This is a genomic window from Methylotenera sp. (genome assembly GCF_036401095.1).
Taxonomy (GTDB): domain Bacteria; phylum Pseudomonadota; class Gammaproteobacteria; order Burkholderiales; family Methylophilaceae; genus Methylotenera.
This window is the reverse complement of record NZ_DASWWA010000023.1, coordinates 1-57,671: the sequence shown is the minus strand read 5'-3', so window position 1 is coordinate 57,671 and position 57,671 is coordinate 1. Positions and strand designations below refer to the sequence as shown.

At 39.1% G+C, this 57,671-nt stretch carries 65 protein-coding genes (1 of these 65 running past the window's edge); 19 read left to right on the top strand and 46 right to left on the bottom strand.

What is annotated here, in order from left to right; genetic code table 11:
* The 9 genes from VGD82_RS11640 to pilV all read left to right on the top strand — a co-directional run.
* A protein-coding gene (locus VGD82_RS11640; protein WP_331020551.1) for a hypothetical protein crosses the window boundary here: on the top strand, positions 1-346 show its 3' end. It extends 1,250 nt beyond the left edge of the window; 346 of the gene's 1,596 nt are visible here — the last part of the coding sequence; the start codon falls outside the window, past its left edge; the stop codon is at positions 344-346.
* Positions 347-377: 31 nt separating this feature from the next.
* Positions 378-1,106, top strand: coding sequence for a type IV pilus biogenesis protein PilP (gene pilP, locus VGD82_RS11635; RefSeq protein ID WP_331020550.1), 729 nt, complete (start codon positions 378-380; stop codon positions 1,104-1,106).
* 37 nt (positions 1,107-1,143) lie between these two features.
* Positions 1,144-2,340 (top strand): type 4b pilus protein PilO2, encoded by a 1,197-nt coding sequence (gene pilO2 / locus VGD82_RS11630; protein ID WP_331020549.1) that lies wholly within the window; start codon positions 1,144-1,146, stop codon positions 2,338-2,340.
* Entirely contained in the window at positions 2,330-3,910 is a 1,581-nt protein-coding gene (locus VGD82_RS11625) for a GspE/PulE family protein (RefSeq protein ID WP_331020548.1), read from the top strand. The genes pilO2 and VGD82_RS11625 overlap by 11 nt, the downstream gene beginning before the upstream one ends.
* A gap of 2 nt (positions 3,911-3,912) precedes the next feature.
* Complete coding sequence (locus VGD82_RS11620; RefSeq protein ID WP_331020547.1) at positions 3,913-5,070, top strand: type II secretion system F family protein; 1,158 nt, start codon at positions 3,913-3,915, stop codon at positions 5,068-5,070.
* A 99-nt stretch (positions 5,071-5,169) separates the two neighbouring features.
* Positions 5,170-5,658: a type 4 pilus major pilin gene (locus tag VGD82_RS11615; protein WP_331020546.1), complete on the top strand. Its 489-nt coding sequence runs from the start codon at positions 5,170-5,172 to the stop codon at positions 5,656-5,658.
* 10 nt (positions 5,659-5,668) lie between these two features.
* Positions 5,669-6,664: an ATPase, T2SS/T4P/T4SS family gene (locus VGD82_RS11610; protein WP_331020545.1), complete on the top strand. Its 996-nt coding sequence runs from the start codon at positions 5,669-5,671 to the stop codon at positions 6,662-6,664.
* A 20-nt stretch (positions 6,665-6,684) separates the two neighbouring features.
* Entirely contained in the window at positions 6,685-7,173 is a 489-nt protein-coding gene (gene pilM / locus VGD82_RS11605) for a type IV pilus biogenesis protein PilM (RefSeq protein ID WP_331020544.1), read from the top strand.
* Positions 7,174-7,175: 2 nt separating this feature from the next.
* Entirely contained in the window at positions 7,176-8,465 is a 1,290-nt protein-coding gene (pilV, locus tag VGD82_RS11600; RefSeq protein ID WP_331020543.1) for a shufflon system plasmid conjugative transfer pilus tip adhesin PilV, read from the top strand.
* A 672-nt stretch (positions 8,466-9,137) separates the two neighbouring features.
* On the opposite strand, the gene VGD82_RS11595 is transcribed toward pilV, so the two are convergent.
* Positions 9,138-10,268: a site-specific integrase gene (locus tag VGD82_RS11595; protein ID WP_331020542.1), complete on the bottom strand. Its 1,131-nt coding sequence runs from the start codon at positions 10,266-10,268 to the stop codon at positions 9,138-9,140.
* Positions 10,249-10,503 carry a helix-turn-helix transcriptional regulator gene (locus tag VGD82_RS11590; protein ID WP_331020541.1) on the bottom strand — a complete coding sequence of 85 codons (255 nt, stop codon included), beginning with the start codon at positions 10,501-10,503 and terminating at the stop codon, positions 10,249-10,251. Before VGD82_RS11590 ends, VGD82_RS11595 begins: the two co-directional genes overlap by 20 nt.
* Positions 10,504-10,635: 132 nt before the next feature.
* Between VGD82_RS11590 and topA the strand changes: the two genes are divergently transcribed.
* Positions 10,636-12,729, top strand: coding sequence for a type I DNA topoisomerase (topA, locus tag VGD82_RS11585; protein ID WP_331020540.1), 2,094 nt, complete (start codon positions 10,636-10,638; stop codon positions 12,727-12,729).
* A 417-nt stretch (positions 12,730-13,146) separates the two neighbouring features.
* Here topA and VGD82_RS11580 read toward each other — a convergent pair whose 3' ends face one another.
* From VGD82_RS11580 to VGD82_RS11515, 14 genes are all read right to left on the bottom strand, one after another.
* On the bottom strand, positions 13,147-13,458 hold the full coding sequence (locus tag VGD82_RS11580) for a hypothetical protein (protein ID WP_331020539.1): 312 nt from the start codon (positions 13,456-13,458) through the stop codon (positions 13,147-13,149).
* 1 nt (position 13,459) lies between these two features.
* Entirely contained in the window at positions 13,460-13,951 is a 492-nt protein-coding gene (locus tag VGD82_RS11575) for a hypothetical protein (RefSeq protein WP_331020538.1), read from the bottom strand.
* An 83-nt stretch (positions 13,952-14,034) separates the two neighbouring features.
* Positions 14,035-15,558, bottom strand: coding sequence for a DNA cytosine methyltransferase (locus VGD82_RS11570; protein ID WP_331020537.1), 1,524 nt, complete (start codon positions 15,556-15,558; stop codon positions 14,035-14,037).
* 76 nt (positions 15,559-15,634) lie between these two features.
* Entirely contained in the window at positions 15,635-15,946 is a 312-nt protein-coding gene (locus VGD82_RS11565) for a hypothetical protein (RefSeq protein ID WP_331020536.1), read from the bottom strand.
* A gap of 30 nt (positions 15,947-15,976) precedes the next feature.
* Complete coding sequence (locus VGD82_RS11560; protein ID WP_331020535.1) at positions 15,977-16,291, bottom strand: hypothetical protein; 315 nt, start codon at positions 16,289-16,291, stop codon at positions 15,977-15,979.
* 9 nt (positions 16,292-16,300) lie between these two features.
* Complete coding sequence (locus VGD82_RS11555) at positions 16,301-16,624, bottom strand: S24 family peptidase (protein ID WP_331020534.1); 324 nt, start codon at positions 16,622-16,624, stop codon at positions 16,301-16,303.
* Between the two features lie 151 nt (positions 16,625-16,775).
* Positions 16,776-18,050 (bottom strand): replication initiation protein, encoded by a 1,275-nt coding sequence (locus VGD82_RS11550; RefSeq protein WP_331020533.1) that lies wholly within the window; start codon positions 18,048-18,050, stop codon positions 16,776-16,778.
* A gap of 1,448 nt (positions 18,051-19,498) precedes the next feature.
* Complete coding sequence (locus VGD82_RS11545; protein ID WP_331020532.1) at positions 19,499-20,695, bottom strand: hypothetical protein; 1,197 nt, start codon at positions 20,693-20,695, stop codon at positions 19,499-19,501.
* A 71-nt stretch (positions 20,696-20,766) separates the two neighbouring features.
* Positions 20,767-22,578, bottom strand: coding sequence for a hypothetical protein (locus tag VGD82_RS11540; RefSeq protein WP_331020531.1), 1,812 nt, complete (start codon positions 22,576-22,578; stop codon positions 20,767-20,769).
* A gap of 28 nt (positions 22,579-22,606) precedes the next feature.
* Positions 22,607-22,984, bottom strand: coding sequence for a hypothetical protein (locus tag VGD82_RS11535; protein ID WP_331020530.1), 378 nt, complete (start codon positions 22,982-22,984; stop codon positions 22,607-22,609).
* A 215-nt stretch (positions 22,985-23,199) separates the two neighbouring features.
* A complete protein-coding gene (locus VGD82_RS11530; protein WP_331020529.1) occupies positions 23,200-23,964 on the bottom strand; it encodes a hypothetical protein in 765 nt (254 codons plus the stop codon).
* A gap of 12 nt (positions 23,965-23,976) precedes the next feature.
* Positions 23,977-24,762, bottom strand: coding sequence for a P-loop NTPase (locus VGD82_RS11525; protein ID WP_331020528.1), 786 nt, complete (start codon positions 24,760-24,762; stop codon positions 23,977-23,979).
* 107 nt (positions 24,763-24,869) lie between these two features.
* Entirely contained in the window at positions 24,870-25,319 is a 450-nt protein-coding gene (locus VGD82_RS11520; protein ID WP_331020527.1) for a hypothetical protein, read from the bottom strand.
* 153 nt (positions 25,320-25,472) lie between these two features.
* A complete protein-coding gene (locus VGD82_RS11515; RefSeq protein ID WP_331020526.1) occupies positions 25,473-26,492 on the bottom strand; it encodes a hypothetical protein in 1,020 nt (339 codons plus the stop codon).
* 504 nt (positions 26,493-26,996) lie between these two features.
* On the opposite strand from VGD82_RS11515, the gene VGD82_RS11510 reads away from it, so the two are divergent.
* From VGD82_RS11510 to VGD82_RS11475, 8 genes are all read left to right on the top strand, one after another.
* Entirely contained in the window at positions 26,997-27,323 is a 327-nt protein-coding gene (locus VGD82_RS11510; protein WP_331020525.1) for a hypothetical protein, read from the top strand.
* Between the two features lie 53 nt (positions 27,324-27,376).
* Positions 27,377-27,622 carry a hypothetical protein gene (locus VGD82_RS11505; protein WP_331020524.1) on the top strand — a complete coding sequence of 82 codons (246 nt, stop codon included), beginning with the start codon at positions 27,377-27,379 and terminating at the stop codon, positions 27,620-27,622.
* Between the two features lie 52 nt (positions 27,623-27,674).
* Positions 27,675-29,027: a KfrB domain-containing protein gene (locus tag VGD82_RS11500; RefSeq protein WP_331020523.1), complete on the top strand. Its 1,353-nt coding sequence runs from the start codon at positions 27,675-27,677 to the stop codon at positions 29,025-29,027.
* Positions 29,028-29,074: 47 nt separating this feature from the next.
* On the top strand, positions 29,075-29,350 hold the full coding sequence (locus VGD82_RS11495; protein ID WP_331020522.1) for a hypothetical protein: 276 nt from the start codon (positions 29,075-29,077) through the stop codon (positions 29,348-29,350).
* A gap of 26 nt (positions 29,351-29,376) precedes the next feature.
* On the top strand, positions 29,377-29,988 hold the full coding sequence (locus tag VGD82_RS11490) for a thermonuclease family protein (RefSeq protein ID WP_331020521.1): 612 nt from the start codon (positions 29,377-29,379) through the stop codon (positions 29,986-29,988).
* Positions 29,989-30,067: 79 nt separating this feature from the next.
* The gene (locus tag VGD82_RS11485; RefSeq protein WP_331020520.1) at positions 30,068-30,445 is read left to right on the top strand and encodes a hypothetical protein; all 378 of its coding nucleotides are present in this window, start codon (positions 30,068-30,070) and stop codon (positions 30,443-30,445) included.
* On the top strand, positions 30,426-31,685 hold the full coding sequence (locus VGD82_RS11480; RefSeq protein ID WP_331020519.1) for a DNA-methyltransferase: 1,260 nt from the start codon (positions 30,426-30,428) through the stop codon (positions 31,683-31,685). The genes VGD82_RS11485 and VGD82_RS11480 overlap by 20 nt, the downstream gene beginning before the upstream one ends.
* 14 nt (positions 31,686-31,699) lie before the next feature.
* On the top strand, positions 31,700-34,411 hold the full coding sequence (locus VGD82_RS11475; protein WP_331020518.1) for a relaxase/mobilization nuclease domain-containing protein: 2,712 nt from the start codon (positions 31,700-31,702) through the stop codon (positions 34,409-34,411).
* A 61-nt stretch (positions 34,412-34,472) separates the two neighbouring features.
* Here VGD82_RS11475 and VGD82_RS11470 read toward each other — a convergent pair whose 3' ends face one another.
* The 17 genes from VGD82_RS11470 to VGD82_RS11390 all read right to left on the bottom strand — a co-directional run bounded on the left by VGD82_RS11470 (position 34,473) and on the right by VGD82_RS11390 (position 43,090).
* Positions 34,473-35,072: a hypothetical protein gene (locus VGD82_RS11470; RefSeq protein WP_331020517.1), complete on the bottom strand. Its 600-nt coding sequence runs from the start codon at positions 35,070-35,072 to the stop codon at positions 34,473-34,475.
* A 257-nt stretch (positions 35,073-35,329) separates the two neighbouring features.
* Entirely contained in the window at positions 35,330-35,518 is a 189-nt protein-coding gene (locus VGD82_RS11465; protein ID WP_331020516.1) for a hypothetical protein, read from the bottom strand.
* Between the two features lie 66 nt (positions 35,519-35,584).
* Positions 35,585-35,902 (bottom strand): hypothetical protein, encoded by a 318-nt coding sequence (locus VGD82_RS11460; protein WP_331020515.1) that lies wholly within the window; start codon positions 35,900-35,902, stop codon positions 35,585-35,587.
* Between the two features lie 50 nt (positions 35,903-35,952).
* Positions 35,953-36,141 (bottom strand): hypothetical protein, encoded by a 189-nt coding sequence (locus VGD82_RS11455; RefSeq protein ID WP_331020514.1) that lies wholly within the window; start codon positions 36,139-36,141, stop codon positions 35,953-35,955.
* Positions 36,142-36,185: 44 nt separating this feature from the next.
* On the bottom strand, positions 36,186-36,401 hold the full coding sequence (locus VGD82_RS11450; protein WP_331020513.1) for a hypothetical protein: 216 nt from the start codon (positions 36,399-36,401) through the stop codon (positions 36,186-36,188).
* A gap of 47 nt (positions 36,402-36,448) precedes the next feature.
* Positions 36,449-36,655 (bottom strand): hypothetical protein, encoded by a 207-nt coding sequence (locus tag VGD82_RS11445; RefSeq protein WP_331020512.1) that lies wholly within the window; start codon positions 36,653-36,655, stop codon positions 36,449-36,451.
* Positions 36,656-36,743: 88 nt separating this feature from the next.
* Positions 36,744-37,067, bottom strand: coding sequence for a hypothetical protein (locus VGD82_RS11440; RefSeq protein ID WP_331020511.1), 324 nt, complete (start codon positions 37,065-37,067; stop codon positions 36,744-36,746).
* 308 nt (positions 37,068-37,375) lie between these two features.
* Positions 37,376-37,627, bottom strand: coding sequence for a hypothetical protein (locus VGD82_RS11435; protein ID WP_331020510.1), 252 nt, complete (start codon positions 37,625-37,627; stop codon positions 37,376-37,378).
* A 100-nt stretch (positions 37,628-37,727) separates the two neighbouring features.
* Entirely contained in the window at positions 37,728-37,937 is a 210-nt protein-coding gene (locus VGD82_RS11430) for a hypothetical protein (RefSeq protein WP_331020509.1), read from the bottom strand.
* A complete protein-coding gene (locus VGD82_RS11425) occupies positions 37,937-38,266 on the bottom strand; it encodes a hypothetical protein (RefSeq protein ID WP_331020508.1) in 330 nt (109 codons plus the stop codon). Before VGD82_RS11425 ends, VGD82_RS11430 begins: the two co-directional genes overlap by 1 nt.
* 27 nt (positions 38,267-38,293) lie before the next feature.
* Positions 38,294-39,670 carry a hypothetical protein gene (locus VGD82_RS11420; RefSeq protein WP_331020507.1) on the bottom strand — a complete coding sequence of 459 codons (1,377 nt, stop codon included), beginning with the start codon at positions 39,668-39,670 and terminating at the stop codon, positions 38,294-38,296.
* Between the two features lie 26 nt (positions 39,671-39,696).
* Positions 39,697-39,921 carry a hypothetical protein gene (locus VGD82_RS11415; RefSeq protein ID WP_331020506.1) on the bottom strand — a complete coding sequence of 75 codons (225 nt, stop codon included), beginning with the start codon at positions 39,919-39,921 and terminating at the stop codon, positions 39,697-39,699.
* A gap of 908 nt (positions 39,922-40,829) precedes the next feature.
* Entirely contained in the window at positions 40,830-41,168 is a 339-nt protein-coding gene (locus tag VGD82_RS11410; protein WP_331020505.1) for a hypothetical protein, read from the bottom strand.
* A 20-nt stretch (positions 41,169-41,188) separates the two neighbouring features.
* On the bottom strand, positions 41,189-41,485 hold the full coding sequence (locus VGD82_RS11405) for a hypothetical protein (RefSeq protein WP_331020504.1): 297 nt from the start codon (positions 41,483-41,485) through the stop codon (positions 41,189-41,191).
* Positions 41,486-41,708: 223 nt separating this feature from the next.
* Positions 41,709-42,014, bottom strand: coding sequence for a helix-turn-helix transcriptional regulator (locus VGD82_RS11400; protein WP_331020503.1), 306 nt, complete (start codon positions 42,012-42,014; stop codon positions 41,709-41,711).
* Positions 42,015-42,089: 75 nt separating this feature from the next.
* On the bottom strand, positions 42,090-42,437 hold the full coding sequence (locus VGD82_RS11395; RefSeq protein ID WP_331020502.1) for a type II toxin-antitoxin system RelE/ParE family toxin: 348 nt from the start codon (positions 42,435-42,437) through the stop codon (positions 42,090-42,092).
* Positions 42,437-43,090, bottom strand: coding sequence for a site-specific integrase (locus VGD82_RS11390; RefSeq protein WP_331020501.1), 654 nt, complete (start codon positions 43,088-43,090; stop codon positions 42,437-42,439). The genes VGD82_RS11395 and VGD82_RS11390 overlap by 1 nt, the downstream gene beginning before the upstream one ends.
* Positions 43,091-43,253: 163 nt before the next feature.
* On the opposite strand from VGD82_RS11390, the gene VGD82_RS11385 reads away from it, so the two are divergent.
* Positions 43,254-44,003, top strand: coding sequence for a SprT-like domain-containing protein (locus VGD82_RS11385; protein ID WP_331020500.1), 750 nt, complete (start codon positions 43,254-43,256; stop codon positions 44,001-44,003).
* 35 nt (positions 44,004-44,038) lie between these two features.
* Here VGD82_RS11385 and VGD82_RS11380 read toward each other — a convergent pair whose 3' ends face one another.
* The 13 genes from VGD82_RS11380 to istB form a co-directional block, all read right to left on the bottom strand.
* On the bottom strand, positions 44,039-44,851 hold the full coding sequence (locus tag VGD82_RS11380) for a DUF6036 family nucleotidyltransferase (protein WP_331020499.1): 813 nt from the start codon (positions 44,849-44,851) through the stop codon (positions 44,039-44,041).
* 3 nt (positions 44,852-44,854) lie between these two features.
* Entirely contained in the window at positions 44,855-45,157 is a 303-nt protein-coding gene (locus tag VGD82_RS11375; RefSeq protein ID WP_331020498.1) for a hypothetical protein, read from the bottom strand.
* A 62-nt stretch (positions 45,158-45,219) separates the two neighbouring features.
* On the bottom strand, positions 45,220-46,047 hold the full coding sequence (locus VGD82_RS11370; protein ID WP_331020497.1) for an EAL domain-containing protein: 828 nt from the start codon (positions 46,045-46,047) through the stop codon (positions 45,220-45,222).
* Positions 46,040-46,765 (bottom strand): lytic transglycosylase domain-containing protein, encoded by a 726-nt coding sequence (locus tag VGD82_RS11365; protein WP_331020496.1) that lies wholly within the window; start codon positions 46,763-46,765, stop codon positions 46,040-46,042. Before VGD82_RS11365 ends, VGD82_RS11370 begins: the two co-directional genes overlap by 8 nt.
* 11 nt (positions 46,766-46,776) lie before the next feature.
* Positions 46,777-49,035, bottom strand: coding sequence for a type IV secretory system conjugative DNA transfer family protein (locus VGD82_RS11360; protein WP_331020495.1), 2,259 nt, complete (start codon positions 49,033-49,035; stop codon positions 46,777-46,779).
* 138 nt (positions 49,036-49,173) lie between these two features.
* Complete coding sequence (locus VGD82_RS11355) at positions 49,174-50,823, bottom strand: DNA cytosine methyltransferase (RefSeq protein ID WP_331020494.1); 1,650 nt, start codon at positions 50,821-50,823, stop codon at positions 49,174-49,176.
* A gap of 2 nt (positions 50,824-50,825) precedes the next feature.
* The gene (locus tag VGD82_RS11350) at positions 50,826-52,286 is read right to left on the bottom strand and encodes a KfrB domain-containing protein (protein ID WP_331020493.1); all 1,461 of its coding nucleotides are present in this window, start codon (positions 52,284-52,286) and stop codon (positions 50,826-50,828) included.
* Positions 52,276-53,358: a hypothetical protein gene (locus VGD82_RS11345; RefSeq protein ID WP_331020492.1), complete on the bottom strand. Its 1,083-nt coding sequence runs from the start codon at positions 53,356-53,358 to the stop codon at positions 52,276-52,278. Before VGD82_RS11345 ends, VGD82_RS11350 begins: the two co-directional genes overlap by 11 nt.
* Before the next feature lie 102 nt (positions 53,359-53,460).
* Positions 53,461-53,733, bottom strand: coding sequence for a hypothetical protein (locus tag VGD82_RS11340; RefSeq protein WP_331020491.1), 273 nt, complete (start codon positions 53,731-53,733; stop codon positions 53,461-53,463).
* Positions 53,734-53,745: 12 nt separating this feature from the next.
* A complete protein-coding gene (locus tag VGD82_RS11335; protein WP_331020490.1) occupies positions 53,746-56,064 on the bottom strand; it encodes a DUF5710 domain-containing protein in 2,319 nt (772 codons plus the stop codon).
* Between the two features lie 11 nt (positions 56,065-56,075).
* Positions 56,076-56,378: a hypothetical protein gene (locus tag VGD82_RS11330; RefSeq protein WP_331020489.1), complete on the bottom strand. Its 303-nt coding sequence runs from the start codon at positions 56,376-56,378 to the stop codon at positions 56,076-56,078.
* A 106-nt stretch (positions 56,379-56,484) separates the two neighbouring features.
* Positions 56,485-56,760 (bottom strand): KfrB domain-containing protein, encoded by a 276-nt coding sequence (locus VGD82_RS11325; protein ID WP_331020488.1) that lies wholly within the window; start codon positions 56,758-56,760, stop codon positions 56,485-56,487.
* Between the two features lie 125 nt (positions 56,761-56,885).
* Positions 56,886-57,629, bottom strand: coding sequence for an IS21-like element helper ATPase IstB (istB, locus tag VGD82_RS11320; RefSeq protein WP_331020487.1), 744 nt, complete (start codon positions 57,627-57,629; stop codon positions 56,886-56,888).
* Between the last annotated feature and the right edge of the window lie 42 nt (positions 57,630-57,671).

The window sequence follows — 57,671 nt, the reverse complement described above, 5'->3', positions numbered from 1 at the left end:
ATCTCTTACTACAGGCTTTACAGCACTGTTTATACCTAGAATTATTAATGGAAAAATCATCCTTGGTATGGATATGCAAAATAGCTCAAATAAGGGCTTCACTAAAATTACTAGTCAAGATGGTAGCGGCACCATTCAGAACCCTAATTTTGATTCAGAAAGTAATCAACAAAGCGTGTCTTTAACGCCAGGTGATGCACTTCTACTTACAGGGCTTCAACGTGACAAAGGCACTGTAAATAAAAGTGGCGTAGGTAAAGCAAACAATTACGCGCTTGGTGGTGGTATTGATAATTCGCTTAATAAACAACTAACGGCCATCGTCATTACCGCTAGGATTCTTTAATCCATTATCTTTTTTAAAATTAGGAATTACTATGAATACTAAAAAAATCTTAGCTCTAGTTGCTTTGGCGATTTATGCGGCACCGGCAATGACATTTGCTGATGTACCTGCAAAAAAGATACCAGTCAACTCAACAAAAATGCCATCTAAACAGGATCCTTTGGCGGACCCAGTAGCTAACACTGTCAATCAAGTTAAACCGTCAGCAGTACCGAGCAATACGCCTGTAGCAGCACCGGTTGCAGCAACAGCACCAACAGAGGAAAAAGCACCTAAGAAGGCTGAATACAACAATCCAAATGTTGGTAATTTTTCAGAGCTAGATGAATTACGTTCACAAAATGCGTTATTAACAGAGAAATTAAAAAAAGCTGAGTTTCAATCAAAAATGAATGGCACTGGCGGTACTAACGTACCTTCAGTTGGGACATTATCAACATCTACCAGAGTTCGGCCTAGTAAAAAATCAAAAGACATTACCGACTACGATGCGCGTGTAAGGTTGGTTTCAGGTATAGGTTCAAATTTATCTGCGACGATTGTATTTTCCGATGGTAGCAAATCAATTGCACGAGCTGGTAGTCGCATTGATGGACTCGGCACAGTTAGATCGATTAATACCAATGAAGTCATTGTGACATCAGGTAAAGAGTCTTACGCAATTCCATTTGAAGCTGAACCAGCGATAAATTCAACCCTAGGTGGATTAAGTGCAGCGCCCTTCCAAACACAATCTCAATCATTGCCGTTCCAACAATAAATTAACCTGAATTTAAGCGCATAAAGGAATAATACACGTGGCTAGAATTATTGAAATTGCTGGTAAAAAGTGGCTAGTAGGATTGTCTTGGGCATCTTATGAAAATCATCCTAATAAAGTTGAACTACGAGAAGATGCAGACCGTCTTGAGTCAGATTGGGTAGCCGTTAGAGATAACCAGCAGATTGTTCAAGCTGGATTCTGCCCAGCAATTGAAGGGATGAAGCGCCCAGTAAAATTGGCCAGCTTAGGCGCTTATCTTGCTGATTCGCACGAGCAACCTTGGTTAGGTACGTTTAAGATTGCTGATAATTTATGGTGGTATTTAGCAGTTCGTGATGGCCATGCCATTTTACCTAACGGCGATTTTATCGGCGACGAACAAGAGGTTGTTGCCGCTCGTGAAAACCATTCTGGATTTATGGATTGGAATTACATCGAGGGTGGTTTAGATGATTTAGAGCGGTTCTTAACTGACATTGATGCCAAACCTACCATGGCAAAATCATTATCGTCTGGCGCTATTTCCGGAGCGTCTCTTTCAGTGATTACTATCACCATAGCTGCGTTAATCGGCGGAGGCTATTACTATTGGCAAGAAAAAAAGCTACAAGAAGCTCAAGCAATACTCCAAGCCCAGCAAGCAATGAAAGCACAACTTGAAGCTGGTAAACCTTTACCTCCAGCACCCTCTCCCCTTATTAGCACGCCTTTACCTAACGAATGGCTCAATGCTTGTAAGCAGATCATTTACAAGCAGCCATTGTCACTATACGGCTGGGAGCTTGACAAGGTAATGTGCGATCCAGTGAGTACGCATATTTATTGGCTAAGAAAAACTGGTGCTACTGTTGCAGAAAGGCCTGATGGCATTTTATCAGCAGAAGGTGATTCAATTGATCAAACTATCGACTTGCAGAATATTAACAACTCAGAAGTTGATGATTCAATTGATTTAGAAGAAGCTAAATTGGCGCTACGTGCTTGGGCACAATCGGCCGAGTTTACTTTATCTATTAACAACACTTCACCTGTAGTACTACCTGGCGCAGAACCATTAAAAGACACTAATGGAAATCTATTGCCAGCACCAAGGCCACAAACAAGCTTCACTCTTGACCTATCTGTTTCTCCATTAAATCTGGATTTCTCAAGTGTGCCTGGATTACGCTTATCTAAAATCAACACCTCTGGCAGTACATGGCACGTTGAAGGGACATTGTATGGAAAATAACGTAGTGGCAATGCCAGCAAATACAAAGCCATCATTGTCTCCAATACCTCCTAAATTTAATGAGCATATGGTCTTTGATTATGAGAATCATACTGTTTATATCGATCAAAGATTTTGTGGAGATACCATATTTCTTACTTGGATTGAGAGAAATCGTAGAGAAGGAATAAGTCTTAGCGTAAAGCCAGCGACTCCAGACGAACTAGCAAAACTACGTGCGTCTGTGCGTGTTGTTGCTGATATAGATACTGATTTAAAAACCCGTCAAGAAGCGTTGGGGATTATTCTAACAGGTGCTCAATATGGAGCATCCGATATTCATATCACACTTAAGGGGGATCATTCAGAAGTCCAATTCGAAACTAGAAATGGGCTTGTCAGTTACAAGAATTTCACTCAATCTGAAGGCGATAAATTCATTCGATCTATTTATCAAGGGATCGCTAAACTTCGTGATAATAGTTTTAAAGATTTAGAGTATCAAAGTGCACAAGTCGCTGGTGAAGATTTACCTCCAAAATCAGGACTAACCTCGGTTCGTATCATGCGAGGGCCATGTTACCCTCAAGATAAATCCTGCCACTTCATGACATTACGATTGCAGTATGCTGATAGCGCTATTCAAGTTGATAATAGATTGCCTCCATTAAAAGCCCCAGAATCTCCAGCTGGTACGTTCAGATTAGCCAATATGGGATATTCACCTAGGCAAATTGAAAAAATATCAAAGGTTATGGATGCCCCAGATGGCGTGATTATCTACACAGGCCCTACTGGCTCTGGAAAAACAACATCCTTGAATGAGGTCTTAACCCAAATGGCTCGATTAAAACCGCATCGCCGTTTAGTTACCGCAGAAGATCCCGTTGAATATCCAATGCCGTGGGCGGTGCAATTGCCAATCACAGGGGCAAAAGGGGATAAAGAAATTGGTGCAAAATATGCTGAATATGTACGTACCATGCTTCGGATGGCGCCAAAAACAATATTACTTGGTGAGCTACGTGGTCCGGAGGTGGCTATCGCTGCAATTGAAGCATCAATCACAGGACATCAAGTATTAACAACCATTCACACTACAGATCCATTTTTAGTAGTAGATCGTCTGGAGATTATGGATCCAGTCAGATTAAACAGAAAAATCTTTTGCGACCCGAAAATCATTCGTGCGGTAGTTGGCCAACGCTTAATTGCCCAGCTTTGCCCTCATTGCAGCATCCCTATTGCCAATACCAATAACGCAAATATGTTAGATCAAAGAATTAGGAAGTCATTATCGTCGTGGGGTGATATTGGAAAGGTTAGGATTAAGGGTAAAGGTTGCGATAGATGCGGTCATAGTGGCAGTGTGCGCAGATTAGCGATACCAGAAATAATTTTAACGAATACTCAACTAATGAATGACTATATTGAATATGGATCTGCTATTGCTAGACGTAATTATCGGAGAACAGAATATGCGGATCCATCTATGATTGAAACTGCAATTAGATATGTGCTTGCGGGATATATTGACCCTGTAGCCGTTGAAGGTAGTGTAGATTTAATTGAATTAAAGGGAGCGGCTTAATAATGAATGATGTAAATGTTTCACAGGATAGTGTTAAGAAAAGCCCGACAAGAACACCTCTCACTAAAAAAAGAAAAACGACCAAGAAGTCTTCCGATCTTGTTAATAAAATGGCCTTTAATTGGAAAATAAGGGAAGGTCTATATAATCACTTGGCTTCACAAGTAGGAAACGAAGTAACGATTGAAAAAGCACTTGAAACATTTCGCGCAAGATTGGTGCGTAATAATAAAATGACTTCCGAGAAAATAATCGGTGATGTTATGCGGAAAATGCGCGATGGCTCTACGTTCTCTAATGCATTAACGCGCTGGGTACCACAAGATGAAATTATCATTATCAATAGTGGTGAAGTTTCCGGAAATCTACCAAACGCTCTTGAACTTGTTGTTGTGGCGCAGAACCGCCTTATTAGCGTTAATAATGCGATTAAGTCAGCAGTGACTTCACCTTTAATTATGATGACCGTTACTTACGGTACTTTATGGTTTATTGGTAAATACGTAACGCCAGGGCTGCAACAAGCTTTACCAAAAGAGAAGGCTATCGGAATGACTCACTGGCTATACGTGGTCAGTGATCTAGCTAATAGCTACTGGGCTTTTTTACCTCCAATTATATTAATTTTATTTGCTATATTAATTATAAAATCCTTACCAAAGTGGACAGGAAAAAATAGAATTTATGCTGAAAACTTCTTCCCATATTCTTTTTACAGGGACAACCAAGGATATAAATGGTTGATGGGCTTCTCGTCTTTGCTTCGCGCAGGTATGAGTGATGTTGAAATATTAAAACGTCAAAGTGACTTAGCAAATCCTTGGTTAAAAGAGCGGTTACAGGCCATTAAACAAAGAATGGATAACGGGAACCATTTGCAAACAGCATTATTATCAAAAGGTAATAATGGCTTACCTCCTTTCGGATTTCCAAATCCAGATATTGTTGATGATATATCTTCGATTGCGGACTTTCCGGACTTTCCTGAGAAGGCTGTTAAGCTAGCTACTCAGTGGGCAGAGCGTATTGAAGAAAGCACTCTAAAAGCCGCTGCGCGTTTTGGTTTCTGGATGGAAATGGTGATGTATTCAGTGATGGCTATACTTATGGTTGCAATTAATGAAATGACAACACAATTGGCGAGTACGCCAGGGATCTAAGCTTTTTGAGTTGTACTAAAGTGGTAGTTATGCAAGAAAGCATGTAGTATATAGTTGTAATTATTTTATGTAGTATTATTTTTAATTTAGGAGATTGTCATGGGTGAAATTTTTGGTACTTTATTTGGGAAGATTATTGCATTGTTGGGTTTAGTTGTTGTTGTTGGTGTTCTTTATTTAGCATTTGCATCCGATAAAACAACTAAGGCAACTTCAGATATTACTCTGTTAGCCACAAATGCTCAGGCTTTATATAACGCGCAAGCCACTTTTACATCATTAACCAACACAGTCGCTGTATCTGGTCAACTCGCACCTAAAACTATGATTTCTGGTGCATCCACACTTACTAATCCTTGGGGTGGCTCTGTGACAATTAATGTTAATGCTGGCAATGCAGCACAATTTGATATAACAGATACCACAATTCCTGCAGAAGCGTGTTCTAAGATGTTAACTACATTAAGCAATTTGGTTGCCTTAAAGGTAAACGGTACCGCTGTGACTTTACCTATTGATGCTGGTGCAGCAACCGTTAGTTGCAATTCACCTTTAGCTAATACATTAATTCTAACCTTTGCTCATTAAAAGATTCATAATGAAATTAAGCGATATCATTTTTTCAGATCTATACGTTACTTCTGAGGTAAAGACAAGTTGGTTTAAGCCAACGTCTGACTCACTTATAACCCAGACCATACCGCCTGAGTGCGAAGATGAAATTCTAAGGCTTCGTGCACAGTTATTAATTCAATCTGGCAACTCTGATTTTAGAATTGAATGGCCTGATAACAATGGTATTCGCTTGCGTGTAGAGCGTATTCCTGCGGCTAATAATGAAACTATATTTATTTGCCGCAGATTTAGGCTTGCACCTGGCCCCTTGGATTCGCTAGGTGTACCCCCTGCCATCGCTCAAAAATTACTAGCTCCATCATTAAAGGAAGGATTGGTAGTTTTCATTGGGCCATCTGGTGCGGGTAAATCAACAACTGCAGCATCTTTTATGCTGCAACGACTCAGCCTATTTGGTGGAGTAGGATGGACTGTTGAGAATCCTATAGAGTTACCTATGCAAGGAAAGCATGGTAAAGGGGTTTGTTATCAAACTGAAGTATCTAGTGATGGTGATATAGGTAGAAGTATCACCAAATTGTATAGGGCGGCACCTAATATCATTCTAATTGGTGAGGTTCGTGATGGCCCCGCAGTTAGAGAAGCTATCGCGGCCGCCACTAGTGGTCATTTAGTAGTTATTACATTCCACGCAAATGACTTGATCACTGGGTTGGCTAGATTGGCACGTTTTGCAGGTGACGATAATGCAAACGTGGCTTTGTCAGATGCTTTGCGCGTGGCAATCAGCCTATCGCTTCGAAATATCAACGATAAAGCGTTACCAGGAGCACCATCCCTTTCCTTAAAAGACACTAAAGGTACAGGCACGCCACCGCGTGTGTTATCAGTAGATGCCTTATGGACAAATGGAGAAATGGCTAATGCATTAAGAGCGATCATTAAATCGGGTGATTATGGCTTGCTTAAGAGTCAGATTGACAATCAACGTCGAATGCTCATGAATAATATTCAATAATCATTTAAGAAAATATAACTATGGGCACCATGTTCTCACCTGCACTTGTACTAGCTATTTTCTTAGCAGTATTTTCTGTACAAGTTAACCAAATAAACAAAGCAACTCGTGCGGCAGTTATATCGAAGAATATAAACAATGCGAGTCAATTTATAGCATATAAAAATGCCGTAGCTGTTTATGTACAAAACAATCCTACATTCACTGGATCCATTCCAGCTGGAACATTAACTGCTCAAGGTTATCAATTTTCATCAGAATTCTTAGCATTAACAAATAACCAAGTTACAACTGCCGGTACTTCTGGGCGAACAATTACCTGTTATTCAAATCTACCATCTGGAACAATTAATGAAGCCTTAGAACTGACTTCTTATGATGCTTCATTAGGTATAGCAAGCGGCGGAAATTGGACAAGCTACGCGCAGGGTACGAATCAAACAGCATCGCCTTTACCTGTAGCAGTACCAAATAATTATATTGTTTCAGTTATTCAGATAGGAAGTTAATCATGGGAAATCTAATTGCAGTTTTGGTTGCTGGTCTACTAGGTATGATGGCTTTACCTACATATCTAAATTATCAAACCAGCACTAATGAGAATGTTATTTCTGCGAACGTCGCGCAGCAACAATCACAATTTAATCAAGCCTCATCTAGCTACATTGAACAAAACTCAATCGCTATACAAGCTGCGGCATCATCCACTACGCCTGCAATCATAACGGTCGCAATGTTAAAAGCAGTTAATCTATTACCAGCTGCATTCAACGCTACTAACGTTTTTGGCCAAACTTGGACATTACAGATATTAGAACCCTCTGCTGGAAATTTACAAGCACTTGCAATGACCAGTGGAGGCACTGCCATAAATGATAAGCAAGCTACCAAAATTGCAAATCTAGTTGGTGCACAAGGTGGCTTTATACCTAAAAATGATAGTGGAATATATGCCGGCTCGCCTGCAACCGCATACGGAAGTTATGCTGGCTGGACTTTACCAACGGCAAACTATACCGGTATTTCGGGCGGCCAGTTAGCTTCATTATTAACTTTCAATAACGGGCAATTGATTGATAACCGCCTATATAGAAATGCTGTTCCTGGACAACCGCAACTTAATCAAATGAATACTCCTTTGATTATGGCCGCAACACAAACATTAAACTCTGCGTGTACTACTACGGGCGCTATCTCTCAAGATGGTAACGGTGCAGTGCTTTCTTGCCAAGCTGGCACCTGGCAGGCACAAGGTAGCGCATATTGGAAAGATCCTGTTAATACTGCCGCCCTACTACCAACATGTAATGCAGCAGCAGCATGGCAAACAAGAATTGTGCAGACGCCAACCACTGGGACTGGACCACGCGCATATACTTGCAACGGCGCAGCTTGGAGAGCGTTAGCAGTAGACGACACTGGAAATATGACGATAGCGGCAACTATGACTGTAGGGAAAACACAGATTAATGATGTTGTTACAGAAAACACTGCTTGCTCATCAAACGGCCTTGTAGCCCGCGATTCTGTTGGCTTGATACTTTCTTGCCAATCCGGTAGCTGGAAAAAAAATGGCGGAGTAACTAGAAGCAGTACCTATATAACTGCGATTAATGGCTCTTGTAATAATGGGTCATATGCTATCGGCTCACAAACACAGACTGTTTGTAATGGCTACAGCACGTCATGTACCACCTGCACCTCACCCACTACGATTGATTGTTTAAACTTCGTACCTGTATGCTCAACTTTCTGCACTTCAAGCTCTACAGGCACGACTACAACGTGCGCAAACCCTTAGAAAAATTAAATCTAATTAAGCGGCCAATCAGATGAGCATTGAGCAACAAGACTACCATCATTGTATAAAATGTATGTGTATAACCCAGTGGCTGATGTCTTTGAGAAACAATCATAAACCCCTGCAGTGTTCTGTGCATTGGCACCATAAACCATTCCAGAATCACCAGGTGCAAAATATGTAGCTTTAATGCATCTGGTATATATTTGACCTGAACTATCAAGTGTTGATTGTCCAGTCACCGCGAGGGTGCCCCCACTATAACCATTGCAAGAGATGGTTTTCCCTTTCATGGGCGCGAGCATACCCGTTAAGCCAGTACCACTGCTTCCTTGGGCTTTAGCCCAAACACCGGATTGGCAATGAGTTATTCACATGTATAAGTTGTTCTGGTTACAGTCCCAGAGTAGCAGTCAATGACTTGTGCTGATAACACAACTGGAGAGGAACCTGCTGGACAGGAACATGATCCAGTGTTTGAGTTAACTCTCTGACAGCCATTTGTGCCTGAACACATGCTCGAACCAGGACTCCTAACTGCATTAAGGTAGCCACCATTTCCTAAACTATAAAATCCACCAGCGATAGAACCTGTTGCCTGCTTCCAAACACCGGATTGGCAAAACTGTCCTTTTTCACTGAAAAATATTGATACTTTCTCACAATAAAGTATCAAGCCTCCTGCCTCTTACGTGGATCAATCATTATTAAGTCTTTTTCATCGACAATATCTAAATATTGATCTGGCTGCGGAATCTGTTCAGAATCATTAATTGAATCAATAATTTTTCTAAGTAAAGCATCTCTCGCAGCTCGTATGGCATGATATTCAGACTCTGCAGCAACAATAAGATTCTCAAAATCTAATAACCTTACTCTTACTTCACCGTCCTCTCTAACTAACTCGGCTGGATACGGAATCATATAGGGAGCTATTGCCTGTTTCGCCTTATTTTTATTACCCTCTAACTTGCGCACAAGATTAGCTGCACGTAAGTGCGTGTAACGTTTAAGCATTGATAAAGATTTATGTCCGGATATGGCCGCTACTTCAAGCATATCCAAGGTTCCTAACTCAAACAACCTGGACACAGCTTCATGACGCAAATCATGAAAATGTAAATCCTCGATAGCCAACTTCAACCTCATGAACCTCCAAGTCGATTTAATGCCCCTAGACGTGTAATTAAACACCTTCCCTTTACTTTGCCCTTGTAAACGTAATAAAACGTCTCTAGCACGCAAGGAAAGTGGCACATCACGCTTCGAACCATTTTTTGTCTCTGGCAAATGAGCAATTCTTGTTTTTAGGTTAATATTTTCCCAACGCAAGCTCAGTATTTCCCCCTGACGCATGGCTGTTTCCAATGCCAATACAATGATGGAATAAAATTCTGGGTTAGAGTGCGCGTGTGAATATCTGAAGATTAACCGTTCTTCCCTTGCGGTTAATCTTCGATCACGGCCAGGTGATGGCTTTGGCTTTCTGACGTTGCTGACTGGATTTGCATCACAAAAACCCAGCTCGATGCGACAAATATCAAAGAAACTACTCAACAAAGACATTTCCAAACGTACAGTGGCCGTTGAAATTGTCTTTTTTGTCTTTGGACTTACATCGAGTAGGCGCTGGTCCCGATAGGTTGCGATCTGAACACTAGTAACTTTTCTAACGATTAGATCACCGAGGAATGAATTTGATATTTGCTCTATACGATATTTTTCTTGTTCATATCCTTTTTTAAGGATAGATACTGTGTTTTTATAGATTGTTAGCGCATCTCTAACTGTTTTGTTTTTCATGGCATCCCTGCAGCATTTCTTTATCAAAAGCAGCTGCAAGATGTGAAGAAGTTATATTCAATGCCTTACATAATAGACAGATGGTGTCCCAAGATGGTGAGCTTTCGCCAAGCTCTATCAATGATATGAAATTGCGATCTACGCCACTTTCGAAAGACAAGTTTTCCTGCGTAAATTCTCTTGATTTGCGGAATCTTCTTAATACGGTGCCTAATGCTTTTCGTTCTTTTTTCATTGCAGCCTCTAAGTGGCTGCAATATACCCATTAACATGGTACTCATCCTCCGTATATATGCGGAAAACTAAACAATTACCAAACAATGAACATATTATGAAATAATGCATTTATATTAAAAAGGAGTCGTATATGCCAGAAAACTTGATGATTGTCGAATCACCGGCAAAGATTAAAAAATTATCTGAAATTCTTGGGCCAGATTGGAAAATTGCGGCGAGCTTTGGTCATATACGAGATTTATCACCAACCGATCTAGGTATAGCTATACCATCCTTCAAGCCTACATATGAAATACCGGCCGATGTAAAACTACCAGGTGGGAAATCATTTTCAAAAAAAAGCATTGTTACAACTCTTAAGTCTTTAGTTCGCCAATACCCAGCAGCCAATATATATTTGGCCACGGATCCTGATCGTGAAGGAGAGGCTATATCATGGCATCTAATGGATGAATTAAAACTCCAAAGCAATACTAAGCGCGTAACTTTTGGTGAAGTTACTGAGGCTGCTGTTCTTAACGCTGTTAACAACCCTAGAACATTGAATGTACATTTAGTGTATGCACAAGAAGCTCGCAGATGTTTAGATCGCTTAGTTGGGTGGTTGGTTAGTCCTATCTTAAGTCAGAAGGCCGGTAAAAAGGGATTATCAGCTGGACGAGTACAAAGCCCTGCCCTACTTCTTGTGGTTATGCGTGAGCGTGAAATTACAAACTTTAAACCTACTACACATTACAGCGCTCAATGTTCTTTTGATAACAAATGGAGTGCTGAATGGTTAACCGCGCCAAATTATACCAATAATGAAAACCCATATTTCTTAGATAAAACTTTTGCAGCAAAAGTATCGGCCGTTAAACAGTTTAAAGTTAAATCATTTAAACAGACTGAGGAAAAGCGTAGCCCCCCTGCCCCATTCATCACAGTATCTTTGCAGCAGGCAGCCAGCGTTGCATTAAACTTTTCACCAGATGTAACAATGAAACTGGCACAAGCACTAAAGGACGCTGGCCATATTACATATCACCGTACCGACAACCCCAATGTATCAGCGGAATCTATGCCTGATATACGCGCACAAGCAGCTGCTCTTGGCTTAGAAATGCACAGCACTCAAAGATTGTTCAAAGCGAAAGGTTCAGCTCAGGAAGGCCATCCTGCAATTACCCCAACTCACTGGGAAGTAGAGTCAGCTGGAGACACAGACGAACAACGTGCACTCTATAAACTGATACGGCTTCGAGCGCTTGCTTCACAGTTGGCTGATGCTAATTATTCTGTAAGAACCGTTCACTTAAGTGCTAACACTGATGATGGTAAGTTGGTTGAGTTTCAAGCCAAAGGCAGAACTTTAATTTATGATGGGTGGATGAAGCTTATAACCGGTGATCAATCGGTTGATAGTGACGAAGATGAAAACACTGCAGCAATTAATCCTATTCCAGATCTGCAACCTGGTCAGACATTAATTGCATCCAATGGTAAGTTATTAGAAAAACAAACTCGCCGCCCTCCTCGCTACACTGAGGCAACATTAGTCGGTGCATTAGAAAGTGCGGGGATTGGCCGTCCAGCCACTTACGCAGCTATTATCAGTAACATTTTCAGTAAAGGCTATGTGGATTTCGAGAAAAAGTCCAAGAAGAAATTTATTGAACCTATGCCAACCGCTTATACTATTGTTGATACTTTAGTCGGTGCATTTGGATTTGTTGAGCTGGATTATACCAACTACATTGAAACTACCTTAGATGAAATAGCCCAAGGTAAATTGCATTTTAAAGATGTGATGAAGTATTTTTATGATGAATTACAAAGTGAAATAGGTAGGGTTCCATTACCTGAGCAACAATCAGCTCCCACTCCTGCAATAAGTAACTCTGATACAGCAGCACCAACTAAAGAACCAGAAGCCAGCATAGCCTGCCCTACATGTGGTATAGGAACATTACATAAGCGCTCTGGAAAGTTCGGCCCATTCTGGTCATGCTCGGCTTATCCAAATTGTGAGACTTCATTTCCTGATGTAAACGGAAAACCAAACCTAACGCCAAAAGCTGCATCACAGACACAAGACAACAACGCGCCGAAAGTTAAATGCCCAGCATGTGGTACCGGTTCATTGCAACTGAAAACTGGAAAGACAGGAAAATTCTGGGGGTGTAATACATATCCAAAATGCAAGAAAACAATATCAGATAAGAATGGTACCCCTCTGCTTTAAAGTGACCTAGTTATAAACTAGCCACGTAAAACTGAGAAAAGATTGATGGTTAAAAGAGTTTAAGTTTCTTGATTACAACCCAACCATCGCTTTATTGAGCTATCATCCGCGGGATTTACTTGAATATCTGTCACTTCGCCAAGCAATATCCATACGGTAAAGTGCGGTCGCTCGTTGCATACCACTTGGATCATAGCTGCCGTAGGCTCTTTTGCTTTTAAAATAACTTTAGACCACTCTAAGGCAGTAATTGACCCGTTAGACCTGCGTTCTAGATAGTTAAATAATTTATCTCCTTGTGGAGATGCAAATTCACTTATAGCCCAAATCAGACGGTCAGATATGGACTCTGCTGCCGATGGCCTATTTTCACAAAATGGGTATCTAAAATCACTTTCTGTTTCAACTCCATTAACATTAATTCGCTTGAACCAGCTTGAAGGCTGCTCGTCGTAACGCAGCTAGTTCTTTTTTAGTTGGTCTTGCTGAAGCAACCTTGCCAGTAATGGTTCCGTCTGCTGCTGTGATAATGTAACCAGCGCTAGCCAAGGTTCTGCAAGCATTTGCAAGCTCTTGGCTTTCCATACCAACAGCTGGTAAATAATAATGGGCACGAAGACCGTTTTTTTCCAGCAGATCTAGTGCCTTATCTCGCCCGACCACACTCAAAACGGAGCTTTCGACGGAAGTGTCAAACCATTTCGACCATAGAGAAGTAATGTAACCCATATTAAATACTACTAGCTTTTACTTGGATAATTAAACTGCCAGCTTGCATGGTATTGGGTTCGCCTTGTTTAAGCGTAGCATTTTCTTGTGTGAACTCGTGATTATTGAGTTCTGGAAATTCAACTTCCAATCCATCCTCAGTTTTGATTTTTTTCATAGCAATTAGATCAGTATATGTAATCGCAATGTTTGTTTTGATTTTACCGTCTTTCTCTAAAGTTGGATTAAATGTTGCTAGAAGACCTGTTTTAATCTCGCCAGGTGTGGTGATAATTTCACCTTGGCCATTCCGCGTCGCTTGAGCGCGATAAGTAGATGTTTTTGTAATTTCAATTGGTGTAGAAACTCCGTAAGGGGCTGAGATAGTAGTTTTATTAACTATAATGCCTTTATTAATGACGATTACATCAAGCTTTACATTGGTTGAATCTTCAGCCATGGCTGCAATAGACATTGTTGTGAGAATAGCTGCTACTAAAATACTTTTTTTCATTATATTTTCCTAAGTTAAAAGATTTCTTTATATTACGTTGTATTTTTACTATAAGAATTCATTAAATTGAATGTGTAACAAAATTACGCAACCAATCTCATTTCATCACCCTCATGGCAGCAACGAATAAGCGCAGCTGCTGTATTTGGTGAAACGCTATTACCTACCATGCGCACCTGTTCAGCTACGCTAAACTGCCGGCCATCGTGCCCATGGGTGAAAATGTAGTTTTTACCAAAGCCTTGAGCTGAATAGAGCTCTTTAGGCTTAAGCATGCGTAATTTAATATCAACAATCAGATATGGCATGCCTTGGTAAATCACTGTTACTAATGCCAAGCGATCTTTAGTGGTAATAGTTGGCACCGGCTCATTAACGCTGCTCATGTTGTCAGTGCAGTAGTAGCTGATTAAGAAAGCTGATACACGTAAAGCGCTTTCGGTAGTCGCTTCTTTGTCGCCGGAGTGTTGTTGTAGGTGCGCCATTGCCAAAGCTTGACCGCCTCCATTGGCAACAATGGTACCAAATGGAGCTTCAACTGATTTAGCGCCCATGCCCCAACGCTTTGAATCGCCAGAGCCTTCACCATGTCCGGCCTGCACCATCACCGGTGTAATAAGCGTAAACTCACCGCCTTTGGCAGTGGTAATTGTGTTCAATGGATTGTTAATGTCATGTACGCCATTAGCGCTGCTTTGCGTTACTTGAACGATGAACGGATCAGCATTGTTAATGACGAACTTCATCATTCCTTTAGCTATACGGCGCATTGTTGCCTCTGCTAATGGCTTCTTACGATCAAATATTGATTGTGATTCAATGCTGAAATCAATGTGTTCGTGCGCAGCGCTCCACTTCATCTGACCGCGTTTAGGTTTTTTGAAATAACTAGGTTCAGGAAAATAAACCGGTAAGCCATCGCAACGCGCATGCAGATATAAACGCTCACGGGTGGTACCGTCACCATGATCTGCTGACACCATGAGTTTATGTTTCACCTCATAGCCCATTCCTTCAAGCATGCGGACAAATCTGTTCCATGTTTTGCCGGCGCGTTTCTTATCTGGTACCAAATATTGCTTTTCGCGTGGCACAACTTCACCAGTTGAAGCTACGCGGTTAGTAATCTTGCCATCTTCACCGATGATTTTATCCAGCGTAACAACTCGGCCAGTGTCCTTATCGCGCTTCGCAATCAAAGGCCCCCATTGGAGCACTTGCTTAACATTCTCAAGCGTAATGATTCGCGGTTTGACTTGACCAGCCCAGCGCACAACAACCCATGACAAAGCACGGCGCTTCTCATTACGAGGCTGCCCACCAGCTGCTTGACTGTGATGTGTGCAATCAGGACTTGCGTGTAGATGCCCAACTGAGCGACCATGAGTAACGGAATGTGGGCATACCTCAAACACATCTGCAACAAAGTGACGTGTTTGCGGATGGTTTGCACGATGCATCGATAAAGCATCATCATTGTGGTTAATAGCAATATCAGGATGGCGACCAAGAGCCCTAAGAATACCTTCGGACATACCGCCTCCACCTGCGAACAAGTCTACGATCAATTCATTATGTATATCAAGTAGCATCTGTGGGCGGATCATATAAACTTCCATTTTAATATATTACGCATAATTTAATTATTAATTGCACGTTGTAGTATGTATTAAGTTTATGGATTTAAATCCAAGTCTCACAACCTTGTTTTGATTCAGTAACCGGTGATACCAAGGTTTCTAATACTGAATACCCTTGCATCTCTTGTTTAATGCGGTTTAACAGCATGCCACTAGCCTCTTCCCTTGAAGTAGCATTTTCGATTGATTGAACGAGCTTTACAGTAGCGTTCTGATCATTTTTTCTTAGCAATGCTGATGCTACAAATTGCTGGGTAGAAACTTTACGAATTACTGGGTTTTCATAACTATTACCAGCTGCTTGTACACTGGTTAAATTAAGCAATAACAATGTGATTAATAATGATTTAAACATTTCAGTTCCTATATACTTTTGCTGCAAAAGTTATCTACTACGACTGACTCCGCGTAAATCACGAATGCGTTGCTTTAGTCGCCTTATTTCAATTTCAAATGAATCAATTAATTCTTCAAATTCAGAATCGGAGTCAAACCCAAAAAAATTAGATCCGACTCCATTTTCTATATCTTCCAACATTACCTGCAGTTCAATAATAATACTGTTTAACTGTCGCTCTAACCATTCTATCAGGGTGTTATCTTTAACATCGTCTAGTTTATTTAGATCACAGTCTGATTCCTGTGCCGTCTTAAGACACTCAGTTAATTTAACTACCCATTGGTTAATATCGACACTCATCGGAACCCTTTAAACCACTACACCACCGATAAAGGTCCCAGAATTAAGTTCACGGTAATCCTGCATTGAAATCATGGCATATTTTTTATTGTGTGCTACTAAATACAATATACCATTAACTATCCTGGCTTCTCTAAATTCTGTATTTTCATCAGAAACCAATAGAATAATTTTGCCATTGTTTAGAAGGCCCATAGCATCAACTTCTACCACATCACCTTTAGATAGGGTAGGGGCCATAGATTCATCTAATACTAGATAGCTATCATTTCTGGGCACAGAAGGACGCAATTTATTTAATAATCCCAATGTGCTAAGATGCATATTAACCATGATTCAACTCCTTAATAGTTGTGTTAGTGGTAAGCGGTTTTTTGGTTGCACCCAGAAAGCCGCTTTTTTATTCTGTGATAAGCATTATTTAATTACCACAATTCAATTATACACCTTGATAAGTGTACGTCAAATACTTTTGCAGCAAAAGTTATAGTTCTAGGAATTTCTTAAATGCAGTCTTAATAATTGGTTTATTAATATCTAGACTATTCATTACAACAGACTTAATTTTCAAATACTCTTCTGAGTTTTTAAATTTATCCAATATTTCTTGTTTCTTAGTTTCATCAAGTGATTCAAACGCATCCAACTTTTCACTCGATTTACTAACGCGAGTTTTTCTTCTAGTCTTTTCTGCTTCATCAAACAAATGTTTAGTAGCAGCTTCTTTAGTTTTTTCTATTTTCTTTTTGTCACTAGGGGTAAGTCGCAAGTCTTCATTAATTGCATTTAATAGGTACCGTGTTGGGTTCTCAATATTTTTCTGCTCCATACGGTAACGTACAAATTCGATTTTCTCCATGACAAAATCCATGTCCAGCTCAGCTACTGTATTAATTTCTGAGTTAGAGAAACCAAACTCTTTCTTGAGTATTTCGAATATGTGCTGTGGCAAGTTGCCCTTATCTTCTTCAGATAAATATGCAGGATTGGCTTCAATAACAAATCTGATGTGAGTAATTGTGCGCCCACGTTTTTTATAATCTGGCGTAATGAGAATATCTGAGAACTCATTAATCTGGTTAACGGCTATTTGGATAACACGTCTTTGTAAGTTTCTGAAATCTATATATTGGTCTGGGTTATCTGGGTTTGTAATGGTGCGAAACTCTTCCAGAGTCATCCAATCAGTTGCGCCTCTAAACTGATCAAGCCTGCACCTATCATAAATGGTGTAAGCGTAGCCACTACTGAATTTATTTTTAATTCTTAAACTAAGTCTTGTCCATGACTTTGGATCGTGAAGGTGATTGCGTAGGCTTTCTGGTATCTTAAAATGAAATTTCTTGCCTGTGATTGTTACATCATAAATGTAATTGGTTGAGTGCCAAAAGTCTAAATCTGGATTATCTGGGTCAACAATATTAATTTGAATTAATGTTTGCTGTATGCCGGTAACTGCTTTCTTTAGAAAATCATTGTTATTTGAGTTGTAACTAATGAGCCATTTAAAATAATCCAGATCGAGTACATGAACTACATCCTGATTCATTCTTGGCATGGCTTTGAAAAAACAACCATCTATAATTTTAAGCTGCAGCAAACTTAATGGATTAACAGTTTTGATAATACTGTTTGATTTTCGGTAACTGATATCCTTGGGTGCTGAAATGATAGGAACGCCAGATTCGAAAAACATCATCACCATTTGTTCTGGTGTTGAGATGTTACTTAATGCATCTGTTTTTACTAATTTAGTCATTAAATATCCTTTAGCTACATCGTGTACGTTCATGGTGTTCAATGTACACAATCAATGTTTCTCTTTATACTAGAGATAAATACTCATTGCAAGTACCTAGTTAAAGTTTTTTACACGTTTTTCTATCGTGTACGTCTATGGGCTGGGTTTGAATTTATCTTTATTAAAAGAAGCGGGCTTGCTAGCTCTTTAATATATTAAAGAACCTGCCTGCTTAGGCGTGTTGTAACTAATTGATTTAATTTGTGTATTGGGAATTGTTGTGTACGTCTATGGTTGGTATGTGTACATATGTGGTCTGTAGGTGTACGTTTATGGCCGGCTATTGTGTACATCCATGGTGGCTTATGTGTACGTTTATGGTTGGTAAGTGTACATCTATGGTAAACATTGTGTACATCTATGGTGATGCTGTGCCTGGTGAATTTACAGGGTTAATTATTTACTAATAATCATAAGGTTACGGTTAATAATAAAACATATGTGTACGTCTATGGGTGAGCTATTGTGTACATTTATGGTGGGCTATCGTGTACATCTATGGGGTAGTGGCAGTTTTTATATATCTATTTGAAATCAACATCTTATATTCATCGTTATTCTCATGAGAATAAATAAACCAGTTAGGGTAGGGTAGGGTGCTGACTGTATCGTGTACGTTTATGGTAGTGTTGTGTACAGTCATGGGTGGCTATTGTGTACGTTTATGGGTAAGTTATGTTGTTATAAATATATCTTTATAAACAATTGGTTATAGTATATTTAAACTACCTGAAGCTGCATTGATAGCTGAAAAATAGTGGTGTAATCGCTGTAATGTGTACGTCTATGGGAGATCTTTTAAAGGATGCAATGATGTGTTCAGTGGGGGTCTCTATCCTACTGTTCATAGGTAGATTCATAGATAACATATTGATTATATTGTTAATATTTAAGTATCGTGTACGTTTATGGTAAGTATAGGTGAATGCATTGTGTACATTTATGGTTAGTTAATGTGTACGTTTATGGCCAGTATAAAACTGGAATCTATAACAATATTGCCTGTTACCAGATCAAATGTTGTTCATGGATGGTGTTATAAATATATATAAATCATATAGTTACCTATATAGTAATTTTGATTGTGTACATTTATGGTGAGCTATTGTGTACATTTATGGGGGATATATATTGAATTGTTCATCAACTTCATATGGAATTGACACCTACTCCAAGGTGATAAAATAAATGGATAGGTTTTATTTAATATATTCATACAGTTATGTGAATGTAAATGATTCAGAGATACTAATTTCTAATTAAAACTAATCTAGAAATACTCAAAATCCACCCATAGATGTACACAATAGAAATAGCGCCAAAAACATGAGTGACTTACGTCTTACTCATGCTTTCTTAATATTAAATATCAGGCGCTAATTTACACGGTGCTAACTGAATAAACGCTAGAACGGCTCATCATCGATGAGATCTGCAGGCTCATTCTGTGCTGCCTGATCACTAAAATCGAGCGCTGTAGCTTGTGGGAATGCTTCGGTAGGTATTTGTATCAAACCTTTGATTTGCGAGCCTTCTGTGCGGATTGCTGTGCGTATTAGCCCCAATGTATTGTTGCCATCTTTTGCACGTATAGATATACCTGGACCATAAGATTGCGATTTATACAGTTTCATTTGAGAATCAGACAGGCCTTTACCAACAATAGTATTCACGAATGCATGTTTTACACTCTTGGTTGGGTCTGAAGGATTGCCTATCAAACTTAGCTCATAGCCAGGAATCACTTCCATGATTACATTTGCATCAGCTTCACGTAGTTTGATAAATCTCTTCGTTTCACGCAATTCTGGCATTTCAAAATTACGCGCTGGTTGTGATCCAGATTCAGGAATATTTAGTGGCCATGAGAGATATTGCATCTCTACATTTCTTGGGTCATTTGTACCTTCAACAAAAATCCTAACAATCGTGTGCGTGTAACCGGCATCACGGAAGCTGGCCAAAGTGCTTTCTAATTGCTTCTGGTCATTTACCACAAGTGCGCCAGAAGGCTCTAGTACACGTTGTGATACACGGAATTTACCGCCCTTATCTATAGTTGTTTTTAAACGTTCTACAACGGTGGTGAATGGCAACTCTTGTTCAACCCAATCACCACTAGGAATTCTTACATTAACAAACGTAGGTGAGCCATCAAGGTTTAAACGTAATGTACGAGGACCATCTTTATCAGGGTTTTCAAAACGAACACTAGGTACACCAACAATTTCAAGTGCTTGAATGTCTCTATTGTCACCGGCACCGTGCGCCCAGCGAGCTGTTAAATTGTCATAATCACCAGATACACCTTCTAGTAAGAAAAAATGACCTTCTTGAGTCTGATGTAAGTCGCTATAGATCTTGCTGCGCAAATCATCAGGACGAACGGTTACATTAATTTTTTCGTTAGCTGCAGGTACTACGCTGTGTTCTTTAGCTCCAAGTACAGACACCACACTACCAGACAAAGTGAAGCCATTGGCCTCAGCATCACCCATAATCTTTTGATCATACTTGCGTGGCAACTCGTTATCCAGCTTAATTACCAAACCATAACCTTGAACAAAGGTGCTTGGCCGTGTTTTAAAGTCTTTTAAACCCATGTCTTTCTCCAATACATTAAATAATAAAAATACTACCTTTCACATCTACTACAAATTGAACTAAAAATAACTTATTGCAGGCTGGTCGCTTGTTGCAGCAGTGACAAAAGTCTAGCAGCATCATGCTGTGATATATCTAGCTTAATAACCGGCTCTACTTTTTTAAGAGGTCGTGGGCTAAAACGCTTAGATTGTGCGTGGCGTGAAGCGAATGTTTTGATTAACCCAACAACCCAATGGGTAAAATGTGTGTCTAAACTATCAACGTTAAAAACTAACATACGAGCTTGATCAGATTTAGCCAGTTCACGAATAGTGAAAATATTACCAGCCTCACAAACTTCATTGTTTGGATCTATAAAGTTAGATCCGTCAGCAGAGAATAGTAAGGTGCTTAGAATTGAAATAAACTTTGTTTTAACTGTATGCTCTGAGTGTGATGAGTAATTGCGTTGCAACATATGAATATGTGGGAAACGCTGTGCAATATTTTGATAATTATCTTCACACAATAAGATGTATAGATCACGCAAGCTGGCATTAGGCTTAGATAGCTTTGCAGTGATAATTGCAGCTGCAACTAGTTGGCCATATTCAAAGTCTGAAACCATATCTTGCGCAAAAGTGGCAGCAAGGGCAGGAGACTCGGCAGGAATTTCACCTAACACATCCCAACGGTACGCCCCATTATCATCTCCAGGGCGAATGTACTCTACCGCATTGGTAGGAATGCCATGTTTCTCTGCCAACGACATAATATCGTGATGATTAATTGGATTAGATATTGAATTAAAGACCAAAATACTATGGCCAACAATCGCCATTTGATCCGTTGTCAGTGTATCTTTAGTAAGGCTGCCTGAGTCAAGCACGCTCTCTGCATCAATATGTGTTACTTTTGCAAAATCCACAGATGGGCTAGGAGTGTGACTTTCATTTTTATTAAAATCGCCCCAATTAGATATCGGCTCTGAAACTTCTTGATGTTGATATGAAGTTTCACTCGCTGTGTTTTCAAGAGCACTGGCCTCCTCAATAGGTTCCTCATACTCAGATACAATCTGCATAGGATTAAAATCATCAACAGAATTAGTTGAGATAACCTCTTCTTGAACATTAGCTTGCATTAATGTTTCTGGGACTTCTACAAAGTCAGGGGGCAGATCTGAGGTTGAATCTAAATTGAATAATGCTGGCTCGCTAAAGTCATCGTCAAAAACAGGAAGAGGGGAGTGACTTACTTCCGTCACCACTTCTTGTTCATCCAGCATATTCGAAGGGAAGTCGAAACTCTCTTCAATTTGCGAGTTATTATCTCCAAAATCCACATGTAAACTGGAATCTGTTTCAGATATACCTAATGCGTTTGAAAACATAACACTTAAATCGTTGTCCGGCGCTGTGTTTAAAGAAGGTGTTGCGCCGCTTAAGTAGTCATGTGCTGCGCTTTGCAGATGAGAGATTTCTGGTGAGTTAGATAATCTGTTTTCATTATCAGCGGCAGCTTTAATATCAAAATCAATGTTAGCGGGGATCGCACGGCCAATATCGTTTAGAAACTCACGAATTGTCGCAGCTGGGTGGTGTACTTCGGCTCCACTCCATCCTAATGCATGAAGTGCTAATATCAAATCAGGGAATGCCTCTTTCAATAAGGAGTCGCCTAGATCGATGGCAAGCATGCCTCCGTCATAGCGTACAACAGCACCAGAATCTACGTGTTTTAAGATCTCATCATCCTCACCTGGCATTGAATACGATTCAAATTGATAAGTTGCAAATGCGCGATTAACCGCTTCAGCATCCCATGGTCTTAAGTTATTTGTCGTACATACCAGAACAGCTTCAAAATCGTCTTCACCATCTAACCATTTATGTCCCATATATAACCCTTTTCTCTAAATTAAATTGTTAGCGTACTAATACCAAAGCAATTGCCAAACTAAGTCCACCCAGAAAGAAGCTTATTAAGTAAGGCGTAGCGCGTTGTATTGGGCTTTTAGATGAATCAATACTAGAAGCCACAACATGAATTAAGTCTTTAGCAATCAAAGCTGACTGGGTAATTAATGTTTGGCGATGCAGATCTATTGTTTCGTTAGCCTTTTGCTGCAAAAGTTTTGGCATTTCTTCGATCAATATTTTATTTGCCCCAACTAAGGCGAGTACAACGATAAGTGGATCATCTTCATCAATTGAAAATTGGTTTTTAAATTGATTTATGTTATTAAGCTCATCCGATGTGAGTGGACGGCCCAGTATTGTTTCAATATTATTTTTTAGATTCATTTTTATTCGCCTTCAATTCAATTGAATATAGTTTAGAAAAGCAATGAATACAGCATGGTGATCTGTAATTGGGGAGGTCCATATCATGTTCAATAATGGTGCTTTCGCCACAAATAGACGGTGTATTCGCGTTTAGATTTGGATATGCATGAAATGTATTATCCATAAGATGCCCTAGCCAGATGTGGGTGTAGAGTATTCGCATAAAATGATTATTAATCATTCAGTTCTACAACAACATTAGACTTCTCATCACCCTCTAACAACTCACTGATGTTCGTATTGACTTGATTTTGCCATCTAAATAATCTTGATTGCGTAATAATTGGTAAGGTTTTTAGTCTCATGGCTTCCGCTGGGTAAGTTTTTAAATCGAAAATCATACGTACCTCTTCAGCACGTAATTTGGGAAATTCTAGTACCTCATGAAACTTAGATTTGTATTCACGATTAAAGCTTGAGAAAACAGACTCGTTCCCAAAATAGTTGTTATAAACAGGATATAAATATTGGAATCTTGTAGCTAAATCATTAAGAGATTCGAGGCCATCCGGTCTGTCTGACATTAAATATATGAGGTTAAATCTATAGTTATTAGGTTCGGTGTGGGCCAGTGTTTTATCAAACCATTTCAAAAGAATCTTATCTGCGCCATCTGGCGTATTTATGATCAAATGATTGTTGGCAACTAACAACCTATGTATTAGGTCCTCATATTCACCGTCTGCCATACAATTATGCGTATCTGGTCTAAGTTCACGGAAGTCAGCCCAGCGTGCGGGGCATTTTCGCTTGAAGATTGCGTGCACATCACCGGTCCGACCATCACCATCTAGAACCGCATATTTTGCATCGTCTTCAAATTCTTTAAATCTGCTTCTTGCTTCAAGTGCAGAAGCAAGAGCAAGACAAAAAAGCGATTTACCGACACCGCCTTTATTGCCGGAGATCATCCAAACTGTTTTTTGAGATCCAGACATATGCTACCAATGTTATCCAAATACAGGTTTTAAGCAGCTAGCTACTTCTTCAAGCCAGTTCTTAAGCTTAAAGATTTCTGATGACTTAAGGCCAATGGATGCAGCTGCAGAAGAGTCTAAAGCTAAAGTGAATGGCAGAGTCTTAGTTGTGCCAAGGATAGAGTCACGGCATCTGTAGTTTAAGGCTGGGAAATCTATTGTCTTCCATCCCTTTTTTTCAAATTCAATTTTGATTGGGTTTTTATTCCAAATAGTGAATTCATCGGCATTAGACCAAATGTTATTTCTTACTACATGGATTGCATCAAAATGTTTGCCGTATGTTTCATTAGCATTTACCAATAAATTGACTGAATCTAAACCGGTGTTTAAAACCCACAATAATTCAATTGGTGTTGGGTTTTCATCTTGTGCCAGGAACAAACGAAATTCAGCAAGCCAATTCTTAGTATTCATAACTTCACCAATACCAGCAGGCATGCTTATCACTACATAATGATCCTTATGCTTCGTAACAAAGTCCATGGTGTCCATCCAGCCATTTTCACTGCGTAGATTGGCTTTCATACAAGGAACGCTTGCACCGGCTAGTTCCGATAGGAACATGCGTGAAACATCTGGATTTTGAGTATCGGCATCAATCACTGCTACTTTCTGTCCAGTTGCATCTAAATAATCAATAACAGCAGAGGCAATCATTGATTTACCAACGCCGCCTTTGTCGCCATGAGCAAAAATAATTTTAGGCTTGTTGAATGTAACTGGTTGGGGAGATGGGTTTTCAGTAGATTTTGCCATGATTATTAAGTCCAGTAGTAAGTTAAGTAATAGTGAATATATATTAAATAATAATATTATGCAATTAAATTACCCCAATAAACTTTTGCAGCAAAAGTTGTAAAATATTAAGGCACATACTTATTTAATGGTTTTAATAGATCTGGCAGTAAGTTTTTCTCTGGTAATGATTTTAAATATGCTTGTACCTGTTGTTCTAATAGTTTTACAGTCTTTGTAATATCGGAAACAAAAAAATTACGGCAATCAATCGCATGCTCATCTTGAGCTGTTATAGAGAGCTCTTTTATGATTTGATATGCCATGCGTTCTGTAATGTAGCCGCCATCAACTGCCATTTTTACTTTACTTCGAAGTGTGGTGAAAGACATTGTCCGTACCCCACGGCGGTATGCGCACCAAACAATACCTTTTGGGTTTTTCCCGCCAATTCCAAGCCTTATTTCCCATTCTTTTGGTCGTGCCTTTACACTGCTAATATCTACAGCTTTCACGAATAATTTAGTCATTCTTTCTTTTAAGAGTATGGTTTCAATGCTGTCTTTTTGTCTGCTCATAACGGTAGTATTTGGTTAATTAAGATGAGATATTATTTATTCTGTTGTGTATTTAATCAAATACAATTAATTATAAAATCTGCATGGTAAATTACTTGATTTAACCATTTTTGTTTTATAGCACTTATGCCAATATCTAATGTTATTTATGTGTTAAATCTTCATTTTAATAAAGCTGTCTTCAGTGCTAGAAGTTGAAGTAGGTATAGGTGGCCTCCATTTAGTCCTATTAAATTTTTCTTTAACTAACTCGACAAGAATCTCACCATCCTCGTTTGAGTATTCAAGTAAGCCATCATACAGTCTCTCATTTTTACTCAACATAAGACCCTCAATACTAGGATGCTCCATGAGGGCTTCGCTTTCGTAAACTTCTTTAGGCACGCCTGGACTAACAGCAATTTGTTTTTCACTTGGTTTTAATGGGCGGCACTTTAGGCCTTTTCTGGATGGTTTATTTTCAATAATTTTAGTATCAGCAGCGCCAGATAAGTCCGGAATAATAGGGTCCTCTTGAGCCGGTAGTTTTGCCAGCGGATTATCTCCTAAAGTGTCGCTAGATAGCTCTGGAATTGACGGCTCATATTCATCTAATCCAATACCTTTCCCCGTAGGGGAATTTCGGGCGCTGGCGATATCGCCAGCGCCCGACGAGCCAATCGCAGGCTTATTAGCCTGCGATTGGCTGCTTGCCCCCACAAGTGGGGGCAAATTGTTTTTTTCGCCAGCCATAATAGCCAATGTCTCTTCGCTTGAGCGACTCATATTGGCCTTTTTCGCCAGAATTGATGCTTCGACAAGTTTTTTATTAGAGTCTTCTGTATTTAGCTGATTTAAGCTTGCTAACAGTTTCAAATTAGCCTCAATCCTCGCATCGCAAGCCTCTTGGCATTCTTGCTGAAAATCTGTGTAGTATTCACGAACAGTGCTAGGTTGCAACTTCAATCCGCAGTTAATAAGCAGCGTTGTAATTTCTTTAAAGCTAAAGCCTTTTCTTCTTAGAACAAAAAGCTCCGGCATGATTGTCTTAAAAAACTGTCTCTGAGTGAACTCACTAGGATCATACGCTAATGCAAAAACCTGTAAATTATGCTTAATTTCATTCGAAGTTAAGCGGCCTTTATCCTCGGTTTTTGACGGTATTTTAACTCTTTGCTTACTATTATTTTCCATAGATATTTACCTGTTAGTTACAGAACAAAAGCAACTAATTTAACGTTTTTATGTATTAAAACACCAATCTAAGTGTTTATAAAATACATATATATTAAATAATATAGCACAAATTAATATTTAATACTTCCATATTTATTCCTTTATTAATGCGACAAATATTAGAATTTTTCATTTTATTAACACCGATAAAATGAAAAATATTTAAAGCAATATTACTAATTTAAAACTAAAGTTATCTATAAATAAAACGTATTTAATACTTAAAGATTTATGTAATTTATACCTAAAATTTACCTCATTTTTTCAAGCATTCAGTAGGACAGGATGCTAGGTGTATATACAACGATAAAACATGTTGTATCTCCACCTAGGTTATTTCGATGCTAGATCTGCTACGCATCTCGTCGCTATCGAATCAGGGCTTCGCCCCGATACCCGTAAATATTGAATGTAATTAAATTATGTGTTTTAATTAATTATCACAATCATTAAAGTATTTATATGACTAAACTATTCGTAAAAAAAACTAGTGAAGAAACTTTTTCGGAAAAGGTACTTGTTAAGTTCACGCCATCTGGTATGCGTAACTTAAAAAAACAAGCAGCTGCCAGATTGCTGGATGTAAGCGAATTTATTCGCCGTGCAGTGGAGGGAAGGCGTGCAGATGTTAGGTATGAAGTCAATGTTATTATTGAAGTTGGTAAGTTAATTAGAGCTGTAAATTTATTGAGAAAAGATTTATTCGAGATGGGCCTGATCGATGATGAGGCTAAGTGGGCAGAAGTTCGTAATGAGGCAATTAAAGCTATGTTGAGAATTGAAAAATAGACTTTTGCAGCAAAAGTTTCAGTTTTAATTAATGGTTGAAGTAGGGGAGTTAAATGAATCAAGAATTAATAGCATGGGCTGGTAGCGTAACTGCAAGTGTTGGCTCTCTATTGTTAGCCTTAAACATACGTTATTCAAATTGGGGTTGGGTCCTGTTCTTAATATCTAATATATTTTGGATCGTTTATAGCTTGGCAGAAAATCAATCACCAATATGTTTGCAAAATAGTATTTTCATTGGGACTAGTTTATTAGGAATTTATCGCTGGATCTTTAGTAAACATTCAATAAATAATTAAATGATGTAGAATAATAAATGCAGCAATCCCATTGATAACGCAGGAGTTAAAAATGCCACATAGATTGAATTTCGAACAGTTTTTTAACAACGTAAAGCCAACCGGAGCGGTAAATCGTTTACCTTCAAATATAGGTATGCCAGTGAGTACCTATACTATTTATTTGAATGGTCCATACACTAATGATCTGCCATTAAAATTAAAAGAATTTACTTTTGACAACCTTACAGTAAATTCTTTAACAGAGAAGTTAGGGTTAGATCCAGAATCATTGCGCGATAATTTGAAAGTGGCCGAATTGGTAGCAACACGCTTTGCTTGGTTGACTATTGTTAATATTGAACATCTGAATAATGTTGAAGATGGGTTAAGTCAGCTGCCGGACTCAACATTGGTTGAATACAACCTCTTATCAAAAGGCATGGAACATCCTTTTATTCAGAAAGAGTTAGGGTTACAGAGAGCACTCACAAGTGATTTGCGGCCAGTTCTAGCTGCAGCATCAGAATTAATCGGAAAGCAAGTGCGTGATTTGATGCCTAGGGAAGTTTCAGTAGGTAAAGTATTAACCCAAAACGATGCTTTTACAGTACAGCAAACACGTCTTGGTGAGATCGTGACTCATGAAAATAGTCGCTTAGATACACTGCCGAAAGTGGGTAATGAAATTACAGTTTCGTATTATAAGGGAACTGGGCAGGTCGTGAACCTACTTGCTAAAGATCAAGTGTCAGCACCGTATATTGATAATAAAACTGGCGATTTGGCGATTGAAGTTGTTAATGATGCAGGCAAGAGCCAGGTTTTATTGTTTAACTCAATTGCTACTTTTGATAAGTTCGTGACTGCGCATGAGTTAAAAGGCGAGTTGGTAGTTATGGCCATAGATGTTATTACTCCTCTAATTAATAAAAATGAAAGTCAGCTTACAAAAAAGCCTATAGGTTCAGTATATCTTGATAAATCTTCTCTAATGTTGAGTGTTGATTATAGTGAAAATGGCATTAAGAATAAGGTGCTATTTGGTTCTCTGCGTGTGTTAGAGCAGGAGGCCGCTGCTTTCGGTTTAAGTGAGCAAGATGTTATACGTGCCAGGTCATTAGATCAGGCACAAATGCGAATTACAAAACCTCAGAAATACGAATCCTTAGTTACAGCAAAGAATGTAGCTGAGGGTAAAGATCCAATCTTAACACCGCAAGATGGTAAGGTTTATGAGGGTAAAGTTATTGATGCCACCTCATTCCATATTGTTCAAAATCTTGGTCGTAGCGCCGTAATCCACGACAAGGAAAACTTAAACATTGACCCTAAAAAAGGTGATCTGTTAAAGGTTAGCTATGAGAAGGGTTTGGGTACCAACGTTATGGCCGAGCAAGAGCAAAGTAAAACACAATCTCGTTAAACACTTCACAGCACCTAATTGGTGCTTTAACAATTAAGGAAATAGAAATGACTGATAATTTAACTATCTTAACAGCTGCAGAAGCATCATTAATTGCTGAAAGAATTAATCGTTGGCGAGATCAAAAATGTCATGTGGTTATGAAATCTACGTTGGCAAAAATCAAAGAGCAATCAAAATCTGGGCACAGAAAATATCTACTAGAAGGTGTTGGTTCGGATGTAGATTTTGATGCGTTTATTTTGGAATTAGAAGGTTTGGGTTATACCGTAGCACAAGCTGGTGAAGAGTATTTAAACCGATCTTTAATCATTACTTGGTAAGTACTTTGTTAGTTATGGTGAACAACATGAAGAAAATCAGTATTGCGAGTTTACTTATCTTGACAAATTTATCTGTCACAACAATAAGTTTAGAAGCGCATGCAAACGATATTTGGTTACAGGGTAGGGTGGTGGGTGTTACTGATGGAGATACCATCACAATTCTTGAATTAAATAATCAACAGCATGAAGTAAGATTATCTAATGTTGATTCACCTGAAACATCATGTCATGCAAGAAAGCCATCATACCATGATGAAAAATGTATTGAGTTTGGTCAACCATTCGGCAAAGCAGCAAAGAAGTCATTATCAAAAATGATTTATGGGAAGGTCGTGCAAGTTAAATTGCAAACTACCAGGCAGAACAAAATACAGAAAACATTCAATCGTCCTCTGGGCACGGTTTATTTTAATCAGATTGACATAAATTTCGAACAAGTTAGGAATGGCTTTGCATGGCACGAAGCTAGCTTTGGGAAGAAAAATCAATCTGCTGAAGATTTCTTAAAATATTCAGAAGCTCATAAATATGCTAAAGAACATCGTTATGGTTTATGGAAAGAAGATAACCCATTGCCACCTTGGCAGTATAGAAAATCAAAAAACGCGAAATATATAACCGTTAATAATCAATGACATAGTTGCGTGTAAGATACATTATGTTAAAAAGTCTGTACTAGCATATAACTAAATTAAATTCACTAGGAATATAAAAATGGAAACAAATAAAAAACTTTCAAAGCCTTTATCTAGCTACGCTAAAAGTGTCCATGAACAAATGAATGAAACTCACTTTGGGGTAATGCTTTCGGCATTTGAGAAAGAAGCATTCGGACAGGGTTATATTTTCATTGAAGGGAAAGAGCAAGCAATTATTCCTGAATCATTAAAACTAAAGATGGCTAAAGAAGTTCTGTTCGCTCGGTTACGTAACCTATCACCTGAAATAGATGATGGTGAACTTGAGAAAACGGTTCATAGAGATATGCTAGATGGGACAGGTTTAGCTTACGTCAATGAGTTTATATCTTCATTGTCGAATATTGGGATTGTAGTTAGTAAGCGCACTGAGAATGTTGAAGTGCTACTTTAAATTAGTAATTTGCAATAGCTTTGTCATAAACTCAGAATGCTTTGTTGAAAAAATCATTATGATCCAAAAAGGTAATATGAATAATCCCATGATAATTGGTAATGCAACTTTGTATAACGAAGATTGTAGGAAGGTGCTGGCATTACTTCCTGATAACAGTGTAGATTCAATTGTTACTGATCCGCCATATGAACTTGGTTTTATGGGTAAATCGTGGGATTCAACAGGCATTGCTTATGACATAGCCATGTGGAAAGATGCTTTGAGAGTACTTAAGCCTGGTGGTCATCTTTTAGCATTTAGTGGGAGCCGGACTTACCACCGCATGGCATCCGCAATTGAGGATGCAGGTTTTGATGTTAGAGATAATATTGCAAGGTTTTATTCCGGAAAAAAAGATAAAGATGCTTTCCTGAACAGTTTATCTGATGAACAAATTGAGCTATTTTTAACTGCATTTGGCGCCCCATCAATGCTTGAATGGGTATATGGCAGTGGGTTTCCTAAATCACGTAACCTTGAAGGTGATTTTGAGGGTTGGGGAACCGCACTTAAACCCGCACATGAGCCTATATGTATGGCGAGAAAGCCATTAAGCCAAACTGTTGCAGCAAATGTATTAGAGTTTGGTACTGGCGCCATCAATATTGATGCTTGTAGAACATCTGCTGGGCGTTGGCGTGCTAATTTAATTCATGATGGTAGTGCTGAAGTGCTTGCAGCATTCCCGAATGCCAAAGGTGCACAAAGTGACGTGAAAGAGACAGATAAATGTAGGCCAAGTAACGGAAAATTTGGGGATATGAACCCTCCTCATGCACATAGTGCACGTATAGAGACAGATAAATCAGCTGCACGCTTCTTTTATTGCGCCAAGGCATCATCATCTGAGCGTGATGAAGGTATTGAGAAACTGCAGAAAAACCCAGCGGGTATAAAAAATGACAGTGGACGGGGCTATAGTGAAATAGATCCAATGAAGGAAATTTTACGTGCAAACCACCATCCGACAGTAAAGCCGGTTGAAGTTGGGGCATATTTCCAGCGGTTAGTGACACCTCCAGGAGGCACAACTTTAGACATGTTTATGGGATCCGGATCATTCGGTGTTTCTGCTATTTTAGAGGGCTTTAATTACATAGGGATCGATAACGATACAGAGCACGGCTATTTCAATATATCTACCAATAGAATTTCTTATGCTGTGTATACACCAAAACAGCAAAAAATGTTTGCGTAGTAATAAGTTAATAAATGATTCCTAAAATCCCTAAACAGCGGATTCAATCTTCGAATGAAAGCAAACCTTTCAACGACCTGGTGAATTACATCGAGGAAGATAAAGGACATCAGCGTACACAATCAATTAATAACACATTTGATAACATCATTGAATATTCGGTTGCAGAAACGGATTTAGAATCGAATGAAGAAAAATGTGTGGCCATTCGCACTATCAATCTTTCCAGTATAGAAGCAGTTACAGTGCAAATGAATGCCACAGCTGCAAAGAACGCTCGCTGCAAAGACCCAGCATATCATTTTATATTAAGTTGGCCAGAACACGAAAAACCACAATACGAATCTATTTTTGATGCGGCTCAGCATGCCCTAAATTCGCTTGGCTTAAGTGAACATGAGGCAGTAATAGCAATACATGGTAATACCGACAATTGGCATGCGCACGTGGCTGTGAATCGTGTACACCCCGTTACTTTTGAAACCCAGAATATTATGTGGTCAAAAAAAACCTTACATAAAGCGGCAAGGGAAAGTGAGATTAAGCACGGATGGACCCATGATAATGGGATATATATTGTAGAAACTAATAGTCACGGTGAGAAGAAAGTTATTCTTAATCCAGAGTTTGCAGAAAATGTAGTTAACGCGGATAGACAATATAAGAAAGAAGTTACTCTGCCCACCTGGCATGATCCAGATAGTCTTGAGTCTTGGTTAAAAAAAGATGTATCTAAAGCGTTAAAAAAACAATTACCGAAGATGCAAGACTGGCCAGCACTACATAAATGGCTAAACCAGTTAAATATAGAGTTATCCGATACCGGTAGTGGATTACGTCTAGAGATTTCTTCCGAAAAATCTGGGGAGAAAATTTCTATGCCGGCAAGTAAAGGTTTGCGATTATTAAAACGCAATGAGCTTATAGCCCGTTGGGGTAAGTTCACATTAGGTGTGCTAGAGCCTCTATATGGTGTTGAAACATTCCCAGCAGACCCTACTCCCTTAGACGACTCAGAAAAAGCAGGTGTGCAGCCCAGCTTCACCCCAGATTTCTCAAAATTTACTCAACAACAAATAAATAAAGGAATAGATCATGTCTTCACTACAGACAACAGAAACTGGAACGAAAGTAACACCAATAGCTACAAGTTCTCCAACTTTGAATCTGATCGACGCAGCTCGCCGGCCCAAAGAAGAAGTGGCTTGTATGAATTGTCCTTTAGCAGTATGGATGGCAACGGACAGCACGGTGAGAGCATATTGCCGGACGCTTTATACGATAGTTTGGGAAACCAGCAAGCCTGGCACGATCCGGACATGCGACGCACCATTCCAGATAGCGGCAGCGGCCGCAGCATCAGAAGCTTAAGTAGAGATAACTCCAAACGTGAAGAACGTAAAGCCGCACGCGCTCTTGCACGTGAGGATTTAAGAAATAGGTATGCACAATATAAACGTTTTGTTCGTGAAGGCGACCAATCGCATTGGAGTCGCGTTAAAGAAATTAAATCAGAATATGGCCAAGCGCTAAAACAAATAAAGCAGAAATCATGGGTAGATAGCAAAGCGATTAAAAATGATCGTACATTCAGCCTTGCTGAAAAAACCCAACGGAATGTCGTTATTAATATGATGGCCGTTCGTGCACGACTGCAAGCTGAAGCTAATTTTCAATCTCAAATGAAAATTATGCGTGCAACTAGACTACCGCCTTTAGGGTGGAGAATCTGGTTACAAGAGCAAGCAAATTTAGATGATCAAGCTGCACTTTCAGCGCTTAGAGGTATTGTTTATCAAGCGCAACGTGATGCTAAAAAAAGCCAGAATGACGAATTACTTACTAAAGAAGATGATGGCTCTCAAGAGTATCAGGAATATCAATATAAATTAGTAATGGCTAGATTGTTAGAGCAAGAGCGAAAGGAGGTAGCAATTCGTTCTGCACGGGCTGACTCTGTAAGGCCTTATGAGGCTGATGCACTTTTAAGAAAATATATTGGCATAAAATGGAATGTAACCGGCAATGGTAATATTGAATATAACAGTGTACATGGAAGCCACTTATTCACGGATCGCGGGAATCGCATTACTTTCGATAAAGTTCTAGTAACGGATGAAGAAATTAAGCTTGCACTTGTTCATGCTCAACAAAAATTTGGTAATCAAATTACATTAACCGGTGATTTAATCTTTAGTACCCGAATGGCCAAGTTGGCTGATGACTTGGGTATAACTGTTCTTAATCCAGAATTGCAAGCGGTGGTTGCATCTCACCGTGAAGAGAAGCTAAATAGACTTGCATCAACAATGGCGAGTACAGAGCATGAAGTGCCAGCAAACGCTTTAGAGCCTCTGGTGGGCGATGGCGTAGGTCAAACTATGGATGAGCTAATAACGCCAGCTGTAGGTGAGGAAATCGGGCAATCACCATATACAACTAATCAATTATTGCAGCGAAAAGTATTATCAATTGATCCAAGTGCAGAATTCGAAATTCCAGATGTTAATCTGAACAGAACTTATAGTGGTCGTATAGCAGCTTCACTTGAGCCAGATCTAAATGCACTTGGTGGCTTTGCGCAGCATATTGGCCGTAGTCGTTACGCCCTTCATGCTTTAGTAGCGCCAAATACTGAAGAGATAGTCGATGTTGTTTATAAAAACGGTAAAGTGAGTGTTGCAGAGAAGTCAGTTAAAGAAGCAGATAGACAGAAAAAACGTTAATGTCGTTTTAAGCTGGACAGTAGGTTTGGTAAAGAACGATGACAGACACAACAAAAGCTACTTAAGGATTAATTTTAGCTGCCCACTCTTTAGCGAGAAGTAATGTTCTTGAATGTTTTTTTAAAGCGAGTAGCTTTTCTTCGGCAGCCGACATTACCTCTAATATCGACTTATTTTTAGTGACTGCGTGAAATGCAGCATCGGAAGCTATTGCTTTGTTCGCATCTCTCGTCAGTTCATTTAACATATGCAACCAATCTTCAGAAGTGACTTCACGATTCCATATCGGCAGTCCATCTTTCAAGTAACTTTCTAAGGAATAGTCTAATCTACCACCAATGATTAAGGCCACCTTATCTAAATTCGTTTCTACACTTTTCCAGTTAGTGATTATTTTTTTAGCTTCTAGTTCTGCTAGATTGATGGCTTTTTCTTTTTCGGCCTCAGCCGATTCAGCCTTTTTTGCTATGCTTGTTTTGATTGAGCCTAATTTAGACAGTATTGAAGCTGCTTTAATTAAAGTGTTACGATCTTCACGATTAATACCTTCGGATTGATTCTTAATAAAATCAAGTTCAAGTTGATCAACTATTTTGTTAATAGATGTGCCAGTGCGTTTGGCTAATGATGCTTGATCTTTGATTGTTTTAGAATGTACCATTTATATTATTCTCCGTAGCCTCATACATCCGACCTGAAAGTTCAGCGGCGTCAATATCACTCATTTTTTTCCGGCCAAAATTGCATCAACGCTCACCAATGTACCATCACATACAGAACAGCAACTGTTACTCGTATCAGTCGCTTTAATTTGCCAACCACACCTTTCACATTCAAGGGTGGGATTTGGAGTCGCTTTCCGCATATCTGAGATCGTAGGTTCCACTACTAGAAATTTATCCATAGGGTTTCCGATATTTAGTGTAACTTCCAGATCGCGCCAGATTGGCACGTGAACAGCTTACCGTCTGCATCGTTTTGAATGCTTTGGCCGTCATTACACAGACGACCTTCTGCTGGGGAATGCAGATACAGCCAGCCGCCGAAAATAGTAGCTACTAATACGATGGCAGCAACCCAACTAAGATATTTTCTATTAAATTTCATATTCTAACCGGACCGCTGACAAGTTAAGTTTTTCAATAGTTTGGATTTTCATTTTTCTTTTTTAAATTACCTAACTAAATTAAGAGCCGCCGCACCTTGTGCAGCCAATTGAGTATTTCCATTCCACAATCCGACGCGGTGGCCTTGCTCAACCTGGTATAAATATCCAAGAAACCATGGGTCACGTTCGCTTATTTCCATCATCCCGACTAACCAGCAATCTTCAGAATACCAACCCCAAGCCTCATTCAGTGCGGCTTCTCCCCAATGTGAAAGCTCTGGGTAAAAAAGCCTTAATTGCTTAATACGCACAGCTTCGCAGTTTGATGGGTCTACAACATCTGCATGTACTGATACCCAGCGTAATTCATCGAATTTTTGCATAACTGAGGTCTTAGAGGCTGGCATCGTCTTTTCCATGAATTAATAAAAAACTACTGCGTTACCGCAGCATAAGTACGCTGATATTTAACAACGTAGACTACAGGTAGCCCACCGATTATCAACTTCTTTGCAGTCGTCAACGCATGACGGCGAGATCGGCAATTAAGACCCTCATAGGCACCAATATCAACCTGTTTTTTATTGTTGGCAAAAGCAACCCACCACTTTTTATTCTTCATTATTGCTACCATTAAATTTAAATGCATAAAAACTTACCCTTTAGTTACTGATTAACCTGATATGTTCTGTGGATTCTCCACCATACAATACCAACAGCTACTACAAACATGACCATTGGTATTGCAAAACTTTCATATTCATGTGCGACCCCAATTGCGACAACAGGTATTAATCCGACAAAAATCCCGACAATGATATTGATAATTGCAACTTCAATTCTATTCTTGGCAAGATGATCTTCAGTCATTTTCTTTTCCATGGTTAGTTACTAAGCAGGACAATGTTCTTTTTGCTTGGTCTTTCGCGTCAGTGCGTTTGACTATCCGGAGCGTCGTTTAAATCGCGCTCCCATTCGTCAATAAACTTTCGGGTTTGCCGAATTGCTTCCTCGTCATCGCCGATCAAATCCGCGTACAAGCGCAAGCTCATTTGAACCACTGCTTGCACCGCCCCGCCTGGGTCCAGGCCTTTCGCAGCCATCTCTTGCATAGCCATATTGGTATGAGAGATCATTATTTTGGCTGCCTCATCAACAACCGACAATTCAACAGTATATGTAGCTTTGGATTTATTCATTTGATCTTTTCCGTTATTACGCCTGTTAGGTATTACTATTTACAATAGTTTGGGCAAGACTTTCAGGAATATTTACTGTAATAGTCAAATTCCCATGGTCAGAAATCTCGTAACTTGAAAGATACGAACCCAAAGCAAATGATTTCCCGTTCTGGATACTGTAACCGTTGGTAAGCAACTCATGAAGAACTTCACGAATTTTATCGTTTGATTTTCCACCGACATCCCAATTCAGCAACAAAACAATATTTTCTACTGTTGTAGAGTGTGGTTTATGTGTTTTTGCGCCATCTTTTAAAATAGCCAATAAAACTTCCCGTGCTTCATTGTTCAGTTGATTAGTTTTCATTATCCTTTTCCGATTCGTTTACAATAAATGGGAAACATCAGTCCCTTTCTGGACGGGAAGAGAGGACCAGATGAAGGGGTCATGCTCGGCTACATCATCTTGCTGAACCCAAAACGTCCCAGTCGTCCAAAGACGCTTGCGAAGAAACCAGAATTCATCATTAACAAGACTCGCCGGAAAGAACCAAACACCCACTGACATAAATACCATAAAGATCAACCCAGGCGACAGATACTCATATGTTATAAACAGAAGTAGAATTGAAAGAGTAGCAATAAGTGTTATACGATTCATTTTTTCTATTCCGTTTAGTTAGATTTGTTTTTTGAAGCGCGAATAATTTTTGCTAGAAGTTTCACTTCATCCTCGCTTAAATGAATTTCAATCTCTTCAGTAAATCCTTCTTTAGCATCTGCCACATTAAAAAAACTAAACCTAACTGCCCCATTGCGATCAGCATGAGTATGAACCTCAGTAATATTTGAAAATTTACGGTTTAACTGCACAGCTGGTGATTTCTCGCCAGTTTTGTTATTGTGAATTATTCTTTCGGCTCTCATAATATTACCTTTGCTGGTTATTTCTACAATATGGTTAATTATTGCATGTTTAAATAGCAATGTAAACAAGAATGTGTAGAATAAACCATCATTTATTTAATTATTTGCTAGATTTTACAACAGCACTAATCAAGGATATGGCCGCCGCCTCAGATAGCATGCCTAACATGATGTAACGGAATGATTCATCCACAACGTCAGCTTTACACCTGGCAGCAATGGTACCGCGATCAATGCCTAACTTTTCTGCCATTTTGACTTGAGATAATCCAAGATGCTTCATACCTTGTTCGAATTCAGAGCCGGTCATTATTCCATTCCATTTTTATATCTAAAATTAATTAATTCTGCAAAATTCCATAAAGCACTAAGAGTTGAAAGTACACCGCATATATATAGAAAAAAACTTGTAGTTTTACAGAAAATGTAAGTTGAGTACTTAATTCCTTCAGATGGATTTACTTCAACTAATGGGAGTAAAAATGATGCTGCCAATATAAAGATTGTAGCCATTGTTGAACTAATTAATATTCCTCTCTCATATGATCTATGCTCATTTGTAAATTCATCATATGATTTATTACTCCACAACCCTATTAAATAAGAGATGAAGTTAATTGCCAAATCTAATATTTTCATACTCTATCCTTTTCATGCCTAATAAAATTAATCTACTATTGTTTGAATCTCTTTAAACAAATCTAGCATACTAACTTCGATATTTGATGGATTGCAATTTCCGCTACTTGCATCACCAAACAATCGCAAAACTTTCAAATACATTTTTATTGGTATAACAACACTTTCTTTGTTATTCGAAGAGTTCGTTTTTTCATTTATTAAAGTTACTGCAGGGGATGACCTGTTAAAAACAATAATATGAAAGTCTGAATAACTACCAAATAATAGAATTCTGAAGTTTGGATCAGATTTACCATTATCTGGTTGCACTTCTACTTTGTAAGAGTAATCGCCTCCACCAGTAAGTTCATCAAAAATACTATCTATATGCGCTAGTTTGTCTCTAGCATGTAACAAGTAATTTCCAGATAACTCATAAAAAGGTGAGCCGTCTTCATAATAGAACTCATGGCTTTCTCTCATTTGAATATATTCACATAGCCTATAAAAGGATGTTTCGTCTAACCCTTTTTTTCCGGTTAAATACCATTCAAAATCTTTAGTCTTGACACCTATTCTTTTCGCTACAAATGATAAAGATTGCGGCCAACATTTCATTAATTTTCTAACTAAATCGCTGCCGTAAAGAATGTTATTCTCATCTTCTAGTTCATTATCAATAAATTCTTTATAACTAATTATTCCTAAAGATCGCTTAATATCATTTTCAATAATATTCACTGGTCGTGTGGGAATGCCTTTCTGTTGCTTTAAAAGCCAATCGTGATTTTTAGGAAATTCTTCATAAATTTGCTCGAATGAATTCGTAATTTTTAGGAAATTCTTATTTAGCTTTTTATAATCTGATATTGCCAGGTCTACCATGTAACTAATCGAACCGCTTAATGGAAACTTCCAGCCGTCTTGGAAAGGTATTGGCTTGTTCATTTCCTCAATATTGGGTATTGATCGGATATTATGGTCAAGGTCTCTTGGGGAATTAAAATAATGATATTCATCAGCGACCCCATGGGCTGCTCTTTGATTGGCCGTGAATGATCTATCTTTTCCATCAGCAACAATCAGCTCAATACCAAATTGATAGATAAAGTTAGATAGCCACGGAAACTGTTCATTGAAATCTTTTGATACCTTTAATACATCAGGAATACCCTCTTTGTTATTTTCACTCCATGCCAGCTCCAGAAAATCTAATATGGGTAAAGGCGCATCAATCGCTGAAAAGTATACGAACCTGCCTGGCACACCTTCAATATTCATTGAATAGATAAGTAGGGGTTTTAATTTAGCGGCCATAGCTTCAGAAACAAGAGTGTTTTCTAGTAAGTGGAGGACCAAGCCTGAATTGGCAATGAATAATTTCTTTGATAGCTGAACACTTAACTGATGAGTTATTTTCATAATAAAAATATGATCTTTCCAATATTTTAATTATTAATTTCATCCAGAAGACGTTTTAGTATCGATGTTACTGGCACGCCCTCTTTCATTGCAAGGATCCTCGCAGATCCGAGTAATCGATCACTTATTCTATACTCAGCAGTTTTATTCCTGCGAAAAGTATTTGTTTCATTTTGAAGGGTTACGACTTTAGCATTGGTGTTTGGCATCAAATCTTTTAGCTTCACATCAAGTAATTTAATCAAACTCATTTTACGTTTTCTCAGTATGGAATTTACATAGGTTTTAATCGCTTACTATTTTTTTCCATTATTAATGGAAATTACGACGTAATGACCTCGCCAATAATAATTTCGTTACAACCGCATTCAGGGCAAGCTGGAGACCCATCATTATTTCCAACTTTCATGCGCATTGTCGATAGCTTTCCAATAGGCAATGCACTAAAACCTTCCCAGCTTTGTTTATGTCGGTTCCAATCATCTGAGGACTCAATGTAAACTCCCTCGTGGCCACATTTATTACATTTAGCTTTGCGCTTAGTGTGTTCCCAGCTCATAACCTACCTCGTTTATTTGAAGATAGATTTAGCATACAACATAATATCCTAGCGAAACAGAAATATGCCTATCAATGCAATGAACATAACTATTGTCACAATAATTACAATTGGACTAAGAGGTGCAAATGCAGAAGATAACAATACCAAGATTAGAAATGCAGTTGCGAGAGTTGCAATTTTTCCTATATTACTCACTGTTACTCCTTCAGTTTTAATTATTTTCTAGATTTTACAGCAGCGCGAATCAAGGATATGGCCATTACCTGCAGAGCGCCGACCTAAACTTAACATTCCTTGTTCATATCAGTTCTTTGGAGGAAAGAACTTGAACGCTTGGTTTCCAGATTCCCATTCTTTTTTCTCGGATGGAGATAGGTCGAGAATAGATCTGGGATTGTCAATAACCACCCCATCCCTTAGTTGCCCTACCATCACCGCGCGTTCTGATTCACCACATCGAGGGCAATGCCATTTCATGGAAGATAATTTCGAGAGCGAAGGATTAAGGCTATACGTTGCACCCTCTGGACCCTTGTGACCAATGATTTTACAGAGCAAACGAGCGAAGGATTTATTCATGTTATTTTCCGTCGTAAGTTAATCTATCCAGCGAGCTGGATCTAAATCGTTTTGGCCAAGAACATAACCAAGTGCGCTGGTTGAGAAATCATCTCCATAATCAACTTCAATTTTGCCTTCTGCATGTAGCTTTCGACCGAGTTCACCAAGTGCCAGCATCATAGGAAACAATTTATTGAGTGCTGAAATATTAACGATAGCAGCACCAATGTCTTGGGCGAATTGATCAAGCTCTTTGGTTTTGTCGATAATGAATGGCTCAGGGCGATTAACACCGTCTTTTTCGGATTGAAGCTGTTGGCAGAGTTTTAGAAGCTCTATGCCGCGTTCAATCTGTTGTTTGTAGTCTATGCTCATTACAGTTCACCTTTTCCGAGTTATTTCAAAGCATCAATGCGAGCATACAAACCATCAATTTCTGTTTGCATGAAACGATTTTCTTCTTCATTAGCATCAATTTCATCTGATAGTAGATTGATACGGGCTAACATTTCCTCTTTAGTTGGGCTATCTAACTTTGGAATAATTACACATGATGATTTGATTCTGGCATTAACCTTTAAGGCCATTTCAATATCAATTTTTTTGAGGCCTGCACGAAATTCAGCTTGACTAGCATCCAATTCACTATCAGATTTAAGCTCACTTGCCAATTGATTATTAATTATTGTCATATTTTTTTCCGATATGTTTAATTTGAACTTGGCATGATTAATAACGATACACCCCATGCCATCAACCCAAGACCTATGGCCTACTTACCACTGTCGCATATTTGTTTCTCGGAGGAAATTTCCCTCGAATGATGCACGCAATATCAACTGCTGCATCTATCCCATAAATCGTAATTACTGTCCAAATGAAGGTGCGCATAATTCTTTTCCCTTACGTTCTTAGTTATGCCGCTTGAACTTCTATGCTAAGTCTGCTGTTTTCATACATAGGCTTAAATCTGAAACCGACCCTATGCAGGCAGGTCATTAACAAGTCGATAGAAAACTTATCAATCTTTCCCTGCAATAAGTCACTAACTCGCGGTTGTGTTAATTTAAACACTTCAGCAGCATCCGATTGCTTCCAACCTTTTTCTTCTACAATGTCACGTAGTGCGATCATCAGATCAGCACGAATTTGCAGCTCGCTGGCCTCTTCTTTATTGTCTGTAACTGCATCAAAAGCATTACTAAATTTAATTGAACTCATCGCTTCAACCTCATTAATATATATCAGTAGTGATATATTATCCCTTAAAAGAAAAATATACAAGTGTTGATATATTTATTTTTTAATCTCGGCCATCATTGCTTTGTAACGTTGTTTGGCTGTGTCCATTGCCTGTCTATCAACACCGTTAGTTGTCTTAGTGAATGAGTGCAGCACGTAAACTGCGTTCTCATACTTTGCTACATAAAGCGTCCTGTAGGCTGGACGGCCATTTTCAATTAGTTCAATAGTGCCGACGCCTACACTGTCAGAGATATTTTTAAACTTAGAAAATGGACGCTTACCTTCCATGACCGCTTGGAGATCAAGTGCAAAGCGTTTTTGTATTTCATCAGGGAGGGCTTTAAATTCTTTGAGTGATTGTTTATTAATAAACCTAAGCTCTTTATTTTGTGCTGCCATTAAAATGCCTTCGCTACTATTGCGCCTAAGTTCATGGGATCACATTCAACCAATTTCCTGACAGCCTTAACACTTCCATGTCCAAGTAAAGTTTGAATATGTTTAAGGTCGTAACCTTTTCTATATAGTTTAGTCGCAAATGTTCTGCGTCCACTCGTAGAGCTTGCGCCCTCAATACCTGCTTGCGCAAATAACTTTCGGAATATGCTGGTAAGCACATCACATGAATAATGCGCCTTACCATCTAAAACACGTTTAGTCATCGCCATACTTCCACCATTCTCAGTGACAAATAATGAGCCATCTGGCTGTAATCCTCGATAACTAGATTTTGTTACAACACCAAGCCCAGCATTGAGCCTGTAGTCAAGATATTGATCTAACTTGCTTGACACCTTTTTATTACTCCAGAATAAAGGTCTTTCGTTACCATTGTAGGCAATTTCTTCGCGCACCTTCCAATCTTGTTTTATGGTGCCATCGTCTCGTAAGTAGTCGTCCACACGCAATAAAGCAATCTCTGTAGTGGTAAGGGCTGTTCCAAAAAGTACGTGTAATAATGCAACGTCTCGTATTTGGTTGCGGCCAGTGACGGCCGCTACTTTTACCGCATGATCGAACTGGTAATCTTCTACAATAATCGCTCTAGCCAAAGTCGTTATATCTCATTTAATGGAACTATTCAGAGATTGTGAGCTAAATTAAAGGCTAAAGTCAATGCATTAGCTTGGTAAATTATCGCGTCCTCGGAAAATATTATTAATGTATGCGTCAATCACGTATTACTGATGCTATGTTGTATTGTACAATACAAACATGAAGCCAACGACAGAAACCTACGCTGAATTAACTTGGGCATATGATGCATTTAACAAAATGCTATTTGATGGGGAATTGCCCAATTGTTTAATTACACTGCAGCGTGAAAAGCATACGTGTGGCTACTTCTCATCCGGTAGATTTGCCAATGTAGAAGGTAAATTAACAGATGAAATAGCTATCAACCCCTCTTATTTTGGAGTTACGCCAATTATTGAGATCATGCAAACGCTTGTACATGAAATGGTCCATCTATGGCAATTCCATTTTGGCACGCCAGGGCGCGGCCGTTACCATAATAAAGAATGGGCGGACAAGATGGAGGCTATAGGATTGATGCCATCTTCAACCGGCAGGCCAGGTGGGAAAAAAACAGGCGATCGAATAGCTGATTATGCAATTGAAAACGGATTATTTTTACAAGTGTGTAAAGACTTATTAACAAATTCGTTTAAATTGTCTTGGTATGATCGCTATCCAGATGTGCGCGTCGCCAACAGTGGCCAAAGCTCATTAGCTTGCCAATTAGAGGATATGCCAGAGTCGGCAACTAGTATTAGAGCAAACCAGCCTAATTCACAAGTGCAGATACAAGTAGCACTGACGAAGAATATTCAATCAGACAGTAAAAGCAAACCAACTAGAGTCAAATATACCTGTGAATGTGGAATTAATATTTGGGCTAAACCTGGCATTCACGTAAAGTGTGGTGAATGTAATTCCGAGTTCGTAGGCGCAGAGAGTTAGAAAAATGCGTGCTAATAAAAAACAGCAATCGGTGGCTAGGAGTCTAAAGAAAGACCATTTTGTTGAGCCGGCGTTACTTCGAGTTGGCCATCTATGTAATTAAACCTGGCATGACTTTCAGCCGCGGGAACAACATCTAATTTTGAAGAGTCATGAATGGCAGATTTTCCTCGGCCGAGAGATTGAACTATAAATAGATCTGAAGCCCATAAGATCTTCCCCTCATAACTCCCATGTTCTGCATCAATCTCTTTAATCCCGTCTTCTAATTTATTTTTATGTAGAAAATTAAGGAGATTGTTATCTAGTACCCCACTGGGTAGCATCGCTCTTTGATGCATATGGAACCTACTAAATGCATTATGCTTTTCACTAAGATCGAAAAAATCCGTCATGAATCGCATGCGACTCTCAATAACATCAATACGTAGGATGTTTGCATTGTAACCAGCTTCAATCCAACGGAAATCGTTCTCAGCACCACGTGTATATTTTGAAATGGCAGTATCATTAACATCAAGAAAATAGGTGGTGATCCCATTCAAAACATGCTTAACTAATCTTGACTCCCATTCATTGGGCAAGGTAGGTAAGTCTGGTGAGATAGCGTCTAAGTAATACCCATTTCTGATATGGAACTCACTACCCTCACCCAATACATTAGCAATTTCACTAGCTCGGCCAGGATCTTGCAGCGGGAAGAAATCAATATCGGTAGACATTGACATAAGCTCAGGAGATTCTTCAATAGCGCCTAATACTGACAGGCTGCCAGCAATCACATATTCATGATGGTTACTTAATTGGTAAGCAGCTTCTAGTGCTTTCTGGATCTGTTCTATACGCATGAACTAGATTGATAGATAAGCCGAAAATGGAGTGTTCTGGCGTAATCGAATGGCGCGAGGAGAATCTTCAAGTAATAAATCGGCAGCTTTGTCTGGAGACTTAATGAGTGATGACCACTCTTCAATATAATCAAGACTACATAGTTTATTTTCTTGCCATTTATTGATTTGATTAAAGGCGAAATTTATAACGTCTATATTTCTTTCTCTTAATAGGTCAGCAACCTTCGCATGAGCTAACTTACGTTTTTGCTCATGGCCTAATTGATCTTGCCGCGCTTTTAATTTGGCATTGTATATAGACATGTTCATAATTTTAGTATATCAGCAACGAGTAATGTTTTGCAACATAACCCACTGCTAAGATATTAAACCCCAGTATTCATAAAGCGCTCAAATTCATCTACTGGTAATGCTCGTGAAAAATAATATCCTTGAACAGCATCACATCCTGTGGCCGTTAACATCTCGCATTGATTCTGAGACTCAACGCCTTCTGCAAGCGTTGACATCCCATGCTTTCTAGATAGATAAACAATCGCTTCAATTAAAGATAAGCTAGATTCACATCCCTGGTCCAATCCATCAACAAACGACTTGTCAATCTTGATCACATCAAAAGGCATGTTCTTAAGCATAGAAAGACAAGAGAAGCCGGTGCCAAAGTCATCAATTGATAAACTAACACCTAGAGATTTTAAGATATGTAAAATCCCAATAATTTGTTGATTTGATATTTGCAGGCTCTCAGTAACTTCAATATTTAAGAAATCTGGTGATAGCCTAGTTTCCAGTAACGTTTCTGACACATATTTAGGGAAGTGATCTGTAAGCTGCAGCACAGAAACATTCACACTAATTTTAAATGCTAATTGATTAAAAAGGTTCGTAGCATTCCAATGGAATGCTCTTTTGCATGCCTCTCTCAATACCCAGTTGCCTAATTCAACAATCAAGCCGGCATTTTCGGCAATAGGAATAAATTCAGAAGGCGGTATTGATTCATTTTTATAAGACCAGCGTAATAAAGCTTCAGCACCAATTATCGATTTAATTTGCAAATTAATTTGCGGTTGATAGTGCAATGAAAAACCATCAAAATTATTAGCGATCGCTTGACGTAATCCACGCTCAAGTTCATGTGGGCGATCTAAATTAAACCTAATCACATTAGACTGTTGAATAGCATTATTCATTTTTAAGGACCTCTTCGAATGAAACAGATGTCATGGAAAACTGCTTAATGTTTTCCATCCCAGAATCAGGACTGTAAATCCTATGTTTTCTACTTTTTTGACGATAAGAACTAGTGCTGGTTGGTTTATTAGAAGTTAAAGTAAGATTTCTGCCATGCTGCTTAATAACCAGATCAACATAACCATCTTGTGCGCCTCTTACCCAGCTGCCTGAGTTGTAAGCGCTTAATGCCGCCTTAAGTGCTTGTGGACCAGCACCAAAACGTACTACAGCTCTCTGATAGAACTCAGTGAGTATTTTTCCAGATGCTGCCAGGTTCATACACGGATCGAACGCATCCCTAACACTAATTCCCAATCTTGATAAATTTCTATCATTAACTTGGCCAAGTCCTAATGAAACAGTGTGCCCTTTTTTCAATAGTTCATTAACAATTGATTCAGCTTCATCTAGTGATGTTGGATATAAAGAACGTACCATTAATTTACGTTTAGCCCATGGCAGCTTTACTAGTCCCGCATCTGCAATTGCAAATTTATGTCCACGTGACTCAGCAGACATTACTGCTTTCATCGTATCAGGATGGACAGTTGGGGCGCACTGAGCCATTAGGCTACTCAGATCAAGCTCATTCGTTGCAGGAATTTCAATTGCATTAGCTGATAAGCTAATGCATCCAATTAGAATAATTAATAACTTGTTAAGTTGAATATTCATTAATTAATGACTTAGAATGCAGAAATTGCCGTGATTTTATCTACCAGTGCCACGTCAGCAACCAAGCTCTCAATCATCATTCTATCTTCGTCAGATAATTCTTTCTGAGGGGCCGCGTAACGACTTCTTTGCTTAACTGTGGGACTTATCTCTCCTAGACTAGTATTAGAGGTATTTATCGCCTTATCACTCGTGTAATCGGAATTAATAACATGTGCGACTTGTGACTTTAGTTCAGCACGTGACGCTGCCCATTTGTCAACGGGCGTATCTTCATGACTATTCGCAGCTTCATTTGCAGCTTGCTCTGCAGCTCTAACTGAGGAAATACGTAACACGTCAGAACGCTTAGGTGCCGGTAGTTTTGCGCGGCCATTAAGCACGGCATTCTCATAGAAAAAATATTTACGACCGTAAATTGGCGGCTGGCCAGCGACGAATACAACCATATCCGAATAAGATAGGCTCATAAATTCGTCTGCAGTAATTAAATCTCTGGCAATCTTGTCTGTGCTAATAGAAACGGACCCTGCTTTGAACCCAACAACATCCTGACTTCTTGAAGCTTTCTCTTCTTTAACTGTGGTTTTACCGGACATACGTGCTAATTTCTCAGCAGTCTCAATTTTATTTGGGGCATAAACAATACGAGTGGCGGCGCCGGAATCAATAGATTGCTTATCGCCATATAACTCTTCAATTTGCGTAATGTCTTGTGAAAGCAGAAATAAGCGAATGCCATATCCTGCAACATAGCCTAATGCCTCTTGCAAGATAGGAAGTTTCTTCAATGAAGCCATTTCATCAATAATCATCAGCATGGGAAATGTATAGGTTTGTGCTGTGCGACCCTCTGCAAATTCCATTTCAGCAGCATTGCGGCGAATAAATAGCGCGTAGAACAAGCGTGTTAGTGGAACCAAACGCTCCATATCTGCTGGGCCAGTAATGTAATACAATGAAATTGGTTTCTCACCAGTCATCATATCTCTAACTAAGAAGTCAGAATGAGAGGTATTCTTAGCTACGATTGGATCCAAATAAAGTGACATTAAAGACTTGGCTGTACTCAATACACCTGACCGGTCCTTATCTTCTTTATTCAGCATTGTTTTAGCGGTGTTTGCAACTACAGGATTAGTCTTTGTAGGCTTGCCCATGGTGTCAAGCCAGCCCATTTTCTCTTCTGGGTCATGTACGGCTTCCATCATATGTTGATACATCTGTTTATCTGAATCCCACATAGGATCACCCAAGAACTGCGCAATCCCTTCTAAAGAGCCTTTTTCCTCCGCATAACGCATATGCAGAGCAAGCCCCATTAAGAACTCAAATGCAGCTTTATCAAAGTAATCAACTAAGCCCTCACCTTTTGGATCACAGATCATACTCATGATCATTTGTGCATCTTGAACATCGAAATGAGTAAAAATACGTATCTCTTCGAGAGGGTTCCAGCAAGCGGTAGTGCCATCGACGTTAGCCGGCTCGAACTTCATTACAACCTGGCCAGCAGTTTGCCTGAATCCGGCTGTAAGTGCGTAAGCTTCACCTTTAGGATCATTAACAAAAACGGAGTCAGCCCAAGTAAGTAATGTAGGAATTACTAGGCCGACACCCTTACCGGAACGTGTAGGACAGAATGCATAGATGTGGGTGTTGCCACTATCGCGCATGACTTCAATCTTTTTAACGACTGACCTGCGTGGTTTAAATAATAGTTCGCCTTCTTTATTGCGCTTCTGTGTTTTCAAGAAGTATTTAATGCCTGTACCACGAACAGTGTCAGGCTCTTGTCTAACCGCATATTTCTTATGGTGTGGATGAATTACTTTATTTTTAGAGTCAAGCATGATCGACCCAATAACCACGCCTTTAGGGGAGTAGTCTTTATATTTAATAAAGCCTTTCTGGTTAACATCTTTATATTCAGCCCAATGCGCAGTGCCATGTAAACCATCCATGCCATCAGAATATTTAGCTAGTTTTACTGCAATGTAAATACCAAAAGCAAAAGCGATGAGAATCGATATTAATCCAATAATCAATAGTGTATGGACGCTAGATTTCAGTGATGGTACATCAGCTAATCGTAAACCCCAGACCACCCAATCTGAGGGAGTATAAAAAGCAAAGCTAGAAAACCTAAACAAAGCCTCACCTAGGTTAACGTCATAGTGATACTTATGCGCAAACCATTGCGTAGGAATGATGCCAAATATAAAAAAACAAACGAACATCACGAAAAATGCAGTTAATGCATTCTGCATTGGCGATCGTTTGGATTTGTATGATAGTAAGTTAGGTGATGTCATATTATAAAAACTAATAATGCAATAAATAATAAGTTATATTAACACTAAATATTACTTACTGATGCAAATACTTTTGCAGCAAAACTTTATACATTAACCTAGCCCTAAACTCATTTGAGCTGCATCTTTTTGAACAACTTGGCCAAGCCCTTTTTTATATTTAATATCTACAGAGGCACCTAATTTCGGCCTTTCTTCAATATTAGTCACATCATGAACAACACCGATTTCACGGCCAATATCTTGCACAACAAAATTTGAATCTGATGCAACAACAGCACCGGTGTAGTTGCCACTCGATTCGTTGGCCATACGTAATGTAAGCACCGTCTCAGTGGCGAGTATTTTGATATTGTCTACACGAATGTTATTGACAATATCTTTACCAACAAATTGATTTAAGGCATTACCTAAATGCATACCTAGATCCTGAAATGGGGGATAGACAATCCCCTGCCCCAATACCTCATGGCCGACAGTATTGGATAGTCCATCAATTAGATGTTCTGGTACCTGCTTAATTCTTGCATGTTCTTTTGCTGTAAACTGCCTTAATAAATCCGGATTTTCTGGATGTTGCAGTAATGGGTCGGTACTGCCACCCTTGTGATAACCTTTGCGCAATGTAGGGACTGAATTATCTTCAGGGGAAACCACTTGCATACCGAAACCATTACCCTTCTCAGCATCACGGACTTCTTTGTTTTTTAAATATTGATATTCACGCCAGCGTGGATCATTTAAATCAATAGAATTGTCTAGCACTTCGGCAATAGTTTTTTCATTACCTACAGGAGGTTGCAGCTGGTCAAAATCAAATGAAATACCGTGCGTAACAGCCACCATGCACCATCTATCTCGATTCTCTAAAGTACCCCATTCCTTACCATTAAGAATGCGTTCATGGGTGTTGTAACCCATGTCGCGCAATTGGTTACGGAGTATGTCTGCGCTCGCCGAAGAAACATAGGTTGGAACATTTTCAATGACCACCAAAGCAGGATTAGATTTACTGATAATGACTAATGAACTAACTACAAGATGACCAACTTCTGGGTGAGCTTCACCGTGGACTAAACCACGCTTACTCTTTCCAGCACGGCTCTCGCCATTGCAAGGGATGCCTAATTCGAGGATGTCTACTTTAGGAATGCTAGCCACTCCACGATCGTCAAATGCAAATTCTTGGATTGGAGCATCAATAATTTGCGTGTTTTCATCCCATGCATCATTATGAATTGCTGCATGCTCTAACAGCTCACCCCTAACCTCATTCGCAAAAGCCATGCGGCTATTCAGCCCTGCTTTTTCCAAACCAGAGTGAATCGCATGAGAAAGAACGCCACCGCCGTGAAATAAACTACCTATTGATAATGGATCACCTTTCTCTAATTTCTCCCGTAAACGTGTAAATCGTTCACGTTTTTTGATTTCGCTTGCTAAAGGCAATAAATAGATCTGGTCTTTTTTAACAACAACACGTATGGATGCCATGCCATCAAATATGGCCAATAACTCTTTGCTATTAATATCAATAACAGGGTTGTGTTTGTCACCAGACTTTTTGCCAGAAACAACTCTAGAGCCATCAGGATTAGCTTGCAGCACCACGGTCTGCCCTTGAACTTCAATGTCAAACCTTTGACCTGGTACAAAGCCGGCACGCTCTGTTTGACTACCTTCTAGCCAAACTCTCGGAGCACCCTTATTTTGTCCAACTTTCTTAATGTAGTAGCCTTCCATCACTATCTCCCTATTTCCATAGCAGTATCTTTTTCGATAACTGCACCACGGCCACCGGAGTATTTGATTTCAGCATTTACATCTTGCTTTAAATTGCCGTCTAGATTTGCAAGTACATGAATTTCCTTCTTACCTCTACCTAGGCGCTGAATGGCTATATTATTATTTACTTCAACAACCTTGCCATAAGAAGTGCGGTCTTTTTTGGGAGTAAACTCCTGCACTTTGATTTCAATATCAATGGCCAAGTCTTCCGGAGTTTTAGATAGGTCATCAACAATACCATTAACAGAAAAACCAACAACATTACGGCCGCTGCCGGCATAGGCGTAACTGAAATCTGCTTTAGTTACATTTTGTTTGACTATATCTTCGTTACTATGGAGTGGTTTTAAACCGTAATCCCAGCCATCAATGCCAAGAAGGGCATTTCTTACGGCTACAACACGGCTTAAGAATAGATTATCCAAATCATCTTGATATTTTTCTTCCAGAGTTTTGTTACCTTTAATCTTTGCATAGCCTTCAGCTGTTGTAGGATCAATCACAGTAGTTTGCATGGCGTTTTTCTTTTCAATTGTCCAATCACGAACCATAGAATCAAATGTCTCAGCAGCTTCTATCGTTCCGCGATCACGACAATCAATATCCATGATTAAATTAAAACCGGAGTAAGCTTCTAAGTACCTGGCACTATCATTGAAATTTGCAGTAATGAATTGATCACCGTGAGGATTCAATTCACCATCACTTATACCATTTCTAAAATTCTTCTGAACATGTCCAATGCTATCTGTAAATTTCCAACCAAAATGATCAACAAGGTTGTGCAGAATAATTTCAGAATAATGGTTCGGTGTTTCTTTTTTTGGAGCTAACGCATGCGTGATGATTTTTTCATTAAAGACAAGCACGATATCCTCAGCTAGTTTTTCGAAAGTTTCAGCGTAAAGAAAAGGATTATCTCTTACGATATTCTCACTTTTACCAAAGAAACGTGGCCCTTTCTCAGCAAACAAGGTTGCATGTGGTTTATCATCAAGAAACACCCTGAATTCAACATCTACTTGATTTTCAACATAATCAGTATCATCACCAATTAGGCGCACATAAGCACTAAGATGATTGCCTTGATTGACTTCAATCCAGCGAATATCTTTAGCGAGGTCTACACGCAAACCATAACCAGCCGGCAGATTTAATTTCTTATATGATTCATTGAGTATAGATCCTACACTCAATGCATTCTCTTGGATATTCTTAATCAGATTTTTGTATAACGCCTCTCTATTAAAACCTTTTTCAAGAGATGTAATTGCTACATCATCTTTAAAAACAACTATCAGATCGTCATTTGTTGAAAACCGAATACCCGCCTTATCATAACTATCTCTAAAATGATCACCAGAAATGGCTCTAACGGCTTCCCATTGCGATTTCAAAAGACTTAAATTATTTTCCATCACGTCCACCTTCATGTCCAATTCGTTCACCCATAGATACAGTTAGCACATTATCCTTATATCTCATCCTGACAGTATCACCATTACCTGGTCGAATAGTTTTGTCTGGTAATGCAGAGTAAGGCAACTCAACCACGCGATCGCGTGCGTACTTAATGATCACGGACTTATGATCAGCCCCAACAACTGGGCCAATATATTGGCCACGTTTTGTATCTGGCTTAATTATTTCCAAATTACGTAATTCGGCTTGCTTTTCTACAGTTGGAGCATCGATATCAAAGCCTTGGTCTTTTAATGCGACTGTAAATCGATGTAAACCAATTGCAGCTGCATGGTTATGAATTTTTCCATTATTAATTGCCTCTACAACTGTAGACACGGCTTCAACTGACAATGTGCCTTGTAATATTCGCTGTATATCATCTGGCACATAATTAGAAACTTCATTATTTAGCTTGCCACGAACCCAACCACCTAGAGCAAAACGAGTAGACTCTATAGCCGTTTCACCGGCTGCATTCGCATATAAATCAGCAACAGCTTCCATTGTTAATGGAACATTATATTTACCCTCTATACCTTCAAAAGCAAACCCTTGCAAACCCATCTGGAGCGCTTGCGATGCAATGAAATTTAATGAAGAGCGTTCACCAGGTAATGAATCACCAAGTAATTCAACCTTTATATTTTGTGCTTTCAATATATGCTGAATAGCATCACTGCTAGACATATTCATGTCATAACGAACGTCTGCACTCAATGACCTTTTAGGAAGGCCATAACCATCTGTATGCAAATCAATCGCTTCGATTAGATCAACTTGTAATGCTTCTAATATTGTATTCCGACCTAGATCAATAGCGCTTTCCGAAATAGAAAACCCCAATTCTCTAAATGTATTAACAATTTCAGACGGGGATAATTTATCAACTACATCCATTACACCATCAAGTGAACCTTGATAAAGAGATTTTTTAATGGCGATAGCTGCAGTAGAAATCCAAACACCATCAGCCTCAAGATGAGGCATTTGTAATGCAGGTATTTCAAAGCTTAATTGCTCTCTCATAGAACACTCCGATTATTACTTACGGTAGTTAATTAACACAATATTAACAGTTTAAACTGTTAATATATTTAGGGCAACTTCAAATTAGAAATAAAAAAGAATTTACAGATTATCAAGGATAGGATCTTTAGAAATCTTCCAATCTCTATTACTCCCCTGGAACGTAGCTTTGATCTTGTTAATAACAGACTCATATTCTATGTAACTAGTAATACTTAAAATGTTAAGTTCTGGCGAATTTTTATGTACAAAGGTTCTCACTGACTCTTTATCAATACTACATACAATGCCCGTTTGAACCTCGCCAACTAAATGACCTGAAGCATTCATTAATCGACCTGAAACTAAAAATATTTGCTCTTTCTTAACTGCCATAATAATCACCCGTTATCTTGATACTTCATTGACAATCGTTCTTGATCTAGTGCGCTCTAGATTCTTCTCCAAGTTACGTTCCAATTCAATGCTAGGAAACTTAACGTGATTGAGTTTGGCTAAAACTGATTTAGCAGCATGAACGCCTTCATTCTTTACTAAGTCATTCCAATCTGTAGGCCTACCTTTTAACGAATTAAATTCAGGAACGGCTATAAGTGCTTTTCTTTGTTTTTGAGTTAAGATTTCTAAAGCAGAAAAAGCAGCTTCTAACCCTCTATTTGAAAATGTAGCTGTTAATTTACGCTCATTTTTTGGCGCGACTTCGACAGTTAGTTTTCGACTGTATTGACCTTCTATATTGATTTTGTAAGTACCATTAGCTACTTCTTGCCACTCATTATTTGTAACTAACTCACCAACAACAATAGTTCGCGTATGGGTGGTATTAGTGATTACTTCTATCTTATTACCATCTACTGGATATGGATTAATGCCCAACTTCTCACCTAGGAAGCCTAGTGCGCGTTCCACATAGAACTGATCATTGTCAGCGGCAATAACTCTCGTAAAATCTGGCAAGAGATCAGAAGTTTCATCAACGATGGTTTCTAGGTTGGACGCATCAAAGCAGACAGCAACAGGTAGCCCAGAAACCTCTCTAAATGAATATCCTGTAGCCACACCTTCTGCATAAGCCATCATAGAAATATCATTTTGAGATATAGCATTGAAGTTATCAGCGCCAAGTACAAATACTGTGCCCTTTTTTTGACCGCCCCGCATAAAGGCTTTTACAGAGCCATCAGGATTAATTGCCTGCACTGCACGCAGATTGCCGTTTAAATCAGACATCGGCACAATTAAATAATTATCACGGGCTTTAATTACTGAGGCTCCATTTTCACTTTTGAATTCAGGATATCTAAGCAACACTTCACCAGGCACTTGCTTCAAACCTTGATCAGAAATCCCCTTCTTTAAAACATAACCATGAGTAGTAGCGCCTTGGCCCAAGGCCATTATCTCTTTAGCATGAACTGCTGCCAGCTCTTGTTTAGCTAAAGCTTCTTGTTTAGCCAAAGCAGCCCTTGCAAGTGCTTCTGCATTAGCCTTTGCCCGTTGCTCTGGCGTTAACTCTACGCCTTTATTTGTCCAAGTATCCTGTAGTCCAGTATGGTTGTTAATAACGGTACCAACAGCCATTCCATTAAGGCCTCCGCTTAATGTTAAAGTATATCTTCCGGCTTCATTTTTCTTACGCGTAGTATTAACTGAGACACCATTCCAACCATTATCAAATTTTATTTCTTTAGATGTATCAAGGCCATAAACCTCCATAAACTCTTTGAAGCTCTCGATAAGTACGTCTTTAGTTGCAGCCTCACCTAGGCCTTGACTTCTAGGGTTCCATTTCTTAAATAAATTAATATCTAACCCTTTAGGCACGAACCAAAGTTTGTATTTCTGGTAGTAAACAGCGCCAAGTTTCTTCGCTTCGTCCTTTTGTGCATGAGGAACGGATAAAACAGCTTGTTTCTCAATGAACATTAGTTCAACTTTTGCTGCCCAATTCTCTTTCCATCCCATGCTCATATCCTTGGAGTTTTCTGATTTGTTTTGACTAGCTACATTCATTTTAGTGAGAATAGCTTCTTCACTTTCTAATAGATTGATCTTAGTAATTAATGGCATAGCAATGTCTAATGCACCTTTAATTTCATTAAATAATCCAATCGGGTTTTTATCAAAGTCCAATAACCAGGACTGACTTAACTCAGGTTCAACTTCTGATTTAAATGCAATGCCTAAAGTGATTGCCAACAATGAGCCAGCCATTTGATTGCGCAGTGTTTGTTTAAACTCCAAACGCCCATCAACTAATCTAAAATCATTTGAATTAGCCAAGATGGATTGAATAGATTCAATATTCACCTCCTTTCTTGGTTGCAGTTCAGGTATACCAATAATATGACTACCATTAAAAACGCGAAAGATTTGAGACTCAGGTTCCTCTAATGGCAGGCCATCACTACCAATCACTGTTAAATACTGTAAATTAATACTTTCCGCCTCAGCCTTAAGCTCCCAGCCGGCACGCTCTACTTGCGCTAAAGTGAAGAAACGAGGATCAGACCATTCGCGCATGCTCATAGTCTGTAATGCAATAAAAAGATTAGGGCCAGAAAGCTGCCGATGCTCACCTTCTGTAGAAACAGTAAAAGGCAGGCTATTGATGTTCGGTATATTTTTATGGAAGAAAGATTCGTTTCTACTAATTAACTCAATAAGTCTTTTAGCGATCATAACGCGGTGGGCAAAAGCATCCATACTATTTACACCTAACTAGTAACTATCTCTAAGTTTAAGAAATATGAATTATGTAGACCTTGTGACCTAAATTCACCAACTAATAACTGGCCGCCTTCTGCATGTATTACACCAAGTGCTTTACATGCAACATCGGAAATTTCAGGGAACTCAATTGGTAGAATTGAATTATTCTGAATGGCCATCATCGATCGGCCATTCAAGCGCAAACTATCAACATACTGCAATCCACACGCAACTGGTACAGTCATAAAAGAAAGTAATCCAGCGTCGCTTATAAAGAACTCAATGGCCATTGCTGTACTTTTTGACATTAATAACTCCACTTCATCTTTAAAATAATATAATTATTGTATATGAAATAATTATATTGTCCAATATAAGCGACCATAAAACTTTTGCAGCAAAACTATGTAGCCATTAGCGTGAAATTCCTGTTTTCTCAAGACCTGTCACACTACCTTTGCCATTCTTGTAACCAATATTCACAACATCCCCCACTTTCAGATCGCCAGTGAGGTCGCGCAGATCATGCCGCTGCACCTCTGTGTTATAGCGACCAACCTTTTGTGTAACGATTTCACCTTCTATAGACAAAATCTTTCCATTAAACTGGCCATGCCCTAAAAACTTAAAATCATTCAGTTTTTGAGCTAAATCCGCAGGATATTGCGTATTCTTACCTAAAAGAGCCACTCATAACAACCGCAAAAGGGCCACCTATAACAGTACCAAAAAGGCCACGCATAACAGTCGCAAAAAAGCCACTGCTAATATTGAATTAGGCAATGGCTTTAGTTTTTATACGAATTACACAACAGTTAAAGTTTTAAAGCGCGTAACTTACGCATAGAGTCGCCTTTTAGATTAATCCGCAATGCACCACTGACTAAGCGGTCAAGAATGGCATCAGCCATGGTCGGATTTCCACCACTCAAGTAATCATGCAAAAGCTCAACTTGAATTTGACTGGTAATCGCTGTAGCCTTACCCCCAGAACGACTATCGATGACTTCCAGTAAGTCACCACGACTTTGCGCATTAAGCGTCGCAGCACCAAAGTCATCTAATATCAGCAAATCCACCTTTGCCAATGCCATTAGCCTTTTACGAAAACTTCCGTCAGCATGTCCTAATTGCAATTCCTCAAGCATTAACGGCACACGCTGAAATAGCACCGACAATCCATGCCGACAGGCTTGATTGCCGAGTGCGCACGCAATCCAGGTTTTGCCACAGCCAGTTGGTCCTGTCAAAATCAGATTAAACCCACGACTGATCCAATCAGAGCTATTCAGGGAAGCCATCTGGGCCTTATCCAGTCCACGATTATGGCTATAGTCAATGTCTTCCACACAGGCATTCGCCTTTAACTTGGCGGTTTTTAGAAGCCGTCTAAGCCGCTGATTCTCTCGAAAGGTCTGCTCCTGATCAACCAGCATGCCAAAACGTTCTTCAAACGACAATCCTTGTGCTGCGGCACTAGAAAGTTGCTCTTCAAAGCCTTTGCTCATGCCGTTTAATTTCATTACAGAGAGTTTGTCTATAGTTTGTTGCGTTAACATTTATTAATCCTTTTTTGTGATGTGTGAATGGTTCTAATAATA

Excerpts from the sequence above, each read along its gene's own strand:
- pilP (WP_331020550.1), top strand. The coding sequence starts at position 378 with ATGAATACTAAAAAAATCTTAGCTCTAGTTGCTTTGGCGATTTATGCG.
- VGD82_RS11625 (WP_331020548.1), top strand. The coding sequence starts at position 2,330 with ATGGAAAATAACGTAGTGGCAATGCCAGCAAATACAAAGCCATCATTG.
- VGD82_RS11620 (WP_331020547.1), top strand. The coding sequence starts at position 3,913 with ATGAATGATGTAAATGTTTCACAGGATAGTGTTAAGAAAAGCCCGACA.
- VGD82_RS11615 (WP_331020546.1), top strand. The coding sequence starts at position 5,170 with ATGGGTGAAATTTTTGGTACTTTATTTGGGAAGATTATTGCATTGTTG.
- VGD82_RS11610 (WP_331020545.1), top strand. The coding sequence starts at position 5,669 with ATGAAATTAAGCGATATCATTTTTTCAGATCTATACGTTACTTCTGAG.
- pilM (WP_331020544.1), top strand. The coding sequence starts at position 6,685 with ATGGGCACCATGTTCTCACCTGCACTTGTACTAGCTATTTTCTTAGCA.
- pilV (WP_331020543.1), top strand. The coding sequence starts at position 7,176 with ATGGGAAATCTAATTGCAGTTTTGGTTGCTGGTCTACTAGGTATGATG.
- VGD82_RS11595 (WP_331020542.1), bottom strand. The coding sequence starts at position 10,268 with ATGAAAAACAAAACAGTTAGAGATGCGCTAACAATCTATAAAAACACA.
- VGD82_RS11590 (WP_331020541.1), bottom strand. The coding sequence starts at position 10,503 with ATGAAAAAAGAACGAAAAGCATTAGGCACCGTATTAAGAAGATTCCGC.
- topA (WP_331020540.1), top strand. The coding sequence starts at position 10,636 with ATGCCAGAAAACTTGATGATTGTCGAATCACCGGCAAAGATTAAAAAA.
- VGD82_RS11580 (WP_331020539.1), bottom strand. The coding sequence starts at position 13,458 with ATGGGTTACATTACTTCTCTATGGTCGAAATGGTTTGACACTTCCGTC.
- VGD82_RS11575 (WP_331020538.1), bottom strand. The coding sequence starts at position 13,951 with ATGAAAAAAAGTATTTTAGTAGCAGCTATTCTCACAACAATGTCTATT.
- VGD82_RS11570 (WP_331020537.1), bottom strand. The coding sequence starts at position 15,558 with ATGATCCGCCCACAGATGCTACTTGATATACATAATGAATTGATCGTA.
- VGD82_RS11565 (WP_331020536.1), bottom strand. The coding sequence starts at position 15,946 with ATGTTTAAATCATTATTAATCACATTGTTATTGCTTAATTTAACCAGT.
- VGD82_RS11560 (WP_331020535.1), bottom strand. The coding sequence starts at position 16,291 with ATGAGTGTCGATATTAACCAATGGGTAGTTAAATTAACTGAGTGTCTT.
- VGD82_RS11555 (WP_331020534.1), bottom strand. The coding sequence starts at position 16,624 with ATGGTTAATATGCATCTTAGCACATTGGGATTATTAAATAAATTGCGT.
- VGD82_RS11550 (WP_331020533.1), bottom strand. The coding sequence starts at position 18,050 with ATGACTAAATTAGTAAAAACAGATGCATTAAGTAACATCTCAACACCA.
- VGD82_RS11545 (WP_331020532.1), bottom strand. The coding sequence starts at position 20,695 with ATGGGTTTAAAAGACTTTAAAACACGGCCAAGCACCTTTGTTCAAGGT.
- VGD82_RS11540 (WP_331020531.1), bottom strand. The coding sequence starts at position 22,578 with ATGGGACATAAATGGTTAGATGGTGAAGACGATTTTGAAGCTGTTCTG.
- VGD82_RS11535 (WP_331020530.1), bottom strand. The coding sequence starts at position 22,984 with ATGAATCTAAAAAATAATATTGAAACAATACTGGGCCGTCCACTCACA.
- VGD82_RS11530 (WP_331020529.1), bottom strand. The coding sequence starts at position 23,964 with ATGTCTGGATCTCAAAAAACAGTTTGGATGATCTCCGGCAATAAAGGC.
- VGD82_RS11525 (WP_331020528.1), bottom strand. The coding sequence starts at position 24,762 with ATGGCAAAATCTACTGAAAACCCATCTCCCCAACCAGTTACATTCAAC.
- VGD82_RS11520 (WP_331020527.1), bottom strand. The coding sequence starts at position 25,319 with ATGAGCAGACAAAAAGACAGCATTGAAACCATACTCTTAAAAGAAAGA.
- VGD82_RS11515 (WP_331020526.1), bottom strand. The coding sequence starts at position 26,492 with ATGGAAAATAATAGTAAGCAAAGAGTTAAAATACCGTCAAAAACCGAG.
- VGD82_RS11510 (WP_331020525.1), top strand. The coding sequence starts at position 26,997 with ATGACTAAACTATTCGTAAAAAAAACTAGTGAAGAAACTTTTTCGGAA.
- VGD82_RS11505 (WP_331020524.1), top strand. The coding sequence starts at position 27,377 with ATGAATCAAGAATTAATAGCATGGGCTGGTAGCGTAACTGCAAGTGTT.
- VGD82_RS11500 (WP_331020523.1), top strand. The coding sequence starts at position 27,675 with ATGCCACATAGATTGAATTTCGAACAGTTTTTTAACAACGTAAAGCCA.
- VGD82_RS11495 (WP_331020522.1), top strand. The coding sequence starts at position 29,075 with ATGACTGATAATTTAACTATCTTAACAGCTGCAGAAGCATCATTAATT.
- VGD82_RS11490 (WP_331020521.1), top strand. The coding sequence starts at position 29,377 with ATGAAGAAAATCAGTATTGCGAGTTTACTTATCTTGACAAATTTATCT.
- VGD82_RS11485 (WP_331020520.1), top strand. The coding sequence starts at position 30,068 with ATGGAAACAAATAAAAAACTTTCAAAGCCTTTATCTAGCTACGCTAAA.
- VGD82_RS11480 (WP_331020519.1), top strand. The coding sequence starts at position 30,426 with ATGTTGAAGTGCTACTTTAAATTAGTAATTTGCAATAGCTTTGTCATA.
- VGD82_RS11475 (WP_331020518.1), top strand. The coding sequence starts at position 31,700 with ATGATTCCTAAAATCCCTAAACAGCGGATTCAATCTTCGAATGAAAGC.
- VGD82_RS11470 (WP_331020517.1), bottom strand. The coding sequence starts at position 35,072 with ATGGTACATTCTAAAACAATCAAAGATCAAGCATCATTAGCCAAACGC.
- VGD82_RS11465 (WP_331020516.1), bottom strand. The coding sequence starts at position 35,518 with ATGAAATTTAATAGAAAATATCTTAGTTGGGTTGCTGCCATCGTATTA.
- VGD82_RS11460 (WP_331020515.1), bottom strand. The coding sequence starts at position 35,902 with ATGCAAAAATTCGATGAATTACGCTGGGTATCAGTACATGCAGATGTT.
- VGD82_RS11455 (WP_331020514.1), bottom strand. The coding sequence starts at position 36,141 with ATGAAGAATAAAAAGTGGTGGGTTGCTTTTGCCAACAATAAAAAACAG.
- VGD82_RS11450 (WP_331020513.1), bottom strand. The coding sequence starts at position 36,401 with ATGGAAAAGAAAATGACTGAAGATCATCTTGCCAAGAATAGAATTGAA.
- VGD82_RS11445 (WP_331020512.1), bottom strand. The coding sequence starts at position 36,655 with ATGATCTCTCATACCAATATGGCTATGCAAGAGATGGCTGCGAAAGGC.
- VGD82_RS11440 (WP_331020511.1), bottom strand. The coding sequence starts at position 37,067 with ATGAAAACTAATCAACTGAACAATGAAGCACGGGAAGTTTTATTGGCT.
- VGD82_RS11435 (WP_331020510.1), bottom strand. The coding sequence starts at position 37,627 with ATGAGAGCCGAAAGAATAATTCACAATAACAAAACTGGCGAGAAATCA.
- VGD82_RS11430 (WP_331020509.1), bottom strand. The coding sequence starts at position 37,937 with ATGACCGGCTCTGAATTCGAACAAGGTATGAAGCATCTTGGATTATCT.
- VGD82_RS11425 (WP_331020508.1), bottom strand. The coding sequence starts at position 38,266 with ATGAAAATATTAGATTTGGCAATTAACTTCATCTCTTATTTAATAGGG.
- VGD82_RS11420 (WP_331020507.1), bottom strand. The coding sequence starts at position 39,670 with ATGAAAATAACTCATCAGTTAAGTGTTCAGCTATCAAAGAAATTATTC.
- VGD82_RS11415 (WP_331020506.1), bottom strand. The coding sequence starts at position 39,921 with ATGAGTTTGATTAAATTACTTGATGTGAAGCTAAAAGATTTGATGCCA.
- VGD82_RS11410 (WP_331020505.1), bottom strand. The coding sequence starts at position 41,168 with ATGAGCATAGACTACAAACAACAGATTGAACGCGGCATAGAGCTTCTA.
- VGD82_RS11405 (WP_331020504.1), bottom strand. The coding sequence starts at position 41,485 with ATGACAATAATTAATAATCAATTGGCAAGTGAGCTTAAATCTGATAGT.
- VGD82_RS11400 (WP_331020503.1), bottom strand. The coding sequence starts at position 42,014 with ATGAGTTCAATTAAATTTAGTAATGCTTTTGATGCAGTTACAGACAAT.
- VGD82_RS11395 (WP_331020502.1), bottom strand. The coding sequence starts at position 42,437 with ATGGCAGCACAAAATAAAGAGCTTAGGTTTATTAATAAACAATCACTC.
- VGD82_RS11385 (WP_331020500.1), top strand. The coding sequence starts at position 43,254 with ATGAAGCCAACGACAGAAACCTACGCTGAATTAACTTGGGCATATGAT.
- VGD82_RS11380 (WP_331020499.1), bottom strand. The coding sequence starts at position 44,851 with ATGCGTATAGAACAGATCCAGAAAGCACTAGAAGCTGCTTACCAATTA.
- VGD82_RS11375 (WP_331020498.1), bottom strand. The coding sequence starts at position 45,157 with ATGTCTATATACAATGCCAAATTAAAAGCGCGGCAAGATCAATTAGGC.
- VGD82_RS11370 (WP_331020497.1), bottom strand. The coding sequence starts at position 46,047 with ATGAATAATGCTATTCAACAGTCTAATGTGATTAGGTTTAATTTAGAT.
- VGD82_RS11365 (WP_331020496.1), bottom strand. The coding sequence starts at position 46,765 with ATGAATATTCAACTTAACAAGTTATTAATTATTCTAATTGGATGCATT.
- VGD82_RS11360 (WP_331020495.1), bottom strand. The coding sequence starts at position 49,035 with ATGCAGAATGCATTAACTGCATTTTTCGTGATGTTCGTTTGTTTTTTT.
- VGD82_RS11355 (WP_331020494.1), bottom strand. The coding sequence starts at position 50,823 with ATGGAAGGCTACTACATTAAGAAAGTTGGACAAAATAAGGGTGCTCCG.
- VGD82_RS11350 (WP_331020493.1), bottom strand. The coding sequence starts at position 52,286 with ATGGAAAATAATTTAAGTCTTTTGAAATCGCAATGGGAAGCCGTTAGA.
- VGD82_RS11345 (WP_331020492.1), bottom strand. The coding sequence starts at position 53,358 with ATGAGAGAGCAATTAAGCTTTGAAATACCTGCATTACAAATGCCTCAT.
- VGD82_RS11340 (WP_331020491.1), bottom strand. The coding sequence starts at position 53,733 with ATGGCAGTTAAGAAAGAGCAAATATTTTTAGTTTCAGGTCGATTAATG.
- VGD82_RS11335 (WP_331020490.1), bottom strand. The coding sequence starts at position 56,064 with ATGGATGCTTTTGCCCACCGCGTTATGATCGCTAAAAGACTTATTGAG.
- VGD82_RS11330 (WP_331020489.1), bottom strand. The coding sequence starts at position 56,378 with ATGTCAAAAAGTACAGCAATGGCCATTGAGTTCTTTATAAGCGACGCT.
- istB (WP_331020487.1), bottom strand. The coding sequence starts at position 57,629 with ATGTTAACGCAACAAACTATAGACAAACTCTCTGTAATGAAATTAAAC.